The organism is Hymenobacter duratus, assembly GCF_014698995.1.
GTDB lineage: Bacteria > Bacteroidota > Bacteroidia > Cytophagales > Hymenobacteraceae > Hymenobacter > Hymenobacter duratus.
In genome coordinates this window covers 1-56,178 of sequence record NZ_JACWZZ010000007.1, presented here as the reverse complement: position 1 = coordinate 56,178, position 56,178 = coordinate 1, and the positions used below count along the sequence as shown (strand labels likewise).

Annotated in this window: 53 protein-coding genes (1 of these 53 only partly in view); 19 read left to right on the top strand and 34 right to left on the bottom strand. The window is 61.5% G+C overall.

Annotation, left to right across the window (positions count from 1 at the left end; all coding sequences use genetic code 11):
- The 9 genes from IC231_RS19895 to IC231_RS19855 form a co-directional block, all read right to left on the bottom strand.
- A protein-coding gene (locus IC231_RS19895) for an MFS transporter (protein ID WP_211539217.1) crosses the window boundary here: on the bottom strand, positions 1-627 show its 5' portion. It extends 483 nt beyond the left edge of the window; only the first 627 of its 1,110 coding nucleotides appear in the window; its start codon is at positions 625-627; its stop codon lies beyond the left edge, outside the window.
- A 311-nt stretch (positions 628-938) separates the two neighbouring features.
- On the bottom strand, positions 939-1,352 hold the full coding sequence (locus tag IC231_RS19890; RefSeq protein WP_211539216.1) for an arsenate reductase ArsC: 414 nt from the start codon (positions 1,350-1,352) through the stop codon (positions 939-941).
- A gap of 45 nt (positions 1,353-1,397) precedes the next feature.
- The gene (gene arsB, locus IC231_RS19885; RefSeq protein WP_190786216.1) at positions 1,398-2,504 is read right to left on the bottom strand and encodes an ACR3 family arsenite efflux transporter; all 1,107 of its coding nucleotides are present in this window, start codon (positions 2,502-2,504) and stop codon (positions 1,398-1,400) included.
- A 12-nt stretch (positions 2,505-2,516) separates the two neighbouring features.
- Complete coding sequence (locus tag IC231_RS19880; RefSeq protein WP_190786215.1) at positions 2,517-3,011, bottom strand: GNAT family N-acetyltransferase; 495 nt, start codon at positions 3,009-3,011, stop codon at positions 2,517-2,519.
- A gap of 12 nt (positions 3,012-3,023) precedes the next feature.
- Positions 3,024-3,797 (bottom strand): metallophosphoesterase family protein, encoded by a 774-nt coding sequence (locus IC231_RS19875; RefSeq protein WP_190786214.1) that lies wholly within the window; start codon positions 3,795-3,797, stop codon positions 3,024-3,026.
- A gap of 78 nt (positions 3,798-3,875) precedes the next feature.
- Positions 3,876-4,343 (bottom strand): DUF6428 family protein, encoded by a 468-nt coding sequence (locus tag IC231_RS19870; RefSeq protein WP_190786213.1) that lies wholly within the window; start codon positions 4,341-4,343, stop codon positions 3,876-3,878.
- A 29-nt stretch (positions 4,344-4,372) separates the two neighbouring features.
- Entirely contained in the window at positions 4,373-4,723 is a 351-nt protein-coding gene (locus IC231_RS19865) for an ArsR/SmtB family transcription factor (RefSeq protein WP_190786212.1), read from the bottom strand.
- A gap of 160 nt (positions 4,724-4,883) precedes the next feature.
- Positions 4,884-5,507 carry a DUF6134 family protein gene (locus IC231_RS19860; protein WP_190786211.1) on the bottom strand — a complete coding sequence of 208 codons (624 nt, stop codon included), beginning with the start codon at positions 5,505-5,507 and terminating at the stop codon, positions 4,884-4,886.
- Positions 5,508-5,582: 75 nt separating this feature from the next.
- Positions 5,583-6,365: a DUF547 domain-containing protein gene (locus IC231_RS19855; RefSeq protein ID WP_190786210.1), complete on the bottom strand. Its 783-nt coding sequence runs from the start codon at positions 6,363-6,365 to the stop codon at positions 5,583-5,585.
- A gap of 115 nt (positions 6,366-6,480) precedes the next feature.
- Here IC231_RS19855 and IC231_RS19850 point away from each other — a divergent pair, with 115 nt between their 5' ends.
- The 6 genes from IC231_RS19850 to arsS all read left to right on the top strand — a co-directional run bounded on the left by IC231_RS19850 (position 6,481) and on the right by arsS (position 11,704).
- Positions 6,481-7,566 (top strand): BamA/TamA family outer membrane protein, encoded by a 1,086-nt coding sequence (locus IC231_RS19850; protein WP_190786209.1) that lies wholly within the window; start codon positions 6,481-6,483, stop codon positions 7,564-7,566.
- Positions 7,567-7,611: 45 nt separating this feature from the next.
- Positions 7,612-8,304, top strand: a complete 693-nt coding sequence (locus IC231_RS19845) for a TIGR04283 family arsenosugar biosynthesis glycosyltransferase (protein WP_190786231.1) — start codon at positions 7,612-7,614, stop codon at positions 8,302-8,304.
- Positions 8,304-9,308, top strand: coding sequence for an NAD-dependent epimerase/dehydratase family protein (locus tag IC231_RS19840; protein ID WP_190786208.1), 1,005 nt, complete (start codon positions 8,304-8,306; stop codon positions 9,306-9,308). The genes IC231_RS19845 and IC231_RS19840 overlap by 1 nt, the downstream gene beginning before the upstream one ends.
- A complete protein-coding gene (locus tag IC231_RS19835) occupies positions 9,301-10,212 on the top strand; it encodes an SDR family oxidoreductase (RefSeq protein ID WP_190786207.1) in 912 nt (303 codons plus the stop codon). Before IC231_RS19840 ends, IC231_RS19835 begins: the two co-directional genes overlap by 8 nt.
- A 70-nt stretch (positions 10,213-10,282) precedes the next feature.
- Positions 10,283-10,618 (top strand): arsenosugar biosynthesis-associated peroxidase-like protein, encoded by a 336-nt coding sequence (locus tag IC231_RS19830; protein ID WP_190786206.1) that lies wholly within the window; start codon positions 10,283-10,285, stop codon positions 10,616-10,618.
- A gap of 39 nt (positions 10,619-10,657) precedes the next feature.
- On the top strand, positions 10,658-11,704 hold the full coding sequence (gene arsS, locus IC231_RS19825) for an arsenosugar biosynthesis radical SAM (seleno)protein ArsS (protein ID WP_190786205.1): 1,047 nt from the start codon (positions 10,658-10,660) through the stop codon (positions 11,702-11,704).
- Between the two features lie 59 nt (positions 11,705-11,763).
- On the opposite strand, the gene IC231_RS20470 is transcribed toward arsS, so the two are convergent.
- Entirely contained in the window at positions 11,764-12,021 is a 258-nt protein-coding gene (locus tag IC231_RS20470) for a DUF3703 domain-containing protein (RefSeq protein WP_394368211.1), read from the bottom strand.
- A gap of 469 nt (positions 12,022-12,490) precedes the next feature.
- On the opposite strand from IC231_RS20470, the gene IC231_RS19815 reads away from it, so the two are divergent.
- Positions 12,491-12,790 (top strand): hypothetical protein, encoded by a 300-nt coding sequence (locus IC231_RS19815; protein ID WP_190786204.1) that lies wholly within the window; start codon positions 12,491-12,493, stop codon positions 12,788-12,790.
- On the opposite strand, the gene IC231_RS19810 is transcribed toward IC231_RS19815, so the two are convergent.
- Genes IC231_RS19810 through IC231_RS19800 form a run of 3 tightly spaced genes read right to left on the bottom strand, consistent with a single transcriptional unit; the run spans position 12,787 to position 14,293 of the window.
- Positions 12,787-13,740, bottom strand: a complete 954-nt coding sequence (locus IC231_RS19810; protein WP_190786203.1) for a HipA domain-containing protein — start codon at positions 13,738-13,740, stop codon at positions 12,787-12,789. The genes IC231_RS19815 and IC231_RS19810 overlap by 4 nt on opposite strands.
- Entirely contained in the window at positions 13,737-14,069 is a 333-nt protein-coding gene (locus IC231_RS19805; protein ID WP_190786202.1) for a HipA N-terminal domain-containing protein, read from the bottom strand. The genes IC231_RS19810 and IC231_RS19805 overlap by 4 nt, the downstream gene beginning before the upstream one ends.
- Positions 14,066-14,293, bottom strand: coding sequence for a helix-turn-helix transcriptional regulator (locus tag IC231_RS19800; protein WP_190786201.1), 228 nt, complete (start codon positions 14,291-14,293; stop codon positions 14,066-14,068). The genes IC231_RS19805 and IC231_RS19800 overlap by 4 nt, the downstream gene beginning before the upstream one ends.
- A gap of 517 nt (positions 14,294-14,810) precedes the next feature.
- On the opposite strand from IC231_RS19800, the gene IC231_RS20465 reads away from it, so the two are divergent.
- A complete protein-coding gene (locus IC231_RS20465; RefSeq protein ID WP_394368210.1) occupies positions 14,811-15,086 on the top strand; it encodes a histidine phosphatase family protein in 276 nt (91 codons plus the stop codon).
- Here IC231_RS20465 and IC231_RS19790 read toward each other — a convergent pair.
- From IC231_RS19790 to IC231_RS19750, 9 genes are all read right to left on the bottom strand, one after another.
- Positions 15,080-15,787 (bottom strand): ABC transporter ATP-binding protein, encoded by a 708-nt coding sequence (locus tag IC231_RS19790; protein ID WP_190786199.1) that lies wholly within the window; start codon positions 15,785-15,787, stop codon positions 15,080-15,082. The genes IC231_RS20465 and IC231_RS19790 overlap by 7 nt on opposite strands.
- Before the next feature lie 14 nt (positions 15,788-15,801).
- The gene (locus IC231_RS19785) at positions 15,802-17,061 is read right to left on the bottom strand and encodes an ABC transporter permease (RefSeq protein WP_190786198.1); all 1,260 of its coding nucleotides are present in this window, start codon (positions 17,059-17,061) and stop codon (positions 15,802-15,804) included.
- Complete coding sequence (locus IC231_RS19780) at positions 17,058-18,155, bottom strand: efflux RND transporter periplasmic adaptor subunit (protein WP_190786197.1); 1,098 nt, start codon at positions 18,153-18,155, stop codon at positions 17,058-17,060. The genes IC231_RS19785 and IC231_RS19780 overlap by 4 nt, the downstream gene beginning before the upstream one ends.
- Before the next feature lie 296 nt (positions 18,156-18,451).
- Positions 18,452-20,653: an ATP-binding protein gene (locus IC231_RS20130; protein ID WP_211539214.1), complete on the bottom strand. Its 2,202-nt coding sequence runs from the start codon at positions 20,651-20,653 to the stop codon at positions 18,452-18,454.
- Between the two features lie 306 nt (positions 20,654-20,959).
- Positions 20,960-22,240, bottom strand: coding sequence for a hemolysin family protein (locus tag IC231_RS19770; RefSeq protein WP_190786196.1), 1,281 nt, complete (start codon positions 22,238-22,240; stop codon positions 20,960-20,962).
- 805 nt (positions 22,241-23,045) lie between these two features.
- Entirely contained in the window at positions 23,046-24,086 is a 1,041-nt protein-coding gene (locus IC231_RS19765) for a replication initiation protein (RefSeq protein ID WP_190786195.1), read from the bottom strand.
- 863 nt (positions 24,087-24,949) lie between these two features.
- The gene (locus IC231_RS19760; RefSeq protein ID WP_190786194.1) at positions 24,950-25,558 is read right to left on the bottom strand and encodes a hypothetical protein; all 609 of its coding nucleotides are present in this window, start codon (positions 25,556-25,558) and stop codon (positions 24,950-24,952) included.
- 75 nt (positions 25,559-25,633) lie between these two features.
- Complete coding sequence (locus tag IC231_RS19755; protein WP_190786193.1) at positions 25,634-27,178, bottom strand: tail fiber domain-containing protein; 1,545 nt, start codon at positions 27,176-27,178, stop codon at positions 25,634-25,636.
- Positions 27,179-27,292: 114 nt separating this feature from the next.
- On the bottom strand, positions 27,293-27,892 hold the full coding sequence (locus IC231_RS19750) for a TlpA family protein disulfide reductase (RefSeq protein ID WP_211539213.1): 600 nt from the start codon (positions 27,890-27,892) through the stop codon (positions 27,293-27,295).
- Between the two features lie 302 nt (positions 27,893-28,194).
- Here IC231_RS19750 and IC231_RS19745 point away from each other — a divergent pair, with 302 nt between their 5' ends.
- Together IC231_RS19745 and IC231_RS19740 are read left to right on the top strand one after the other, a co-directional pair.
- The gene (locus IC231_RS19745; RefSeq protein ID WP_190786192.1) at positions 28,195-30,513 is read left to right on the top strand and encodes a TonB-dependent receptor; all 2,319 of its coding nucleotides are present in this window, start codon (positions 28,195-28,197) and stop codon (positions 30,511-30,513) included.
- A 10-nt stretch (positions 30,514-30,523) separates the two neighbouring features.
- Complete coding sequence (locus IC231_RS19740; protein ID WP_190786191.1) at positions 30,524-31,429, top strand: DUF4249 domain-containing protein; 906 nt, start codon at positions 30,524-30,526, stop codon at positions 31,427-31,429.
- Between the two features lie 154 nt (positions 31,430-31,583).
- Here the strand turns inward: IC231_RS19740 and IC231_RS19735 are convergent, their stop codons facing one another.
- Entirely contained in the window at positions 31,584-32,915 is a 1,332-nt protein-coding gene (locus IC231_RS19735) for a glycoside hydrolase family 28 protein (RefSeq protein WP_190786190.1), read from the bottom strand.
- Positions 32,916-33,198: 283 nt separating this feature from the next.
- On the opposite strand from IC231_RS19735, the gene IC231_RS19730 reads away from it, so the two are divergent.
- On the top strand, positions 33,199-34,437 hold the full coding sequence (locus IC231_RS19730) for a hypothetical protein (protein WP_190786189.1): 1,239 nt from the start codon (positions 33,199-33,201) through the stop codon (positions 34,435-34,437).
- A gap of 153 nt (positions 34,438-34,590) precedes the next feature.
- Positions 34,591-34,971, top strand: coding sequence for a flavodoxin family protein (locus tag IC231_RS19725; protein ID WP_211539212.1), 381 nt, complete (start codon positions 34,591-34,593; stop codon positions 34,969-34,971).
- Positions 34,972-35,658: 687 nt separating this feature from the next.
- On the opposite strand, the gene IC231_RS19720 is transcribed toward IC231_RS19725, so the two are convergent.
- The 3 genes from IC231_RS19720 to IC231_RS19710 all read right to left on the bottom strand — a co-directional run bounded on the left by IC231_RS19720 (position 35,659) and on the right by IC231_RS19710 (position 42,784).
- On the bottom strand, positions 35,659-36,429 hold the full coding sequence (locus IC231_RS19720) for a ParA family protein (RefSeq protein WP_190786188.1): 771 nt from the start codon (positions 36,427-36,429) through the stop codon (positions 35,659-35,661).
- Between the two features lie 1,808 nt (positions 36,430-38,237).
- Positions 38,238-41,858 (bottom strand): M1 family aminopeptidase, encoded by a 3,621-nt coding sequence (locus IC231_RS19715; RefSeq protein WP_190786187.1) that lies wholly within the window; start codon positions 41,856-41,858, stop codon positions 38,238-38,240.
- Positions 41,855-42,784 (bottom strand): ABC transporter ATP-binding protein, encoded by a 930-nt coding sequence (locus IC231_RS19710; RefSeq protein WP_190786186.1) that lies wholly within the window; start codon positions 42,782-42,784, stop codon positions 41,855-41,857. The genes IC231_RS19715 and IC231_RS19710 overlap by 4 nt, the downstream gene beginning before the upstream one ends.
- Positions 42,785-43,045: 261 nt before the next feature.
- Here IC231_RS19710 and IC231_RS19705 point away from each other — a divergent pair, with 261 nt between their 5' ends.
- From IC231_RS19705 to IC231_RS19690, 4 genes are all read left to right on the top strand, one after another.
- Entirely contained in the window at positions 43,046-44,080 is a 1,035-nt protein-coding gene (locus IC231_RS19705; RefSeq protein ID WP_190786185.1) for a sensor histidine kinase, read from the top strand.
- Positions 44,049-44,777 carry a LytR/AlgR family response regulator transcription factor gene (locus IC231_RS19700; protein WP_190786184.1) on the top strand — a complete coding sequence of 243 codons (729 nt, stop codon included), beginning with the start codon at positions 44,049-44,051 and terminating at the stop codon, positions 44,775-44,777. Before IC231_RS19705 ends, IC231_RS19700 begins: the two co-directional genes overlap by 32 nt.
- Before the next feature lie 196 nt (positions 44,778-44,973).
- The gene (locus IC231_RS19695) at positions 44,974-45,192 is read left to right on the top strand and encodes a hypothetical protein (RefSeq protein WP_190786183.1); all 219 of its coding nucleotides are present in this window, start codon (positions 44,974-44,976) and stop codon (positions 45,190-45,192) included.
- 21 nt (positions 45,193-45,213) lie between these two features.
- Entirely contained in the window at positions 45,214-45,642 is a 429-nt protein-coding gene (locus IC231_RS19690) for a hypothetical protein (protein ID WP_190786182.1), read from the top strand.
- Between the two features lie 292 nt (positions 45,643-45,934).
- On the opposite strand, the gene IC231_RS19685 is transcribed toward IC231_RS19690, so the two are convergent.
- Positions 45,935-46,498 carry a hypothetical protein gene (locus IC231_RS19685; RefSeq protein WP_190786181.1) on the bottom strand — a complete coding sequence of 188 codons (564 nt, stop codon included), beginning with the start codon at positions 46,496-46,498 and terminating at the stop codon, positions 45,935-45,937.
- Between the two features lie 38 nt (positions 46,499-46,536).
- Positions 46,537-47,268, bottom strand: a complete 732-nt coding sequence (locus tag IC231_RS19680) for a TlpA family protein disulfide reductase (protein WP_190786180.1) — start codon at positions 47,266-47,268, stop codon at positions 46,537-46,539.
- A gap of 161 nt (positions 47,269-47,429) precedes the next feature.
- On the opposite strand from IC231_RS19680, the gene IC231_RS19675 reads away from it, so the two are divergent.
- Positions 47,430-48,146, top strand: a complete 717-nt coding sequence (locus IC231_RS19675) for a DUF92 domain-containing protein (protein WP_190786179.1) — start codon at positions 47,430-47,432, stop codon at positions 48,144-48,146.
- Between the two features lie 184 nt (positions 48,147-48,330).
- Here the strand turns inward: IC231_RS19675 and IC231_RS19670 are convergent, their stop codons facing one another.
- Both IC231_RS19670 and IC231_RS19665 read right to left on the bottom strand, forming a co-directional pair.
- Positions 48,331-49,737 (bottom strand): alpha-amylase family glycosyl hydrolase, encoded by a 1,407-nt coding sequence (locus IC231_RS19670; protein WP_211539210.1) that lies wholly within the window; start codon positions 49,735-49,737, stop codon positions 48,331-48,333.
- Between the two features lie 394 nt (positions 49,738-50,131).
- Complete coding sequence (locus IC231_RS19665; RefSeq protein WP_190786178.1) at positions 50,132-50,677, bottom strand: alpha/beta hydrolase; 546 nt, start codon at positions 50,675-50,677, stop codon at positions 50,132-50,134.
- A 201-nt stretch (positions 50,678-50,878) separates the two neighbouring features.
- On the opposite strand from IC231_RS19665, the gene IC231_RS19660 reads away from it, so the two are divergent.
- Together IC231_RS19660 and IC231_RS19655 are read left to right on the top strand one after the other, a co-directional pair.
- Positions 50,879-51,421 carry a hypothetical protein gene (locus tag IC231_RS19660; RefSeq protein WP_190786177.1) on the top strand — a complete coding sequence of 181 codons (543 nt, stop codon included), beginning with the start codon at positions 50,879-50,881 and terminating at the stop codon, positions 51,419-51,421.
- Between the two features lie 13 nt (positions 51,422-51,434).
- Entirely contained in the window at positions 51,435-52,202 is a 768-nt protein-coding gene (locus IC231_RS19655) for a hypothetical protein (RefSeq protein WP_190786176.1), read from the top strand.
- Positions 52,203-52,407: 205 nt separating this feature from the next.
- Here the strand turns inward: IC231_RS19655 and IC231_RS19650 are convergent, their stop codons facing one another.
- The 4 genes from IC231_RS19650 to IC231_RS19635 all read right to left on the bottom strand — a co-directional run.
- Positions 52,408-53,169 carry a hypothetical protein gene (locus tag IC231_RS19650; RefSeq protein ID WP_190786175.1) on the bottom strand — a complete coding sequence of 254 codons (762 nt, stop codon included), beginning with the start codon at positions 53,167-53,169 and terminating at the stop codon, positions 52,408-52,410.
- A gap of 188 nt (positions 53,170-53,357) precedes the next feature.
- A complete protein-coding gene (locus tag IC231_RS19645; RefSeq protein WP_190786174.1) occupies positions 53,358-54,062 on the bottom strand; it encodes a LytR/AlgR family response regulator transcription factor in 705 nt (234 codons plus the stop codon).
- Complete coding sequence (locus IC231_RS19640; protein WP_190786173.1) at positions 54,059-55,180, bottom strand: sensor histidine kinase; 1,122 nt, start codon at positions 55,178-55,180, stop codon at positions 54,059-54,061. The genes IC231_RS19645 and IC231_RS19640 overlap by 4 nt, the downstream gene beginning before the upstream one ends.
- Positions 55,177-56,178 (bottom strand): histidine kinase (locus tag IC231_RS19635; protein WP_190786172.1); only part of this gene is annotated, 1,002 nt, incomplete at its 5' end. The genes IC231_RS19640 and IC231_RS19635, both read right to left, overlap by 4 nt.

Below are 56,178 nucleotides of genomic sequence, written 5' to 3'. Positions count from 1 at the left end.
CCGGGCCAGCAGCAGCAGAAACGCATCGGACGAGTTGAACAACGCAAACGCGAGCAGCCCGCCCACTACCCGCCGATAGGCCAGCGGGGCCTGCCGCCAGTAGCGGAAGGAAGCCCAGAACGGCACCACCGGCCGCCCTGAGGGCACGGCCCGCCGCTCCCGCAGCGCAAACGTGATGCCGATGGCCACCACGCCCGGCACGAAGGCCCACAGAAACAGCGGGCGGTACTGCCCGGGATGCGCGGCCAGCCAGCCCAGCGCCGCCAGCGGCCCCAGCACGGCCCCGAGCGTGTCCATGGAGCGGTGAAAGCCAAAGACTTTGCCCCGGTCGGCGGGCGTGGTTTCGTCGCTGAGCAGCGCATCCCGCGCCCCGGTACGCAAGCCTTTGCCCAACCGGTCCAGGGTGCGGGCCAGCAGCACCCAGGCCGGAGTGGCCAGCACGGCCAGCAACGGCTTACTGAGGGCGCTCAGCCCGTAGCCCCATTGCACGAAGGGTTCGCGCCGCCCCACCCTATCCGACCACTGCCCGAAGTAGCCCTTGCTCAGGCCGGCCACGGCTTCGGCCACGCCTTCGAGCAGACCGATGAAGAACACCGAAAACCCGATGGACTGCAGGTAAAGCGGCATGACCGGTTAAAGCATCTCGCTGGCCAGGTCCGTAAACAGGCTGATGAGCGAAAGCAGCCATACGGCACGGGTAACATAGCTGAAACGTCCCATCGGCGCGTAATTGTTAGGGCCGCCCTGTCCCCGCAGCCAGCCAGCGGAGTCGGCACCGGGCGCGAACCATGGGCGACGGAGCGGGGTCGAGTACTACCGGCTCGTGGCAGGTCCGGCGCCCGCCGGGGAAGTGCCCGGCGTTGAGTCCGGTTGAAAAGTAAGGGTTGCTGGCTCAGTTGCAAAAATGGCCCCAGGCCGCAGCGGCCGGGAACCGGCGCTTAGCCAGTAGCCCCATGCTGCTGCACGAAGGCGTGGGCGTAGGCTTTCACCTGGTCACGCACGGCCCGGAACTGCGCCATGATTTCCTCCTCGCTGCCCGTGGCCTTGGCCGGGTCGGGGAAGTTGTGGTGCAGCTTTTGGGCCGTGGAAGGGAACACCGGGCACACCTCGTTGGCGTGGTCGCACACGGTCAGCACGTAGTCGAAGGGTACGGCGGCGTACTCATCGACGTGGTTGCTGGTGTGCTGCGAAATATCCACCCCGTCCTCGGCCATTACACGCACGGCGCGGGGGTTGAGGCCGTGGACTTCCACGCCGGCGCTGTACACGGCGGCCCGCTCGCCCAATTCCTGCTGCAGGTAGCCGTGCAGCAGCTGGCTGCGGCAGGAGTTGCCGGTGCAGAGCACCAGCACGTTTTTCTGGTCAGATATGAGCAGGGAAAAAAGCAGGGAGGCGAGTTACGCGGCCGAAGGCACGGTCTTGCCGCCGTACCAGCGACGGCGGAACCAGAAGGCAAGGTTAACCAGCGCAATCAGGGCCGGCACCTCAATCAGCGGGCCGATGACGCCGGCGAAGGCCTGGCCCGAATTCAGGCCGAACACGCCGATGGCCACGGCAATGGCCAGTTCGAAGTTGTTGCCGGTGGCCGTGAAGGCAATGCTGACATTCTCTGCGTAATCTGCTCCCAGCCACTTGCCGGCCGCGAAGCTGAGCACGAACATCACCCCGAAGTAGATGGCGAGCGGCAACGCAATGCGCAGCACGTCGAGCGGCACCTGCACGATGGTTTCGCCCTTGAGGCTGAACATGACCACGATGGTGAGCAGCAGCGCCACCAGCGTAATCGGGCTGATGGCCAGGATGTACACCTTCTCGTACCACTCGTCGCCTTTCAGGCGGCGCAGGACGGTGCGCGAGAGGAAACCGGCCGCGAAGGGAATGCACAGGTAGATGAGCACGCTCTGGGCAATGTCCCAGATGCCGATGTTCACAGCGTATCCTTGCAGCCCGAAGTAAGGTGGCAGCACGGTGATGAACAACCAGGCCAGCACCGAGTAAAACAGCACCTGAAAGATGGAGTTGAGCGCCACCAGCCCGGCCGCGTACTCGCGGGAGCCGTCGGCCAAATCGTTCCAAACCAGCACCATGGCGATGCAGCGAGCAATGCCGATGAGAATCAGGCCCATCATGTACTCGGGCTTGTCGGGCAGCAGCCAGATGGCCAGCAGGAACATGAGCAGTGGCCCGATTATCCAGTTTAGAAATAGCGAGAGGCCGATGATGTGCGTGTTTTTGAAGACCGTGGGCAACTGCTCGTACTTCACCTTGGCCAGGGGCGGGTACATCATCAGAATCAGGCCCAGGGCCAGCAGCACATTCACCGTGCCCACCGAGAAGTAGTTCACGGCGTCGTTGATACCGGGCACGAAGTAACCCAGGCCCACGCCCAGGGCCATGGCCAGGAATATCCAGAGCGTGAGGCCCCGGTCGAGGCCCGAGAGCTTCTTTTCCGCCAGCGCGGCCGGCGCCGGCGCGGCGGGTACCGCTTGATTTATCGTCGACATAAAAAAGTAAGGTTAAGCGGCGCCGACGGTCGGGCTGCGCCGTTCCATCTGCACCGTGTTGCGCCACACGCCGTGGTGCTGGCCGATTCGTTCGCGGTGCCCTATGATGCGGAACCCCGCCTGCGCATGCAGGCCAATACTGGCCGTATTTTCCTCAAACGTGCCGGCCTGCAGGGTCCAGATGCTGTGTGCTTCCGACTCGGCAATCAGGGCCTGCAGCAGCTGCCGGCCCACGCCCTGTCCGCGCACTGCGGCGGCGATGTAGATGCTTAGTTCGGCCACGCCGCCGTACACGCAGCGCCCTGATACCGGCGACAGGGCCGCCCAGCCCAGCACCGTGCCGGCCTCATCGACGGCCACTAGGCGGCTGTGCGCCAGGTGCGCCAGGTCCCAGGCCTCCCACTCGGGGGCTTGGGTTTCAAAGGTGGCGTTGCCGGTGGCTATGCCGGCTTCGTAAATGGCCTTTACGGCCTGCCAGTGGGTTTCGGTAAGGGGATGAATCGTCATCGCAAACGGGGACTAGTACGCTTTGCGCAGCATGTCGGCGTATTCGTTGGGCAGCGGCGAGGCTTCCACGGCCTGCGCGGCTTTCTCCACGTCGTAGGCCACCCGCACCAGTTCCGAGCGCACGCTGCTGGGGTCGGTGAGCGTGGTGTTCTCGTTTAAGTGCAGCAGTTGGTATGCGGCGCGCGGGTCGCCGTCTTTTGGCTTGCCCACCGAGCCAATGTTCAAGGCGTGCCGGTAGCGGGTTTCGCCCTCCACTTTGTAGGCGAAGGTGCGGTGGTAGGGCTTGTGCGTGTGGCCAAACAGCAGGATGTCGGCCTTGGCCTCCTGCAACACGCGCAGGAAGCTGGCCTCGGGCCGGTCTTCAAACAGGTACTCGTTGATTTTACGGGGCGAGCCGTGTACCATCAGCAGGCTGAGCGTGCAGGGCTCTTCCTGAAAGTCCAGGCGCAGGTGCTTGGGCAGCAGGCGCAGGTAGCGGCGCTCCTGCTCGCCCACCACGTGGTTGGTGTAGGCAATGCTCTGGGCGCCCAGGTCTTTTCCGGTGTCGGTTTTGTAGGCGCAGCCGCAGTCCGACGAAGCTAGTCCGATGCCCTGGTCGTAGTTGCCGGCTAGCGTGGGGATGCCGCGGCGGCGCATCTCGTTCACCACTTCGTTGGGCCAGGGCGCGTAGCCCACCAGGTCGCCGAGGCAGAAAATCATGTCCGGGCGGCGCTGCTCCATATCAGCCAGCACCGCTTCCAAGGCCGGCAGGTTGCCGTGCACGTCGGAGAAAAAGGCAATCGTCATCGAACTAAGAAGAAAACGTGGAAGAAGGGAACAGCCCAACGGCGCCACCCGCAAGGGCCGCGCCGTTGGGCTGTTCGCTTAGCAGCACCCGCCGCCCGGCGTGCAGGCTGCGCCGGCCATTTGCAGCTGGGGCAGGGCCATCTGCTGAGCGTCGGGAATGCCGCAGGCATCCTGGGCCAGGCAAGCGGTGTGCTTGGGGGTCAGCACAAAGTCGGTGCCGTCGAAGGTCAGGCCGAACTTACCGATGGTGGCCTGCTGGTACTCTACTTCAATGTCGAGGTCTTCCGAACCCAGAATCTTTTCCGACAGGTTGAGGATGTGCAGGAATTTCTGGGGTGCCAGGCGATGGTCGTAGTCGCCGGCCTCCCAGAGCTGGAAGTTGGCCACTGTTTCCTGGCGCTCCACACCGCCGCAGTCGATGAAGTGCTTGCTCACCAGGCCCACTTCCGTGACGTGGAAGTGCGCGGGCAGGTGCTCGCCCGTGGGCAGGCGAAAATTGATGGCTGCTACCGTGGTCAGGGCGTGCTTGATTTCAGAGATTTTCATGGTCGGTAAGGTTGGAGTGGGAAATGGAATTAGCAGGCGCAGGCATCGTCCGGGCCGCAGGCCGCGCCGCTCGTGGCCCCAATGAAAAAGGCCGTGAACTGCTGGTGAACCCGTTGCAGCAACTCTGTATTAAGGCAGTAGCAGACCGTGAGGCCGTCGATTTCGCCGCGAATCAAATCCAGCGCCTTCAACTCCTGCAGGTGCTGCGACACGGTGGTGCGCGAGAGCGGCAGCTCGGCGGCGATGTTGCCGGAGATGCAGGTGTGCTTCGAGGCTAGCAGCTCAATGATGGCCACCCGGGCCGGGTGGGCCAGGGCTTTGGCCATGCGGGCCAGGTACTGCTGGTCGGCGGTGAAACCGGTGGTTTTGGCGTAAGTCATCTGGGAAGTCGTGAAGTATGTCGTAAATATACGACATAATATGGCGCATGTTTACGACATGATGTTTTTTGCTCACAATGGGATGGAGTCCGGTAGAGCCTGTCGGGGGCTTTACCGCAAAAATCGGCCTATCAGGGCTTTCTAGCGGGTACGATGCCCGTCATGGCTGCCACCGGATGACAAAGTTTTTGAGCGGGTTCTTCTTGATAATGGTAGTTAGCTGCCCGTCGGCGTAGCGGTATTCATCTTCCCGCCCGTCGCGTCGGGCTCGGTAGGTACTGCCGGGCGCGGGGCTGAGCATAAAATAGTCGCCAAAGTATTCGCCGTAGGCCTGCGCCTGCCCGGTGGGCGCCCTGAAGAACATATCCGTCACCGTGTACCGAATGGGCTGCCGCAGGGTGCCACGGTAGTGGTGCTTGTACTGGTCGGCCACGATGTCGTAATGGTCGCCCTTCCACTCGGTGCGCGAGGCAAAGTTGCCCTGATTGGTGTGTGCTTCCACCGTAGAGAGCAGCAGCTGGTCACTGCCCACGAGGTTGATGACTTTGTAATACACTTTCAGGTGATACACCAAAAAGCTGACCTGCACGTCGCTGACCAGCGTGTAGCGCACCTCGGCCGCACTCAGGGGTTGGCGGGTGGCCGTCATGGTGCCCACGCGCAGCCCGGCTACCTCAATGACGTAGCGGCGTACCTCGGCCGGGGCCGGGTGTTGCGCCCGCACCGCCAGCGGCAGCAGGCTGCTCCCAAGCAAAGCGGCGGTGGTCAACCAAGTGAGGTGCATACCAAGTGGCAAAACGCCCGGCGGGCAGCAGGCCCGCCGGACGTCGGGGATGGGTAAGGGTAAGCGGCAGCCAGGTTATTGCTGGTTCAGGTTCCAGTTGTAGTCGAGGTAGCTCACCTTCGCGTCGGCGTCCATTTTCGTCGTGGCGTACTTGTTGACCCACCTGGCCACTGACTGTCCGTTCTTGTTCCAGTCGCCTTTGTACCAATCGAAGTATTTGGAGAGCTGGGCGCTTGCTTGGCCCACCTTATTTTTGGCCGGGTTGCTGAGAAAGTCGCGGCCCTGGTCGTCAAGCTGCCGGTCCAGCTGGCCGGCCGTGTAGGCCTCGTTGCGCAGGCGCGGACACGAGATGGACGCGCACACCAGGGCAAAGTGAATGCGCGGGTCGTCGAACTTCTTACGCAGAGTGCCGTGCTCGATGTCGTCCAGGCTCATCTTCTGGCCGCCGATGCTGAAAAACTCCGCTGCCCAGGGCGTGGTCACGAAGGGGATTTTGATTTTGGAGCCGATGTCCTTGATGCTCTTCACCGGGTAGTGGTTCAGAATGAGCCGGATGGTGTAGGCGTTGTAGGCGTTGATCCAATAAGCCATCTGCTCGGGCTTGCTCCATGAAGCTGCCGGTGGGTTCTTGCTCAGCTTATCCAAGTATTGGTTCAGCTCCTGCTGGTCCGCTTTCCAGGCCTGGTAGTTGACGAGCCCCTGCTCGTTGACGTACTTTTTCAGCAGCCGGTCGTAGGCTGCGTGGTCAACGGCGGCCGCCGGCCCGCTCCGCAGGGGGCCGGGCGCGGGCGCCACAAACGCCACGAGTGCGGCACCCACGGCACCCAGGAGCAACACGGCCAGGAAGATTCTGCGCATTAGGAAAGGATACGGTTGAGCCAGCATATACGGCAAGCGGCCACTCAGAAGATTGCCGCCCGGTAAATCTTCTACCCCCCGCCAGTGCGTAGAGTATAAACACCTTGCCCGCCGCATGTTCCTGACCACCTCGCTGCTCGGCCTTTCCTGCTTGTCGACTCCCCCCGACACCGTGCCTAAGCGCGTGGCGGTGTTTCCGCTGCCGCTGGTCTACTACACGCCCGAAACCCGGCTGGCCTACGGAGCGGCGGCTACGGCCACGGTGCGCTTTCGCCGCGACGCGGGCGACAGCACCGCCCGGCCCTCGCAGCTCACCTTCGGCGTGGCCTACACCCAGAACCGGCAGTTGCTCGTGTACCTGCCCTTTCAGGTGTTCTACGACCACAACCGCTATTACGCCTACGGCGAGGCCGGCTACTACCGCTACAGCTACTTCTTCTTCGGCGTGGGGGAGCGGGAAGTGCCCCGGGAGCTCTACGAAGTCAATTTCCAGCGCATTCGCCTGAATGCCTTCCGGCGCATCGTGCCGGGCGGGCGGCGCGGCAAGCTCTACGCCGGCCTGCGCTACCAGGTCGAAGATTACGACGTGACCCGTACCGAACCCAATGGCCTGCTGGGCAGCGGCGCCGTGCCGGGCGGCCGCGGCAGCCGGCTGACGGGCGGCGGACTGGGCCTGTTTTATGATGCCCGCGACCGGGTGTTCTTTCCCAACCGGGGGGTGGTGGCCGACGTGGCCTACTGGCACCGCAACCGCGCCGCGGCGGCGGAGGGCACCACGCGCTTCAGCCGCCTCTCGGCCGATGTGTCGTCCTATCACCGCCTGGCCCCGCACGTGGTGCTGGCCGTAAACTACTTCGCCAGCTACACCGCGGGCACCGCGCCCTTCAACGCCCTGTCGCTGTTGGGTGGCACCCGGCGCCTGCGCGGCTACTACGAGGGGCGCTACCGCGACCAGAATGCGGCCGTGCTGCAAACGGAGCTGCGCCTGCCGGTGTACCGGCGGCTGGGCGCGGTGGTGTTTGGCGGGGTGGGCGCACTGGGCGACGAGGCGCGCGTGCTGCGCCTGGACGCGCCGAAAGCTGCCTACGGGGCGGGCCTGCGCTTCACGGTAAACCGCCGTGACCACCTGAATCTGCGGCTCGATTACGGCCTGGGCCGGCACTCCAGCGGCTTGTACATTACCATCGGCGAAGCTTTTTAACGCATTTTCGTGCCTCGACTATTCCCGCATCTATCTCCCAACCCTATGCTGCTGAGCGTTATCATTCCCACGGCTAACGAAGCCGACAACATCGGCCGTCTGGTGGCCGAGCTGCGCCGCCACGACCCGGACCACCGCGTGGAAATCCTGGTGGTCGATGCCGCCAGTGGGGACGGCACGGCCGAAGCAGCCCGTAGCGCCGGGGCTACCGTGCTGCTCTCACCCAAGCCCGGGCGAGCAGCACAGATGAACCACGGCGCCCGCCACGCCACCGGCGACATTCTCTACTTCGTGCACGCCGATGTGGGCATCCACCCCGGCTACGTCACCACCGTGCGGCGGGCCGTGCGTGACGGCTACCCGGCGGGCTGCTACCGCTTCCGCTTCGACTCCTCCCACCCTTTGCTGCGCCTCAACAGCTACGGCACCCGCTTCGAGGGCATTATGAGCCGCGGCGGCGACCAGACGCTGTTTATTACCCGCGCCTTATTCGAGGAGCTCGGCGGCTTCGACGAGCACTATTGCATCATGGAGGACTTTGACATCATCCGCCGCATCCGGCGGCGGGCCCGCTTTCTGATAGTGCCGCAGGACGTGGTCGTGTCGGCCCGCAAGTACGAAACCAACTCCTGGCTGCGCGTGCAGCTGGCCAACCTAACGGCTTTCTCCATGTTCTTTCTCAAGGTGCCACCCCCGCGCATTGCCCGCACCTACAAGGCCCTGCTCAACTACCGCTGATGCAAGGGCCCGTACTGGTAACCGGCGCCGGCGGCTTTCTGGGCCGCCACCTCGTGCAGGAGCTCCTGCAGCGGGGCCATTCGGTGCGGGCGCTGGTGCGGCCCGACTCGGAGTCCGTTGCTTCTCCCCTACCGCCCCTCTCCTCTTTGGGCGTCGACGTCCGCACGGGTGACCTATGCCAGCCGGATTCACTGGCGGGGCTGGCCGAGGGCTGCGCGGCCATCATCCACGCGGCCGCCCGGGCCGAGGTGAACCCGGCGCGAAACCCGGCCGTGTGGGCCACGAACCTGGGCGGCACAGAAGCCGTGCTGCAGCTGGCCCGGCAGGCCGGCGTGGGCCGCTTCGTGTACGTGGGCACGGCCAACGTTTTCGGCTTCGGCAGCCGCCTGCACCCTGGTGATGAAACCCGTCCCTACGCCGGGCAGCGCTACGGGCTGGACTATATGGACAGCAAGCGGGCGGCCACCCACCGGGTGCTGCAGGCCGTGAGCGAATGGCATCTGCCGGCCGTGCTGGTGCATCCCACCTTTATGCTGGGACCGGGCGACGCCAAGCCGACCTCCAACGCCCTGCTGCTGGAGCTCTGCCGCGGCAAGCTGCCTGGCTACCCGGCCGGCGGCAAGAACTACGTCCATGTGCGCGACGTGGCCGTCACCACGGTCAACGCCCTGACGCGGGGTCGGGTCGGCGAGTCCTATATCCTGGGGAATGAAAACTTAAGCTACCGGGAAGCTTTTGCGCTGATGGCCCGGCTGATGGGCGTGCGTCCGCCGGTCCGGCCCATACCGGCGCCGCTGGCCCGGCTTTACGGGGCCACCTGCGACGTGCAGGCACGGCTGACCGGCCGCCTGGGGCAGCTCAACGCGGCCATGGCAGCGGTGGCCAACGACGGCCACTATTTCAGCGTCCAGAAGGCCCACACGGAGCTCGGGCTGCCGCAGACCGAGCTGGAAAAAGCCATTATCGAAGCGTTTCACTGGTTTAAAGCCCAAGGCTATGTTTGAACCCCACCCCCCGGCCCCGGCGGCGCAGCAGGCCGCTGCCTTCCAGGCAGCGGCAGAGCCGGCCCGGACGCAACCGCACCCCCTGCCCACCCAAGGTGCTTTTGCCGGCCAGGTGGCCATCGTCACCGGCTCGGAGTCGGGCATTGGGCGGGAAACGGCCCGCCTGCTGTGCCAGCAGGGGGCGGCCGTGGTATTAAACGGGCGCAACCCGGAGCGCCTGGGGCAGACGCTGGACGACTTTGAGGCGGCGGACTACGCCGTGGCCGCCTGCGTGGCCGACGTGACGGACTACGCGGGCTGCCAGCGCCTAGTGGCCGCGGCCGTGCAGGCCTTCGGACGGCTGGATATTCTCGTCGCCAATGCCTGCATCTCCCAACGGGCCTACTTCGCCGACATGCAGCCGGAGGTCTTCCGACAGGTGCTCGATAGCAACGTCTACGGCGCCGTGTACCCGCTCATGGCCGCGTTGCCGGAGCTCACTCAATCTCGCGGCAGCGTCACGTTCATTTCGTCCATCTCCGCCCTGAACGGCATGCCAAGTGGTTCGGCCTACTGCGCGGGGAAGGCCGCCGTGGCCAACCTGGCGCACACGCTGCGCCTGGAGCTGGCCAGCACCGGCATTCACCTGGGCGTGGTGTACATCGGCTTCACGCAGAACGACGCGGGAAAGCGGGTCCTTGATGCCAGCGGCCAGCCCGTGCCCATTGCCTACCGCCCGCCGCGCTGGCAGAAAACGCAGGTGGAAGTGGCCGATATCATCCTGCGCCACATCCGCCGCCGCCGGCAACGCACGGTTATTTCGGCGCTGGGCTGGCTGATTCTGGTAGTGCACAGCTACTTCCCACGCCTGGGTGACTGGTTTGTGCGCACCAGCTTCCGCCGGTTTCGTCATTGGTACGAGTGACAATCTACTTGGCCCTGGCGTTTCGTACATGCATTTCCCTTTCCCTACTGCCCCACTCATTTCTACCCCGATGGAGAAGACCTATTACAACCCCGCGGACCTGGCCAAATTCGGCAACATCGCCGAGTGGCAGCCCGAAATGGGCCGCAAGTTTTTCGACTACTACGGCGAAGTATTCAAGGAAGGCGCCCTGACCGAGCGGGAAAAGGCGCTGATTGCGCTGGCCGTCGCCCACGCCGTGCAGTGCCCGTACTGCATCGATGCCTACACCTCCGACTCGCTGCAGAAGGGTGCCGACGAGGCCCAGATGATGGAAGCAGTGCACGTGGCCGCGGCCATCAAAGGTGGGTCACTTCTGGTGCACGGCGTGCAAATGATGAACAAGGCCAAAGACCTTTCCATGTAAGCCCGCCGGCGCATTACGGCCGGCACTTTGCTCAACTCTATGAAATCACTAAAGGCTACGGGCCACCAGCTGGCAGACTCGTCCTTTCAGCTCACCGTGCTGCGCCAGGAAGTGGCCGACACGCTGCACCTGCCGCTGTTTCACGAAAAGCTGGCCGAAGCCGGACTGTTCCCGCTCGTGCCGGTGGCGCCGGCCGTGCTGCAAATCAACGTGGGCAAGATGTGCAACCAGGTCTGCAAGCACTGCCACGTGGATGCCGGGCCGGACCGCAAAGAAATTATGACCCGCGAGACGATGCAGCTTTGCCTGGATGCCCTGGCCCGTACCGATATTCCAACGGTGGATCTGACCGGTGGGGCGCCGGAGATGAACCCGGATTTTCGCTGGTTTGTAGAGCAGCTGCACGCCCTGGGCCGCCACGTTATCGTGCGCTGCAACCTGACCATCATCGTGGCCAACAAAAAATACCACGACCTGCCGGAGTTTTTCCGGGCGCACGGGGTGGAAGTGGTCAGCTCCCTGCCGTTCTACAACGCCAAAACCACCGACCGCCAGCGGGGCGACGGGGTGTTTGAGGATTCCATCCGGGCGCTGAAGATGCTGAACGCCGTCGGCTACGGCCAGGAGGGCTCGGGGCTGACGCTGAATCTGGTGTACAACCCCAACGGCGCCTTTCTGCCCGGCTCCCAACGCGGGCTGCAGGAGCAGTTCAAGCGGGCCTTGGGCAAGGACTTCGGCATTGTCTTTAACGAGCTGTTCGCCATCACCAACATTCCCGTCAGCCGCTACCTGGACTTTCTCATTGAGTCGGGCAACTACGCCGGCTACATGGAAAAGCTGGTGGCGGCGTTCAACCCCACCGCGGCAGCCGGGGTGATGTGCCGCAACACGATTTCCGTAAGCTGGGACGGCTACCTCTACGACTGCGACTTCAACCAGATGCTGGAGTTGAACGTGGCCAGTCCCGTGCAGCACATCCGTGATTTTGATGTGGCCGCGCTTGCCCAGCGGTCCGTCGTTATCAACCAGCACTGTTACGGCTGCACGGCCGGCAGCGGCTCCAGCTGCGGCGGCGCTACTGCTTGATGCCCTTTTGTGCCTTTGATATTTGGGGCGCTACCGATACCCAGGAATCACGGGCGCTTTCAGCGACGTTTTCGTAGTTCCACCTGTGGGGTAAGCAGCCCCTGTAAATCCGTAGGAACAGGCATCGGCTGCTCGGCTTTAACATTAGCCCCGCCCGTGTTGCCAGTGGGTACCTGACCCACCAGTGAGCCGAAAAAGCCGAAGAGCATGCGCAGCAGCTGGCCCATCATCTCGCGCCCATTGCCTATGCACCAGCCGTGCCGCAACTGGAGCAGATGCACCCGCGTGTTCGGCCAGGCCCAGCGCTGCCCCTTGATATGGGCGCGAGATGATGAAACGCGCGTGCCGGCTCTTGTTGGGTATAGGCCCGGTGAGCAGCCCGACGATAAGCTTATTGTGAATGGAAAAATGAATCAGCCAGTCAAACATCCATTGCTGTGGGGTTAGGGCTAATGCTTCGGTTACGACCTGCTGGCCGGTGCCCTGGCCCGATGTGGCGGGGCACTCGGCTTTCTCGCTGCATATGGCTGCCAGGAGCATATGCCAGCAGTCTGAACACGCGCACGTGACCAGACTACCCGAAGGGAGTCAGCAGGAGGAGGGGGAAAGGGTTAGGCCCGAGGCGGCTGCCACACGGCGCCGGATGCCCGCGTCGGAGCGGCTACCACCAGGGAGGCGTGGCGCTAGACCCCGTTCCAGTCCAGCAGGGAGGCTTGCTGCAGGACTGACTACCGCGAGAAAGGTTGCCTTACGCACTTTATTCTGTGCCTTTTTAGCCTTTCTGCGATGCCTAAAACGCCTGCCCCCACCGTTACATTCACCGAGCCGCTCACCAGCCCCCCGCACGTGCAACAACCCGGTATATTGGCCGAAGAGCTGAAGGTAGCGGGCACCCGCAAGCGCATTGTGGAAGCCTGGGGCGTGTCAGTGCACACCTACGATACGCGCAAGCGCAGCCCCATTGGCTGCACGGTGGGCAAACTGCAGCTATTGACCCAGGTGTTGCAGGTGTTGGAGAAGGAGCTGTTTGCCGTCGTGCGTGCCGAAGCCGCCCAAGCAGCTATACACGATGCTGCCAGCGACTAGGCCAAGTCCAGTTGCGCGAACCGCTGCGCCAGCAAGCGTTGGAACGACTCCTGCAGGTCCGTGGGCAGAAAGCTCTGGGCTATGAATGCGTGCCAGGCCGGCCTGGCCTTGGCCAGGCGCGTGAGTATGCCCGTGACCACCTTGTCGTCGATGCCGGCCCGCCCGGCGGCCTGCCTAAAGTCGGCCTGCCGCAGTCGCTTCTTCTTGCCGTTGAGCGTGAGGGCCAGCTCCTCCGTGTCGGCCGGGTTCACCAGGGCCGTGGCCACCAGGTCGTAGGCCGGCGCCAGGCCGTAGCCAAGGCCGGGCATCTGCAGCAGCGAGAAGTTTTTCAGGTGCATGTCGGCGTTGCCGGTCAGAAAGCTGAAAAGCACCAGCTCGTAGTAGTTGACTGCGTCCAGACCAGGGTTAGCCGAGTACTTGAGGATGGCCTTGGCTACCTGCTCATGGGAGCCGTCGTACTTGTTTTCCGTCAGCCGCTCGGTGAGCTGGCACATGTCCTCCATGGCCCGCTTTTGCCCTTTCACTCGGTCGACCCGGCGCGTGACGTAGGCCAGGGCCCCGCCTTCGAGGCGCAGCAGGCCGTGGGGCACGGTGGGCAGCCGGACCAGCGCGGCCAGGTGCATGGTTAGGTCTTCCACTTCGGGCAGGTGGGGGTAGCGGGGTGTGGGCGGCTTGAGGATATACTCGCCGCCCAGCGCCCCGACAATGGTAAAGCGGGCCGGCTGCCCGACCGCGCCCGCCGGGGCAATGGTCAGCGACAGCTTGGGCTGTACGCCCGTCACGGTGACGTGCTGCCGCACGACGGCTTCGGCCAGGGTCAGCATCTCGGCTTCGGTGTAGGGAAAGGCGGGCGGCACAGGCTTGCCAAACAGCCGGCGGCTGCAGACCGGGTGGTAGTCCGGGCCGGTGCCTTCCGCCAGGGGCTGATAGCAGGACAGGCAGCGGCTCATGACTCGTCTTCGGTTTCCAGCGGGAGAATGCTCACGGCGCCGATGCAGTCCCGGCAGCAGGCCAGCAGCAGGCCCATCCGGTCGCGGGCGTTGAGCTTCCAGTTTTTCTCCGCCACCTCCAGCAGCCAGCCCTCGGGGATGAGCCCGTCGAAAAACGGAAACAGCACGCGCTCCACGTAGGGCGCCGGGCGCAGCGGCAGCGTCAAGCTGACGGCCTCCGCCCCGGCAGTGGCCAGGTACGCCGGGGTGTAGGCGAAGGTGTAACCCTGCTCATCCTGAATCAGGTGCCCGGCCAGCTGCGCGTGCAGGTAGACTTCGGCTCTTCTCATCGCTGCGGGTCTACTAGGTGCGCGCGGTCCAGCGGAGTGGGCGCCAGCTCGTGGCCGAACAGGCGCAGCACCAGGTTAACCTTGTCCAGCCGCAACGTGGCTTTACCCTGCTCCAGCTCGCGCACAAAGCGCAAGCCCACCCCCGCTTTCACGGCCAGGTCGGGCTGGGACAGTTGCAGCAGCTTGCGGCGCTGCTTGACAAAGGCGGCCAGGGGAGTAGTCATAGGCTATACCCGTTCGGGTACGATGTAACAAATAAAACCGTTTTAATACCCGAACGGGTACAAAAATACATAATCATGGCCATAGTATACTCGTAAGGGTATCCGATGGCGCGCCCGGCATCTTCCCTAGTAGGTCACTGGTTGCCGCCGGGGCTTTCGTTTATGCACCCGGTACTGCACGCCTTGTCCATCATCCTGTAGCCTGATCCCCAGTACGTTGTAGGCAGCCAGCAGCGTTAGGAAAGCGTGGCTGCGCCATTGCTGGCGTTGCTCGGCACGATTTTCCCGCTGCTATGAATAAGCCTTGCGGAGAAAGCGCTTTTCCCGGTGCTGGTAGCGGCTGCCTTTCTGCACGATGATTTTCACGGCCTACGCATCGGGCAGCTATCAACTGGGTAGTTTTCAAGCAGAGTATGCTAGCGAAAGCAAGTGGCGCCAACACCATTGAGCAGGCCTATACAGCGGTTGAATTTGCCATCGATGCCCTAGGCGATAAGCACAGTATGTTTGCGCCCGCCTGCCTGGTAAAGGAGTCCTAACTTCCCACTGCCCAGCAGCCCCCGCTATACCCCGACCCGGGCCCGATTCCGCCGCAGCCCTAACGGGAATTTCTGTTCTTACTATTGTGCGACCCCTATTACCAGGCAACGCTGGTGCCGTCGAGCTGCATGCCGGACGCCACTCGCTGGTGGTGTCGCATGGCAACACGCTCCGGGCGTTGCGCATGCAGCTCCACGGCCTGACCGTGCCGCAGGTGGAGGCGCTGGAAATTCCGACCGGCGCTGGTTATTGAGGCTGCCCAGGACCTGTAGCCGCCCCGTTGACGATGCGCCCATCCTCCATCTCAATGATGCGGTGGGTTTTGGCGGCAAACTCAGGGTCGTGCGTGACGATGAGCAGGGCCTGGTGGTAGGTTTCGGCCAACTGCTTGAAGATGTCGAACACGATTTCGCCGTTTTTCTTGTCGAGGTTGCCGGTGGGCTCGTCGCCCATAATGATGAGCGGGTCGTTGATCAGGGCACGGGCAATGGCCACGCGCTGCTTCTGCCCGCCCGAGAGTTGGTTGGGCAGTTTGAGGGCCTCGCTTTCGATGCCCAGGATTTTAAGCTTCTCATAGGCCCGGTGCTCGATTTCCTGGCGGGAGAATTTTCCCAGCTTTTCGCCGGGCAGCATCACGTTGCGCAGCACCGAAAACTCGTTGAGCAGGTAGTGAAACTGGAACACGAAGCCGATCTGCTCGTTGCGCACCCGGGCCAGCTCGGCTTCTTTTTTGCCCCGCATCAGCACGCCATCAATCAGCAGGTCGCCTTCATACACCGTGTCCATAGTGGAGAGCAGGTAGAGCAGCGTCGATTTGCCGCAGCCCGACTTGCCCACTACGGCCGCAAACTCGCCCCGGCCCAGCGCAAACGTGAGGCCGTGCAGCACCTGCACCCGCACGGGGTCGTCGAAGTACTTGGTAAGCTGGCGGGCTTCGAGCGCGGGCGGGTTCATATTACGAGTCCGTACTATTTGCCTCGGATGATGATGACCGGGTCAATCTGGCTGGCCTTGCGGGCTGGAAAAAACCCCGCCAGGTAGGTGGTGACGAGCGAAAACACCCCGCCAATCACATAGAAAAGCGGGTCGAAATTGACCGGATAGGTGTGCACAGTGGGCAGCGAGGCCGGCTCAAACGGCACCCGCGCAATAAGCGCCGAGAGGCCAAATCCGCACAGCAGCCCCACCCCGCCGCCCGACAGCCCGATGGCCAGCGCCACCGCCACGAACAGCCGCCGCACATCGGTGCCCGAAAACCCCACGGCCTTGAGGATGGCAATGGTGTCCATCTTCTCGTAAATCATCATGTTCAGGATGTTAAATATGCCGAAGCCCGCCACCGTGAGCAGCGTGATGCCCACGGCGTAGGAAATGAGCGTGCGAATGAACGTGCCGGTTTCAAACTCCGAGTTGGCCGTCTGGATATCCATGGCCTGCACCTCGTAGCGCTGGGCGTACTCCTGGGCCAGGCGGGGCGACAGGGTGAAGTCGTAGAGCTTCACCTGCACGTCGGTGATGTAGTTGTTGGCCTCGCCGAGCAGCTTCTGGGCGGTGGCCAGCGAGGTGTAGCTCTGCACTTTATCGATGTCGAGCAGGCCCGACTGGAACAGGCCGACAACCTTGAGCTGGACGCGGTTGCCCTTCACGGTGGTGACCTGCACCACGTCGCCCACGCTTACCAGCATGATGTCGGCGGCGGCTTTGCCGAGGATGATGCTGTTGGCCACCGTTTTGAGGCTGAGCGGGTTGCCGGCCACCACGTAGTCGCCGAAGGCAAACAGCCGGTTTTGCTCCTCGGCCTCGATGCCGCTGATGGTGCCGGTGAGGTTGATGGTGCCCACGTTGTAGAACACCTGGGCCTGGGTTTTGGGCGAGACGCCGCGCACGCGCGGGTCGTGGCGCAGGGCCGCGATGATGGCCCCCACGTTGTGAATGCGCGGCAACTCGTCGCTGGGCTTGATGGAGCGGATGAAATTGTGCTGCCTTTGCCCCGCCGTGTAGCGGTCGATGGGCTGCTGCGGGGCCGGTTTCACCTCGTTATAGAGGCGCACGTGGGGCGTGCGGTTCAGCACCAGCCCATCGAGCAGCTGGTTGAGGCCCGACATGAAGCTGAGCAGCGCGATAAACATGGTGATGCTGAACGTGACCCCCACGGCCGCCACCAGCGTCTGCCGCCAGCGGGCCAGCAGCAGCGACAGGGCCACGTCGTAGAGCAGGGGCAGGTTCATTTCGCGGGGTCCGTGAGTTCGTCGGCGGGCGTGAGGCCCGAGAGGATTTCCACCATCTGGTAGTCGCGCAGGCCGGTTTTGATACGCGCCAGCTTCCCGTCGCTCTTCCGCACCGTGGAGTCGTCCACCAGCAGGCGGCGCGGAATGAGCAGGGCCCGGGGGTTGGTTTGCAGTACGATGTTGGCCTCGAAGCTTACGAACGGGTAGAGCACCGGTGGCTGGCGCACGAAAGCGGCGTCGACCTCGAACGTGCGGCTGCTGGTGCTCATCATGGGCGAAATCCGGGTGACGCGGGCTGTAAATACCTGGCCCTTGTAGCTGTCCAGCGTCACGAGAACTTGCTGGCCGGGGCGCACCCGCACAATGTCGGACTCATCGACCTGCATTTCGAGCACGAAGTGGCGGGCGTCGCCGAGCAGCGCCAGCGCCGTTTGGGGCGTCACGGCCTCGCCTTTTTCGCGGTAGAGCTGGTAGACGAGGCCGTTGACCTTGCTGCGCACGATGAAGTCGGCGGCCTGGGTGCGGGCAATCTGCAGGTTTTTGCGCGCCTGCGCGGCGGCGAAATCCAGCTGCCGCTGGAGCGTCTGGTAGCTGAGCACGGCCGACTCGTAGGCGGTTTTGGAGGCGGCGTAGGCCAGCTCCCTTTGCTCCAGCGTGAGCTTGGTGCCAATGGACTGCTCCCAGAGCCGGCGCTGGCGGGCGAGCTGCACCAGGTCATTCTGCATGGTGCGGCGCTGCAGGGCAATCCGTTCCCGCGCTTCCTGCAGCTGGCTTCGGTTGGCGGCCACGTCGGCGTAGCGGGCGGCCAGGGCAGCGTTTTCCTGGGTCAGGCGCGGCACGTCGGTGGCAATGGACAGCAGCGGCGCGCCCACCCGCACCGAGTCGCCCTCGCGCACAAACACCGCCTGAATCACGCCGCTGCCGGTAGCAAATGCCTGGTACTGCTGCCCGCTCTTCACGGTGCCGGCCGCGTACACCGACTCGGAAATGGCCGACCAGACCGGCTTCACCCGCTCGGCCTTATCGCCGCAGCCGGCCAGCCAGAGAAGTAGCCAGACAGGCCAGAGAGGCAGCAAGTACCGTTTAAATTTCATGGGCAGGCAGGCGGCTACCGGCCCCAGCGGGGCGCCGTGTTTTAGCGGCAATATCGGCCGGAAGCGCACCGCAAAACATGAGCTTAATCAGCTGAAAAATCGATTGTTGTCATGGGTCAAGACTTTAACCAGCTCTGCGTAGACGGTGTCGTCTTTGCGCAGACTGGCCAGCAGGCGGTCAATCTCCGGTCGGGCTTTGGTGGCACTAGGCGCTTTCTCCTGAAAGATGGTCTTACACCCGGCCTAGTGCAGGGCATCAAGTTGCAGTTCCAGGTTCTGGTCGCGGGTAGCCGAAATTACTCCGCATCGTCGGGGCTGCTGATTACAGGTTTTCGCAGGGGCAGCTGTATCAGAAACGTGCTGCCCTGTCCTGGCCGGCTCTCAACATGTAGGCGGCCGCCGTGGCCTTGAGTGACGATATTGTAGCTCAGCGAGAGGCCCAGGCCCGTGCCCTCCCCCGGAGGCTTGGTAGTAAAAAAGGGCTGAAAGATTTTCTGCTGCAGGTCTTCCGAAATGCCCATCCCGTTATCGGTGACTCGAATTTCAACCTGCTGGCCCACTGGTTTCGTCGCCACGCCGACAGTGGGCTGATAACCAAGTTCGCCTGTCAGTTGGCGTTGACGCACGGCATAGAAAGCATTGCCCAAGAGGTTAAGCAGCACGCGGCCCAGGTCACCGGGCACGGCCAGTACTCGCCCTAACCCGGGTTCCAGGTCAGTTTTCAACTCGGCCTTGAAGGTTTCGTCAGTGGCGCGCAGGGTCTGGTAGGCTAAGCGCAGGTACTCGCCGCAGAGCGCGTTGACGTCCGTCGGGACCCACTCGCCCGTGCTCGGGCGCGAGTGTTCCAGCATGCCTTTGATAATGCCGGCGGCCCGCTGGCCGTGCTCGGTGATTTTCGTCAGGTTCTGCCGCACATCGGCCACCAGGGCCGTCACTTCTTCTGCGTCGCCAGCGGTTTGGGCCTCCTCGAGTTCATTCAGCAGTTCCGTGCTCACGTCGGCGAAATTATTGACGAAGTTCAGAGGGTTCTGAATTTCATGAGCCACACCGGCCGTGAGCTCTCCTAAGCTAGCCATCTTCTCCTGCTGGATGAGTCGGGCTTGGGTGGCGCGCAACTCGGTCAGGGAAGTGTCGAGGCGGTCACGCTGGGCTTGCAGGTTCTGTTTCTGGTTAGTCACCAGCTGCTTCAGGCGCTCGGCCCGGCGCAGGGCGTGGTAGAGGCCCGTGGCCAGCAGCAGTAGTCCGCCCGCCCCTAATGACGTGGCCGTGCGCAGCTGGCGCTGGCGCCGGACTTCGGCTGCCGCCACGGCCTGGCGGCGCTCCTGGGCGGCTTTTAGGCGGGCCTCCCTGCCCGCAAATTCGTAGCTCAGCCGCTGCCGGTAAGCCGCTTTTTGGTTCTGCTCGTTTTGGACACTGTCGCGCAGAACAATGTAACGGCGATAGTGGTCAAGGGCGGCTTGGGGCTGGGCTAGCTTTTCGTAGAGGCGGCTTTGGATTAACTCGGCATCGCGCTGGGTGATAGAGGAGCCTCGCCCCGCTGTGACGACGGCCTGGCGGGCATGCCGCAGAGCCAGCGGCAGGTGGTGGGCTTCTTCTTCGGTAAGAGCCAGGTACAGCTCGGCCTGGGCCACAAAGTACGTCGTCTGGAGGCGCCCGGCGAACTGGCGGGCCTCCAGCAGCAGGGCGCGCGCCGCTCTTAGGCGATGCTGCCGCAGCCGGATGCGCCCACGCAGCAGCAGGGCGTTGCTTAGCCGCGCGCCCGTGCCCGGAGTTTCCAAAGCCAGTTGCTGAGCCCGGCGCGCGTAGCCCTCCGCTCGGATGGTGTCGTTGAATCCGTCCAGGTACACGTGCGATAGGTTCGTCAGCGCATCGAGCAAGGCTAGGGGCTCCCCTTCTTGCTCAAGCAGGGCCAGGGCACGTAGATTATAGCGCAGCTCAGCCCCTTGGTCGCCCAGCAGGCCGTACAAGTTTCCTAGGCCGCTCAAGCATCGAGTTACCACCGAGCGGGCTGCCGGCACATGTTCGCCGGCCCGCACACCTTGCTGGTAGTAGCGCAAAGCCTCGGCGTAGTCATGCTTAGTGGAATGGAGAATGCTGGCCAGGTTTGCCAGGGATTCCACTTGCCCCCGCACGTCACCGCCTTGTTGGCGCAAACGGGCGGCACGTAGAAACAAAGTTTCGGCTTGGGCTTCTTTCCCGCCGTCGGAGTAGCCGACACCCAGATTGTTCACGGCCCCGCCCAGCAGCCGCAACAAGCGACGGCGCTCAGCGCCCTGGACGGTGGGCAATGCCCGCTCCAGCAGGAGCATAGCTTGCTGAGCGAAATAGCGAATACTGTCGTTGCTTTCCACCACCTCACTGGCTAACCAATAATAGCGCGCCTTCGCGGTATCCGTATGAGCTAGGGCTAAGGCGCGGCGCAGCGGCCTAAGTGGGTCAGCCCGGACCTCGAAGGGAGCCAACAACACAAACAGCAGGACAAGCAGCAGGCGCTTCATGACCGGTGAAAAGGCGGAGCGGCGGGGGTGCCGTCCCGGCATACCTACAGCTTGTTCGTGTGCAGCCGCACCGGCAGGCTTTATGCAATGCTACTAAATTTTATATTAATTATATATATAGTATTATTAGTTGGCTTCATAGCAGCTGGCTTCTCAGTACAGTTTATGATTTCACCTTAACGGCCTTGCCGTGCGGAACGAGCTTAACGGCCATATCAACCGGCGTAAGCAGTGGTGAGAAGAATCGGCCCCCCCCCGCCTTTCCAGGCAATGTGCCTTGGCATTCGGGGCAGAGAATACAAGCAATCAGCTATCCTTGGGCCGAAACAGGATTTTGTCGATGTGGCTGCGGTCCACATCTACGATTTCAAAATAGTGGCCTTCCCAGGTGAAATGCTCCCCGGCGCGGGGCAGCACGCTCAGAATGTGCAGGGCAAAGCCACCCAGGCTATGAAAGCCACTAAGGCCCCGCCGCTGGGCTACCGTGATGTGGAACCGCTCGGCAAACTCGGCAAAGGGCATTTGCGCGTCAATGAGAAAGGTGCCGTCGTTGCGCTCGATGATGGCCGGGTTTTCCTCGGAATCGGGCGAGACGTCCCCCACCAGCGCGTCCAGAATGTCGTCGATGGTGACCAGACCCACCACCCCGCCAAACTCGTCCACCACGATGCCCTGGTGCGTGCGCCGCTGCCGGAACAGCTCCAGCGCGTGATATGCCTTGCTGGAAGCCGGCATGAACAGCGGTTCCTTCTGCAGCTCTGCCAGCCGAAGCAGCTGCGCATCCAACGTTTCGTTCACCAAATCTTTGAGGTACACCATACCGCGCACCTCATCCAGGCTGCCCTGGCAGAGCGGGTAGGCCGACTGCTTGCGCGTGAGCACCTTTTGCTTCGTGATGGTCAGGTCGTCGTTCAGGTCCAGCCACACGATATCCTGCCGGCTGGTCATCAGCGAGCCCACGCGCCGGTCACCGAGGCTAAAGACGTTCTTGACGATGTCGTGCTCGATTTCCTGAATGGTGCCCTCCGACGCGCTTTCCTTGATCATGGCCTTGATTTCCTCTTCCGTCACCGGGCTTTCCTGGGTTTTGATGCCCATGAGCTTGATGAGAAAGTCGCTCGATACGGTCAGCAGCCAGATAAAGGGCGAGGTGAAGCGCGAGAGCAGGGCCATGGGCGCGGCCATAAACTTGATGATTCCTTCAGGATTGGTCAGACCGATGCGCTTGGGCAGCAGCTCGCCGATAACCACGGAGAGGTAAGTAATGAAGATGACCATCAGCACCACGGCGATGCTATCCGCAAACGGGGCCAAGACGGACACGCGAGCAATGATTCCCTGCAGTTGGGTGGTCAGGCCGGCCCCGCTGAACACACCCGTCAGGATGCTGATAAGGGTAATGCCAATCTGGACGGTGGACAGAAACCGGGTGGGCTCCCGGGCCAGCTCCAGCGCGGCCTGGGCCGTGCGGCTGCCTTGCTTGGCCTCGGCTTCGAGCTTGGATTTTCGCGACGAAATCAGGGCAATTTCCGACATGGAAAACACGCCGTTGAGAATGACCAGCAGCAGGATAACGAGTAATTCCATCGAGGGAGAGTAGCGGTGAAATGAAAATGCTGCCGGTCACGACCAGCCAGTGTAGCGCATAAACGCAGATGAACGTGCCCTGGGTGGAAAGGAAGACGGGCTCTTGCCATCATTAGCCGGCCGGGCTTGGCAGCGCGAGTATCCGGATTTTACGGTAGAAAGAATTCATAATCAGCCAGGGGTAGCCCGGCCGGCTATCGAAAGCGACGGAGCTGGATGCACAGCAAATACCAACGAAAAAATTCGTTCTGCTTTCCTTGGTGGACGCAGTGTTGCATTGCTGCCAAGCTGGCCGGCAAGGTAAGCCGCGCACTGTAGAGGCTATGAATTCCGCTCTCCCCCGGTTTTCAAGCCCACCATTGCCGCGGCCAACCACTATTGGCCGACGTAGCTGAAACCAACGTGGTACAAGAACTGGGAGGGATAAGGCAAGATCTTTAACCCCAAAAGCTGGAGTCTAAAATAGTATAAATTCCAATACATTTTTATCATTTTTGTGCTAAGTTATACTGATTTAGAAACCCGACTCTCCTACTTCTTTTTTATACTAAACTATCGTTGGGACAAGGCCTCGGCCCGGGCAGTAAATAGTGGCGCAGCGTTTATTACGGCAGCGTAGGGCGTACTTTTGCGAATTTTCAGTGGGCCTTAAAGTGCAGAAGATGGTTCTCATCAACCTACCCCAGACGCCGTTCACGACCTGAGCTGGCTCGCTGCTGCCTGTGGCTGATCCTGCTATAACACAACTGGGGGCTAGGAACAAAGCAAGGACTCGCCGGCTCCTCCCTGCCCTGGCTTACTTAAGTTACTTAAGTGCAGGATACAGTCCGGGAAACTCGGTTTTCAGCAGGTTGGTAGCCGCCCCGCCCAGGTTATCAAACACCTTGTTGCCGGCTTCAAAATCGCGCAGCAGCGGGTGGCTGACCTTCATCAGCCGAGCAATCTTCACCTCATCATCGCCCATGTAGTCGAGTACGTGCTGAATCTGGGCGGCAGTCATTTTCAGCTTCTGCAGCCGCGTCACGATCCGCTGCTGCAGCGTGGGCAGCTCCGCCTGCAGCGACAGACTCATCTGCTTTTCGAGCGGGCGCGACCGGCTGGTTGTTTTACCCACACTGGCCGTTGTCGCGCCGTCCTCCGGGTTCAGCTGAGCCAGCGGCTTGGGAATGGCAAAGCGCACCCGCTTCACCTTCTTGCCCTCCTTGACCGGCTCATAGGTCACTACCCAGCCCAGCGAATACAGTTCACGCAGCGCCGGCTCGAGCACGTAGCGCTTGAAATCGTAGAACAGCGTGTAGGTGACATCATTGTCATCGCCCAATACCTGCTTGCGCAGCGTATCAAACTCTACTTCCCAGATGCCGACGTCATCCCAGGATTTCAGCAGCCAGTACAGGCGGTGGGCATGGGCGGACTTGAGCGTGAGCAGTGTTTCGAGCTCCACGTGCGTGTACTGCTCGGCCAGCTGCAGCAGGAAGGGCTTGATTTCGGGCGCAAAGTTACCAGTCAGATACCCCGTCCCCTCGTTCAGATCGATATAGCTGATGATGGAGTAAGCCGTAAAGCGCTTTTTGTTGCCGGTTTGCGACTCAATGCTGACTACTTTCGACATCAGGCTCTTGCAGGCATCCCGGATGGTCTCGTACACGCTGCCCCCTTTCTTCTGGGTCATCACCCGGTTGAGCGGTATCGAAATGCCGGGCAGCTCGGTCTGGTCCTGGTGGATACAGCCCAGGGCCAACGCAAAGATGCGCGCCTCCACGTGCGTCAGCTTCAACGGAGCGCGTACCAGTGCATTGGCCTGATAGGCCCGGGGATAAAGCGGGGGAGCAATTACGGGCACCATAACGGGGTGGTAAGGCCAGGGGATAGCACGAAGATAACCCGATATACGTGAAAAGCTAGCGCCCTTCACGCAGCAAGCTCGGCAGTGCCATTTTTCACGCAGATACTCTTTCCGGTCCGGGACCAGGATCGGTGCCATTTTTCACGTAGATAGCCTATGCCCCCCGCAGTGCCGTTTTTCACGCAGGAAGGAGGGCACTGACTGGGATGGTGCCATTTTTCACGTAGTGGTGCCACCTTTCACGCAATAGGGTGCCGTTTTTCACGTAGATGGTGCCACTTCTCACGCAATAGGGTGCCATTTTTCACGCAGCAGAGTGCCATTTTTCACGCAGATAACGCGTCTTATTTATTGACTGACAAATAGTTACGAGGCCCTGAATATAGAATAGTAAAGAATAGCTTAAGAAGACAGAAGAGGTTCAGCTTTTTTGAGAAGAAAATGAAAAGAAAGTAAATGCCGGCTTTTCAAGGGGGAGAGTCCACAAAAAAGGCTTTTAAAGGGTACCTGGGCCAGTTTCGCATTTTCAGTCGGGCGAAACGAACCCCGTGGCGCTAAGGATATTATCTCTCCCGGCACCTGCGTGAAAAATGGCACCCAACCGGCCGCCAAGCCGAACGCGACCCACTAGGTAAATCATCTACGTGAAAAATGGCACCACCACGGCCTAGTGATTTGCCCCCTGAATAGTCACCGGTACCGGGTAATTAGGCCCATGGGCTTTACAGTGCAACCTGCTGGTCGCCTACCCGTCCAGCTCCCGGGCCACTACTTCCAGCTTGGGGAAGCCACCGTGCCGGTATATCAGGCCCGCGCGCAGTGCCCGGACCTTCAACTGCCCTATGGGAAGTACCGGCCGGCAACTACTGCCCGCTGCCCGGGCGCTCCCCTCCCCCACCGACCCGATGACCGTGCTGAGTATTCTCAAGTAAGCGCGCATCGCCTGGCGGCAGGAGATGCGCCTCGTGGACGACCCGGTTAAACGCTACAACCCACATCCACTCATTCCGGTCCCAGGCCGCCGGATAGATCGATGTGAGCAAGCCCTGGAAAGCGGCAACAGGACTACTATACCACCGAAAGCTGCCCGCGGCATCCGGGTCGGGCTCTACCCCACCCCAGCGCATGCTGCCCTCGTGCTCGGCCGAGTTGACTCCCTCAGCCAGCGCGTCGGCCTCGCTCAGGCTGCGTACCTGTTCAGCCCGGATGCTTGCGATGCGCAGCTGCAGCGTGGGGTCTTCCTGCACCTGCAGCACGTCGCCCGGCTGACCGAACGGACACGGCACTGGTGCCAGCATGGTGCTGGTAAGCAGGTCTTCGAACACTGCGCCCGCTTCTGCCAGACCGTGGTAGCGGTAGCGGCCAGGGTCCTGCTGCGGCGGCAGCTCCGGCCAGAGCCGCCGCCGCGTAACCGTTTTGCGGCCGGCGTGCACGGCGGCCAGCATGGCAGGATTGAAGGAGATCAGGCGCATTACCCAGGCAAAGTAGCTATCCGGGTGCTGCGGCCCCGATAGGATGGGGCTGGTGAAGAGTCCCGGCCGATGGGCTCAGCGCTGCGCCTTGGCCGTGGGAGTCACGGCTTCCTGCAGTCGGGCGACTTGCTTCTGCAGGCTGAGCAGGACGGCGTGGTCAGTCTGCTGGGCGGCCTGGGCCTGGTCGGCGCGCCGGGTCTGGCTGCCGAGCTGGGCGTGCAGCTCCTTGATGGCTTCGAGCAGCACGGGTGTCAGCTGGGCGTAGTTCACGGCCTTGTAGCCCTGCGCGTCGGTGCTCACCAGCTCGGGGTAGTAGCGCTCGATTTCCTGGGCCAGCACCCCGATCTGATCGGCCCCGCTGCTCCCGCCGTGCTGCACGCCCAGCGCGTTCCACTGGTAGCGCACGCCGCGCAGCGCCAGTATGGCTTCCAGCGCCCCCGTAAGCGGGCGAACGTTCTGCTTGAAGCGCGCATCGGAAACCGACACGTTATTGCCGCGGATGGTGCCGGCCACGTCCAGGGTGTAGCCCGCATTGAGCGTGTTGATGCCTACGTTGCCGTTGGCCTGGTTCCAGCTCATCACGCTCACGGCCCCCGCCCCGTTTAGCCGCTCCAGAATCAGGCGGTCGGTGGCTTGGCCGGCTTCGGTGCCGCCGGTGTTATGGCGCAGGTTCCAGCCGTAGCTGGTATTGTCTTCGCGCCATTGCAGCGTGGCCCCGGTCACGAGGTCATTGGTATTGGAATGCAGCAGCAAGGTCGGCGAAGCCAGACCGGCCTGCTCCACCACGCCGCTGCTGCTGATGCGGATGCCGTTGGCTCCGCCGTTGCCGACCAGTTGGTACGCGCCCAGGTTGAAGTTGCCCCCAGCGGCGGTAATGGCCATCCACTTGCCGTTGCCCACCGCGTCGGAGGTCAGGACCTTGCCCGCGCCCTGGGTGCCGTCGACGATGCGGATGGCCGCGTTGGCATTGACGTAGCCAGGGTGGCCGGCCAGACCCACCCACCGCAGGGGCTGCCCGGGCCGCCCAGCCGTGAAGATGCCGGCCCAGCCATCGGAGCGGTAGGCATTGCCCCACACGGCGTAGTCGATATCCTGGCCGTAGGGGCCCCTGCCGTAGCCCGAGAACATGGTGCGGGTGTAGTTGCGGCCGTAGTAGCTGCGCGTGATCAGGGCCACGCTCTGGCTGGGTACCGACGATTGGATCTGTACTTGGGCAATCGAGTCACCGAGGGGGGCGGTGGCACTGCCCTGCAGGCGCTTGTTATTCAGATCTAGGGTCTGGGTCGCCGTGTGGTTGCCCAGGTTGTCGCCGCTGCGGGCTTTATCGGGAATAAAAAGCCACGTACCGCCCATGGCGTACCAGAAGCCCTGGCGCCCGTTCGTCTGGAAGACCATCAGCCCATCGGGCGGGGTGCCGATGCCCACACGCGTGAGTGAGTCCATGCGCGGAATCAGCAGGCCTTTGCCGGTGGCATCGATATCGAGGGCCGCCGCCGCGTGCGGCAGGCCGGCCGTACCGATGCGCACCCCGCCGGGCGTGGTTTGGGCCCGAGCCGACGAAGCTGCTGTCAGCAGCAGACCTGCCACCAGCAGGCGGCCAGAAGAGGAAACGTGCTTCATATACGCAGAGCATGCAACGACCGGGACACGCCCCGTCACGTTGACAAAGATAGATGCAATACGCTCTGGTTATAGCACATACGAAGGTGTCTTTCCCCGCGCTTGTTTCGTCGCTTACTGAGCTAAGCTCTCGAGGGCCGCCTTGAACTCGGGCGTGTCATAGTCGGCCATGCCGTCGTGGCGGGCGGCAACCTGCCCGTCCGGGCCCAGAATGATGGTGGACGGAATGGAGTTGGAATCAAACGGCGGCGCGAGCGGGCCGGCCGGGAAGTACACCGGGAAAGTGTACCCCTGGCGCTTGAGCAGGGCCTGGGCCCTGGCCGGGTTCTGATCCAGGGAAATCATCACGAAGGCCACCTTCTGCGGATCCAGTTTCTGGTACAGCGCGTGGATGCCGGGCATTTCGGCCACGCAGGGCGGGCACCAGCTGGCCCACAGGTTCACGAACACTACTTTGCCATGCAGCGCGCTCAACGTGGTACGTTGCCCGTCGAGCGTGGCCAGCGGCAGGTGGTGCGGGTAGACGCTGCCGCTCGCTGAGGAAGAAGCCGGGGCGGTGCGTGCACCGACCAGGGCCGGGAGTTCGGCCTTCCACAGGCCCGTAGCCAGCAGGCCGCGCTGAATGCCGCCCAGTACCGGGGTGCGTAGCGGAGTGAATAACACGAAGGCAAAAACGGCTACGGGCAGCCACTGCAGGAAGGAGGTACGATTCATGGGCGAGGAATTTACGTCAGCAATAACAAAAAACTAGCAGCGGCCGTCAACAGCTCGCCTCACGACCCCGCGCCGGTTGGCGGGCTCCTGATTGGGTTCGTGGTGGAGCTGCTGGTGGTCCTGGTAAAAAAGAGGCCCGGCAGGCAGTAGCGAGCCGCCAACTGCCAGCGCTTGGTTGCAGTAGATGGGTGAGAAAATAACAATTACCCTATCTGGCGCTTTACTGAGGGAGTACAGCTGATTGTAAGGGTATTAAGCCGCCACGCATGCCAACAGGACAAAGCGCACGTTACCGGGTCGCCATGGTGGGCCTACTACTAGGTCTTGTGGCTCCTCAGTTGGGCTGGGCGCAGGCGCGGCACCTGCTCAGTGGCCTGGTACGCGGTACCGATGGCACGGCCCTTCCGGGGGCTACCGTGGCCGTGCCGGCCCTGGGCCTGGGTACGGCCACCGACGAGGCCGGCCGCTACCGCCTCGACCTCCCGGCGGGTTCCCAGGACGTGACAGTCTCCTTCCTGGGCTACCTGCCGCAGACCTTTCGCGTGAATCTGACCCGCAATCAGCAGCGCGACCTGGTGCTGGCCCCGAACACCAGTGAGCTGGGCGAAGTACTCGTGCAGGGCCAGCAAACGCTGCAGCAGAAGCTTGAAACCACGCAGATGGGCGTCGAGCATCTCTCCGTCCGGGAGGCCAAGCTGCTGCCGGCGCTTTTTGGCGAGGTCGACATTCTAAAGACCCTGCAGCTCAAGCCCGGCGTGCAGAGTGGTGGGGAGGGCAGCAGCGGCATCTTCGTGCGCGGCGGCTCGGCCGACCAGAACCTGGTGCTGCTCGACAACGCCGTGGTGTACAATCCCAACCACCTGTTCGGGCTGTTTTCGGTGTTTAACTCCGATGCCGTGCAGTCGGTGGACCTGTACAAGTCGGGCTTTCCGGCCCAGTTCGGGGGGCGTCTCTCGTCGGTGATAGACGTGAAGATGCGCGAGGGCAACCGCGAGAAGCTCACCGTCACGGGCGGCATCGGGCTCATTGCCTCGCGCCTGAGCGTGGAAGGGCCCCTCAACAAGGGTAAGGGCTCGTTTCTGGTGAGTGGGCGGCGCACCTACTTCGATATCTTCACCCGGGCCCTGAACAAGGCCAACCAGGACGACGAAAGCTGGCAGCCCATCCCCGATTACTACTTCCACGACCTCAACGCCAAGGCCAACTACACCCTGGGCGAAAAAGACCAGGTGTTTGCCACCGGCTACCTGGGGCGCGACGTATTCGGGTTCAACTCGTTTGCCAACCTGTCGGCCAATTTCTCCTGGGGCAACACCTTGGGCACGCTACGCTGGCAGCACACCTTTTCCCCCAAGCTAACGGCGAATACGCAGGTGGGCATGACCAGCTACCGCTACTCGCTGGGCAGTGCGGTGGATGTCATTTCCTTTGGCCTGACGTCCACCATCCGCGACTACAACGCCCGCGTCGACTTCGACTACGCCCCGGACTCGGCCCATCAGGTGCGCTTTGGGGGCAGCCTCACCCACCACACCTTCGGCGTGGGCCGCCTGCAGGTGGAGACGGGCGACAACTCGCTCAACGTCGACGACAACATCTCCTACCCCGGAATAGAGGCCGGCCTCTACGCCAGCGACAACTGGAAAATCAACTCTAAACTCCAGGCCGAACTGGGGCTGCGGCTGAGTGGCTTTACCAGCGGGGGCCGCACCTACGGCGGCCTGGAGCCGCGGGCTGCCTTGCGCTACGCGCTTACCCCCAAGCTGTCGTTGAAGGCCAACTACGCCCTGATGTACCAGTACGTCCACCTAGTCAGCAACTCGGGTGCCTCGCTGCCTACCGACATCTGGTACCCCTCGCGCCTGAGCGTGAAGCCCCAACGCTCGCAGCAGGTGAGTGCCGGCGCCAGCTTTCTGCTGTTTGGGGGCAAGTTTCTGCTCACCGACGAGGTGTACTACAAGTGGGCTGCTAACCAGGTGGACTTCCGCGACGGGGCCCAGATTTTCGCCAACCCCAACCTCGACCAGGAGTTTCTATTCGGCCGGGGCTGGAGCTACGGCAACGAGCTATACCTGGAAAAGCAGCAGGGCAAGACTACCGGCTGGATTGGCTACACCCTGGCCTGGAGCTGGCGCAACTTTCAGCCCCAGCGCGGCACGGCCGGCATCAACGACGGGCGCGACTACGTGCCCAGCTATGACCGGCGCCATAACCTGAACGTAGTGCTGCTGCACCAGCTCAACACCCGCCTGAGCCTGACGGCCAGCTTCGTGTACACCAGCGGCGCCCCGGCCACGCTGCCGGCCGGGCGCTTTCCGCTGCAGAACGTGCTGGGGGGCGACCTGCTGGCCGTGCCCGTGTATCCCGACCGCAACACCTACCGTCTTATTCCCTACCACCGCCTCGACCTGGGCGTGGTCTGGAAGCTGCGGCCCGTGCGCTTCGGCACGGAGCGCGACCTGACCTTCAGCGTCTACAACGCCTACGACCGGCGCAACGCCTACTTCGTGTACTTTGAAGTGACGCGCAACCCGAACACCGACGTCATCGACGGCTTCCGGGCGCGGCAGGTGTCGCTGTTTCCCATCATTCCGTCGGTTACCTACAATTTCAAGTTCTGATTCCGTGCCTATGTCCCTCCAGCAGGTAATAAATCGGATTGGCCTCGGGTGCCTCCTTTTGTTTGTAACGGGGTGCAACCTGGAAAAAGACATCGACGTGGTGGTACCCGCCTACACCCCCGAGCTGGTGGTGGAGTGCTACCTGCAGGCAGGGGAAATTCCGCGCCTTTCGGTGGTGGAGTCCGGGGCCTACCTGCCGACGGCAACCGGTACCGACCAACCCACTATCACGCTGCCCACGGCCACGACGCCCACCCTCGGCATAGGCATCAACGGCATCACGATTCAGGTGCCCGTCGATGTCACCGTGCGCCTGACGCTGCCCAGCGGCCAGGTGGTGCCGCTGGTATTTGCCCCGGGCATTGACCCGGTTACGCGCAAGGTCTTTACCCATATCGGGACGGCGCCGCTGGCCATGCAGCCGGGCCAGCGCTTCGAGCTGGACGTGCGCGACACCCGCGACCGGCACGTCACCGGCACGGCCAGCGTGCCCGCCTTCATTCCGATTGACACCGTGCGCTACGAATTTAACGGCGTGAGCGGCCCGAACCGCCAGGCCAATATTCTCACCCGCTGGACCGACCCGGCCGCTACCGCCGATTACTACTACCTGCTGCTCAATAGAGTGAGTGAACCCAACGACGATTCGGGTGACTACCTGCTTAACGACCAACTGTTCAACGGCCAGACCTACACGGCCCCGACCACCTACCGCTTCACGCCCGGCGACACCATCACCGCCACGCTCTATCACCTGGAGCAGGCGCATTACAACTTCCAGCAGAGCGTCCTGGGAGCCGTCTCGGCCAACGGCAATCCTTTTGCGCAGCCCGCCCGCATCCGCAGTACCGTGCAGGGTGGCCTGGGCGTGTTCACGGTGCTGGTAGCCGACCGCCGGACGGTAATCCTGAAATGAACCAGCGGCGGGAGGCAATGGTAACTCCGTCGGTTGTGGCTCGTACCCAACCAGCCCATGAAAAGCGCTAGCTCGTAGCAAGGGCATAACGGCTGGAGAAAATCAGGTCGGCTGAGTGGCCGGTGTGGAGTGCTTGAGCAAGCCGGTGGGCCTATTAATCCGGCTTCACGGGCTTCACAGCGTCCGCCTCCCGCACTGTTGGCGTTGCCAGCAGGGGTGCCCCATTTAGGGTAACGTTGGTGAATTTCACCGCCGGGTACTTGTTGGGGAAAGCGGCGGTGGGCGCCGTGGCCACCACGTTTTTAAAGGTGAAATTCGACACCTTATCGGCCGGGTTGCCCGTCAGGACTGCAAACTGCTTGCACTGCACCTTGACGTTGGAGATGGTGATGTTGCGAATCGTGCCGAAGGGTTTCTCGGTGCTGCCCGCCAGGTTGAAGAACTGGGTCCAGGGCGAGAGCGTGACGATGGTGCCGCAGCGGCCGGTTATATTGTCCACGGTGATATTCTCGTAGAGCTGGTACGTATCGGGACGCATCTTGAACAGCAGCATTGGCCGGTCATTGTCCACCTGACAGTTGCGCACGGTGAGGCGGTTAACGTGGATGGCTTCGCTGCCGCAGGTGACAGCTGCGTGCACTTCCCCAAACGTGCAGTTCTCCACCAGCACGTCTTCCACAGGCCCGTTTTCCGGCAGCTGGTGGGCGTTGGGGCCTTTGCCTCCCTTCATAACGATGCCATCGTCGTTGACGGAGATGTAGCAGTTGCGGACGGTGACTTTCTTGCACGCGTCGATGTCCACGGCGTCGGTGCTGGGGGCTTTCACCGGCCGGAACGGGGAGCGAATGTCGCAGCCCTCGATCAGCACGTTGGTGCACTGGTACAAGTGCGTAGTCCAGAAGCCGGCGTTGTGCAGCTTCACGTCTTTGATGGTCACGTTCTTGCCGCCCCAGATAAAGAGCAGCCGCGGCCGGTGCACCTCCAGGTTGGTGGACGATTTGCCAAGCTGCTTCATGGAGTCGCGGTGCGCCCAGAAGTTTTTCCAGAACTGCAGCCCGTTGCCGTCAATCGTGCCCGGACCCGTCACCCGAAAGTTGTTCACCTGGTAGGCATTGACCAAGGCCGCGTAATAGGGCTGGCTCTGCCCTTCCATCCGCGAGGGAATCAGCGGGTAGTGGGCAATATCATCCGAGCCCTTGAGCTTGGCCCCGGCCTGCAGGCGCAGCTGCGTGCTGGGCTTGAAAAACAGCGCCCCACTTAAAAACACCCCCTGGGGAATAACCACCGTGCCGCCGCCGTCGGCATGGGCCTGGTCAATGGCGCGCTGAATGGCGCCAGTGCTCAGCCGGGTGCTGTCGGTGCCCGCCCCAAAGGACGTGATGACGTAGTCTTTGGGGGCGGCTCCTGCTGCTGCAGGAAGATCTACTGGAAACAGCGGTGAGAAAGCGCCGAGCAGCAGGAGCGGCAATGCAAGAAGAGTTTTCATGAGCAGACATCGGGTGGAGTTCACAAAAGAGCACGTCTACTGCTGGCCTACCGTTCTGTAGTGACCTGCTCCGGCCGTGTACCGGGTGCTCCGCCGGTTTCGTGCCAGTGCCTGGTCGCTGCCTTTTAGCCGTGCCCGCGCCCTTCGCTGCCCCTTACTAGCTTCCCTGAGCATTGCCAGCGCGGGCTGAATGTTCCAGGTTTATATGCGCTGGCGACTCCGGGCAGGCAACTGTACAGGTAGAATCCACATCTGATACGTACTCGGCTATTACTCCCCTGCTATGCAGCGCTACAAATTCATTGCCTTTCTATCCCTGGCCCTCCTACTGATTAGCCCGCTCGTGCAGGCGCAAACCTATAACCAGCTACTGGAGCGCGCTGCCCACCAATTCCAGCAGAAAAACTATTGCGAGGCGACGGTCGCGTTTGAGCGGGCCTTTACCGACAGCACCACCGTAGGTCCTTTTGACTTGTATGCCGGCGCCGGGGCGGCCGCCACCTGCCCGGGCCGGCAGGTCCAGGCCGTACGCTGGTTGCTACAGCTGGCCCGTCACCCGGCGCTGACCATCTCCGCGCCCGACGTGGACAACATGGCGCAGGACGCCAGCCTGAGCAGTTTGCACCGCCTCCCGCAATGGAACCGCTTTCTAACCCTGCTGCGGGCGGTGGCGGCACAGCAGGCCACAGAAAAGCAGAGAGCGGCCGTTGCGTGGCAACAAGCCGCCCTGCGCCAGGCCCTTCCTGCTCCCCCCAAGCAAGGAGCTTACGGCCCGGCGCAATCAGGTTTTGCCCTGTATTATGCGCCGGTCGATACCGTACAGGTACCCTATCTGGTGTTTGTGCCCACTACCTACGATCCGGCCCGCCCGACAGTGCTTCTTGTGTATCTGCACGGCGGCATTACAAACACCACCCAATTTCAAGCGGCTGACCCGCGCGTGACGGGGGAGCCCATTTTTGCCGCCGCTGCCGCGCACAATGCCCTAGTGCTCTACCCTTTCGGCCGCAAATCATTCGGCTGGCTGGAACAGCGGGCCGCCTTAGACAATGTGCGAACAATGGTCGCCCACGTGCAGCAGCGCTACCATATCGACAACCGGCGCATATATCTGGGCGGCATGTCAAACGGTGGTACGGCGGCCTTCTGGTACGCGTGTCAGTCCCCGGCCGGTTTTGCCGGGTTCTTTGCGCTTTCCGCCCGGCCCGCCAGCCTTCTCGGCCCGTTGAATTTTACGCAGCTGCGGCGCGGAGCCCCGCTGTATTCGCTGCATGCACAGGATGACGAGTTATACGCCTACAAGGAAGTGCAGGCCATCTATGCGCAACAGCAAGGACAGGCCCGGCAGTGGCATTTCGCGTCACGCCCCACCGGGGGGCATGCATTTTTATACGGTCCAGACGGTCCGGCAGCACTCACGGCATTACTTGCGCAACTGGTAAAAGAGCCTGCCTTGCGCCAGCCCAAAGGCGCCTTTCAACTGGAAAAGCCGCCCGTCGGCCCCACTCCCAGCGCAGAGTAGGAACCGCCAAAACAGCAGAGGTTAAGCTGTCAAGGTATTGTCCGTATTCGGCCTACAGCATTACGGTAGTGGCTGCTGGTTCCCCGGCGGTGACCGGTTCACGCAGCAGCTAATTCCAGCCTGTGCTGCCCGCCGCTCACTGCAATCCAGCAGGTGGCCTGGGAAAACGAAACTGGCTTCCTGCCCCCTCTGCGCACCAGAATTACAAACATCGAGCAATACGATGTCATATTCGTCGGCTTCCCTACTTGGGACATGCAGCTGCCCCCACCCATGAAAAGCTTTCTGAAGCAGTATAATCTGAGTGGCAAAACCATCGTGCCCTTCAATACCAATGCGGTCTACGGCATAGGCAGCAGCTTCGACACGGTCAAGGCCCTGGTACCTCGAAGCACCGTGCTGGAAGGGTTCTCCGTTCGGGGAGGTATTGAGCGGGATGGCGTACTCTTCGTGATGGAGGGAAATAAGGAAAAGCAGGTCAAGACTGAAGTAAAGGCTTGGCTGAAGAGACTTGACTTGCTTATCAGCAAGTAAAAGCCAAACAATATCCCAACTGATAGCAAGGGGCCTCACAAAAAGTGGGGGCTTCTGCGTCTTGTAAGATTTGCCCTGTGGCCCGAAGGCTCCCCAGAAGAGGCGAGGGTTGCCCCTCCCCTCCCCCACCGCCCAAAACAAAAGCAGCCTCTGTGGGAGGCTGCTTATACAGGGATTGCAACTGGAACCCCCTTGATTACCTAGCGGGCGGTAGCTTGCCGGATTTACGCAATTGGGCATCCAGTACTCGATGCGCTAGTTCCAAGTACTGCTTAATGTTGGAAGGATTTTCCGGGAGGTCTGGTAATAAAGCCAAGGTGAGCTTGATTTGCTGAACCACTGAACGGGGCAGCTTTACGGAGTGTTCTTGCTCGGGGCTGATCGCAACGGGTACTGCTGGCGCTTTAGCGGCACGGCTACGGCGAACGGATTCGGCGACTACGGCAGGCGCTGGAGAAAGAGCCGCGTTGGTTGTCGACACCGCAGCGGTTTTAGACTCGACATCAGTTGCTGCGGGTAGCACTGGGGTAGGCATGGGGGCGGCGGGAGCAATTGGAACCAGAGGGGTACCGGCAGCCAAGGCCGTCTGCTCCCCTCCCATGCCAGCACGGGCTTCCCGGCGGGCTTCATCTGATACGGGAATACGGCCCCGGCGTGATTCGATCTTAGCTGGCTTGAAGGTGGGCATTAGTTGGCAGCAGTTGAGGTGGAAGATGTGGGCAGGCTGGCGGTTGCGGGCTTACGGGCGGGTAAGCCCAGGCGCTGGATCAGTTCCTCGCACAAGCGACGGATTTCATCGGCAGTCTCCTTGTTTCCCCCGGCATAGCGCAGCCAGGCCGGGTTGAGCAGGCTATAGAGCGTCGAGGCCCGCGAGTAGGCCACCCGGTGGCTCAGATACGCCGTGAAGCGCGAGAGGCCCAGATTGTCGATATAGTCGTCCATCTGCTTTTCTTCCCGACGGCCCGCAACGCGCTTGGTGGAGAGGCCGAAGTACTGGAAGTCGATGCCATGGGCATCGGCAGACTTCTTGATAGCTTCCAGAATACCCATAAACTCGGCCGTGGAGGCCCGGTCCAAATAATCCGACACCAGGGGCACAATTACGGCGTCGCAGGCCGTGAGCACGTTGAACACGTCGTCTCCGTCGGCCCGGCCCGGCACGTCGATAATGATGAGGTCATAGTCCTTTTCCGGATCGTCGATAAAGGTGAAGACCTGCTCCAGGCTCAGGGCGAACACGTCATAGGGATACCGGGCATCAGGGACGGTCTTGAGCAAATCCTCGAAGTTGTCGGCATCGACCTGTTCGCGGGTTTTGACAATGCTCTGCTGATAGTCACAATCGAGCACGGCAATGCGCAGGCCATACTCTGTTGCTAGTGGGGCAGCCAACACGAGGGCCAGGGTGGATTTTCCGGAGCCACCTTTCTGGGTAGCAAAGCTGATTATTTTGGCCATGGGCAGTAAAGCTGGAGAAAGGCGGATAGTGCAGCCGGCGAGAAGCTACTGTGCGGGTAAATTTAGTAGAAAAGTGGAGAAGTAAACAAGTAGATAAAAAGAATAGTGGAAAAAGATAAAAGTAGAATTAGATAAAAACAGCTTTCTGTCTTTGTGTATAAGTAGAGAAAGGTAGAAAACTGTTTTAGTTCTGCTAAAGCGGATTCTGTGCTAGTGTATAAGTAGAAAAGTGGATTTGTAGAGAAGAAGACCCTAAATGTTTATCGCTGCCACGTAGTGGATTTGTAGAAAAGTAGAGAAGTGTAAAAATAGAAGAGTATAGTTTTATTAATTAGACCCGGTAGGGCGAGCTAGTATAAAAGTAGAGAAGTGTAGTAGTGGATTTTTTCTACCATGACTCCTTTTGGGATCGTCGAATACAGAGTCGGTTTTTGGTGTAAAAGAAGAGAATTACACTAGTGTATAAATAGGATAAGGGGTTTTTTAATGTAACAAGTAGCGAGTTCTCCTGAGAATACATTCTACTTGCAGACCTATATGCAGCGCCTACAAGCTAGCTTTTAACCGCCTTTTTGCTATCGGAGAATAGGCTCAGCAAGAAGAACACTCCAACACCATGGCTAACGCACTAGTCTTGAGTTGTTTATACATCAGCAGATCTGATTTATGGGCCATAGCAAGGTAAGTAGCTGATTTAAAGCAAAGGAACTGGCCCAAAGGCTGCAAAACCGAAAGAAAGCACCACGATGAGCGCGGAGCTATATAAACGGGTCACGCTGGACAACAATGCCCACCGGAAAGCGGAAATGGCCGCAGTGGAAGTCGGCGCCAGTCTGAACGTGTACGCCAGCGCGGCGGTGGAATACTTAGCCATCCAGGGCCTGGACCCGCACGGGAATGAAGCCCAGGAAGGGCAGCTCATCATGCAGCAGATAAGAAGCTCGGGGACCGAGTATTCGGGTTCATGCAGGAGCAGAAGCACACGCTGCTCACAGCCATGCTTAAGGAAATGCTGCGGACCCGCATCACGCTGGAGCGGGTATTACGCCTGATGAAATCTTGGTGGGCAACCTCAATGTGTAGCTGGAAACGCTCAGCGGGGCGCAGCTGCAACGGCAGCAGCAAGCCCTGCAGCTGCTGCTTCATCGCAACGAGAAGGCAGTAGAAAAGCAGATAAAAAAAGTCTTAAAAGCAGCCCAAAAGCAGCCCAAAAGTAGGGCCGGGCAAGCGCAGCAAACCGAATGAAGCGGCGGTAGTGCAGGAGTATTAAGGTGAATAAGAACCAGAATACACCAGCAAAAATGCCACCTATTCTCGGAGGCAGGTTAAATTAACTATTTCCAAAATGTATAGTAAAGCGGCTTATACCAACACCGGTAGCAGCGCGCAGATGCTTTAATACCTGCAGCACGAAGCGATAGGGGAGGGGTAGGAGGCCATATTTTTCAGCGCCGCCGCAGACGCGTTGAACGCCTCGCAAGTGCAGCAGTCCATCGACACCAATGTGATATGCCTGCGGGCGATGGAAGCTAAATTCCGTTGTACCCGATGACCACGTTCAGGACCGGAGAAGGGGACAGCGCCGCGTTGACAATAGTAGTGCAGCAGAACTACCAGCGGGTCAGTCAACAGGTTTAGCACACGCTGGCCCGGCATGCAAATACCCTCAGTGCAGAAGTGAGAACACTGGTCGAGTAGCGGCGCACCCGCCCGGAAACAGCAACGCCCAGGTACTATTGGCCACACGTGGCCAGTAAATAGTGCTCGTCCCTCATCTCTTGACCCGATGCGGAGAACAGTATTCACACTTACTTTTTTACTTGCACCACCCTGGCGTTGTCATCTGGCTTCCAGTCACCTAACAACTGGCGGGGGTCAACGGCAACCCTGCCGGGCCGGGCCGGCACGGTCAGCAAAAGCGTCTGGGTGCCGGATCGGAGCCGATGCCTTTGCCGATAAATCGGCTTGTCGACTCGCTTGCCCGCTTCGGCGGGGGCGAATACTCCGATTTCCACCCACTCCTGCAGCGGCAGCCTGGTTTCGGTGCCGGCGCTGTCCACTACCAGCTTGCGGGCCTGCAGGGTGAGCGAGAGCTGCCAGGTTGCTGCTGTCAGTTGTTTGGCAGTGGCGAATTTCGTGGCCAGCTCCCAAAAGGTGTTGGCCCGGAACAGGTCGTGCAGCAGCGGTTGGAGCGAGTCCGGCGTGGCCGTTTGCAGCTCCTGGTACAGGTCGAGTGACGTGGGATGAGGAAGCGTGCCGGGGCGGTGCTTGGCCAGCAGCTGCCGGAGCGCGCCGTTTACCCGGTCGCGGCCGATGTATTGGCTCAGCGCGTACAACGCGAAGGGGCCTTTGCGGTAGTTCTGGTAAAAGTCATTGGCCTGCAGCAGCGGCTTGGCGGCCCGGGTGCGCGGGGTTTCGTTCTCCTCCCGCAGGAAACGCAGCAGCCGCTGCAGATGCTCCGGGCCGTACTGGTCTTCCAGCACGCCCATGGCCGAAAACCAGGCCAGGCTTTCGGTGATCAGGCCGGCTCCTTCCACGTAAGCCTGTTTGAGCTGGTTGCCCCACCACTGGTGGGCTACCTCGTGCGCGACAACGGCCGTTACCAGGTCAAAGCCCCGCTCGTCCTGCTTTGGATTCATGAGGAAAAAGCCTTCCTCCGCCGTAATGTTGATGGGCGAGGCGTGGTTGCCGAAGGCGTAGCTGGCATGGGCTACGAAGCGCAGTTGCCAGTGCGGATAGGGCCCAAACTGCCTGGTGTAATAGTCCAGCGACGCCTGGGCGCTCCGGACCATGCGCGCCGGGTTCTCTGTCATTCCGGGGGGGTAGTAGATCTGGATGGCCACCTCCTGCCCGGGGCCGGCCGACGGGGTACGCCACGTGCCTTGCTGCAGCGCGTAGTTGGCCGAGAAAAAGGCGTATTCATTGCGAATGGGCGCCTCCGTCACGTAATGGAAGTAGCGGCGGCCCGCTGTGGCCCAGGTGCGGCGCAGGGTGCCGGGCGCCACCACCGTCTGGCCGGCCTCCGTGCCCACGATGGCCTCGAAACGGATTTGCTCGGGGAACGGGGCGTAGCGGCGAGCCGCCACGTCGTAGAGCGAGTAGGTAACGGGCCGGGGGACCAGGCCATACGCTTTGCGGGCACCGGCCTCGTCCAGCTCCCGGTAGGGCTGGTACCCGAGCACCGGCAGCCACTCCAGATTCCGGAAGCTGGTGCCGTTGGCCAGCACCTGCGCGTCGGCCCCGTTGTTGGAAAAGCCGCGCGCCTGGTGCTTTACCTGGAAGCTGAGGCGCAGCGAGTCGCCGGGTTGCAGGGGCCGGGCCAGGGTGTATATGCGGTACCCATGCACCGTGTCCACGAGCAATTCCTTGGCTAGTTGGTCGAATTGAATTGCCGTGGTTTCCACGCCTGCCCCCGTGGCCAGATGCACCGAGTCGATGGGCACCGGGGTGTTGTTCACCAGCCGGTACGTGCCCTGTATCTCCACCGCCCGCTGCTGGGGGTAGATTTCCACTTGCAGGTTTACGCCGGTCAGCAGGAGCTGGGGGGCGTTCAGGTACCGGCGGTAGCGCTGCTCATATGCGGCCCGCTGCGCGGTGGTTTCAGCAGCAGACGTGTAGTCATGCAGTACGTTGGTGTTGTAGAAGATGAAACCGCCAAACAAGAGGATGCAAGCCATTGCCGCTGCCGAAACCAGAGCCGTGGCACGCGTGCAGCGCCGACGCGCCAGCTGTAGCCGCGCCGCAACACTGCCCTCCCGGCCCCGCACCCAGAACAGCCGCGCCACCACCGCCAGCAACAGCGCCCAGGCCACCCAATACCCTTTGAACCACAGCCAGGGCGCCAACGTCGCCCCAAAGCCGGCCATATCGGTATAGGTCCAGGGCGGACTCGCGCCAAAGATGAGCAGCTTGTGCTCGATGCCCAGCGTAGGTGCAAAGGACATGAACCCGTAGACCAGCAGTGCTATCAGATGCACGACAAACTTCTGATTTACCAGCACATGCACGGTAAGGGCCAGCAGGGCGAAAAGCAGACAGTCGAGTAGCTGCAGCCCGAATAGGGCCCGCACGTACAGCCCAATTTCCGGAGCAGCACCACCGATGGCCGCCTGCGCCACCAGGCCAGCCGTCATCAAAAAGGCCAGCCACACCACCACCACCAAGCCTAGTGCCAGAAACCGGCTCAGAAACAGCACCCACTCGGGCACGGGCGCCGCGTTGGCAACCTCGCTCAGCCCGGTTTCCCGTTCCCGCCATACCAGCTCGCCGGCGTAGAAAATAAGCAGCAAGGCAATAAGAACCCAGAAAGCGGCCGGCCCCGCCAGCGGCGCCGTCAGGTACTCCAGCACAAAGTCGGTGCGGGGCAGCAAGGGCACGCCGCGGCCCTTCAGGTTGCCGGCTATGGTGGCCCCCACCAGCAGGGCGAAGACGGCCAGCAGCGGCAGCCCGGCCTTGCTTTTGGCGAGCTGCCGAAAGGATTCCCAGGTGATGAGGCGCAACTGGTGCAGCTGCGTGGCCCAGCCATACGTTCCCCGAGCCGGCGGCAGCGCCTGCCCGGTGCCCCAGTGCAGCTTTTCCCCGGCCGGCACCGCGGCGGGTAGCGGTTTGCCTGACGGTAGTTTTTGGCCGGATCCGGGCAGCACGAACTGAAACCGGAAGTAGGTAAAGGCCAGCAGGCCCAGCGAAATGGCAAACCACAGGAGGCGGTTGGCAAGAAACGAGCCCTCCAGCAGCAGGAAGCGCGTGCTTTTCTCCTGCGGACTCCAGTCAATGGACAGATGGCTCAGCACCGGGCCAAAACTCATCGGGTCGGCCAGATTGCCCCATGCTCCCCCTTTTTCCAGCAGCGGCCATATCGTGTAGGACGCCGCGAACAGGGCCGCGCCCACCAGGTAGCTGGCCAAGGCCCGGCGGCTGAGCGCCGCCGCCGAAAACTGCATGGCTGTCGCGAAAAACGCGTTGGGCAGCGCGATAAAGCAAAAGGTAGTCAGGTAGGGTGCCACCCGAAACGGGCCCAGAATCTCGGCTTCGACCCCGGCAAAGTGCATGGCCAGCAGCATCCCCACCGGGATGGCGAGCAGCTGGAAGGTGCTAAGGGCGAAGGCGGCTAAGTACCGCCCGCCCAGGTAGGCGGCTTTGCTGGTGGGGGCTGCATAGGTGAGCAAATGCATGCGGGTCTGCACGTCCCGGGCCGCCGCCTCGCCCGCCACGGAGGCGCCTATCACCAGCCAAAACACGCAGCAGATAACCGTGACGGCGGCCATGACGATGGGCGCATTCAGTACAATGTACCCGTCCCGCGCATCGGAGGCATAGTTGGCAATGACTACCAGAAACGTGATGACCAGGATGACCCCGAAGTAAAGCCAGGTAGCAACCCGGCGCAGCTGGTAGCTGAATTCCAGCGCAAAAATCCGTTGGAACTTCATAGCGTTATCCCCTCCGCTTTTGGTTGCTGACTAACTGCGGTGAAGCAGCCCGTCATGGCGCTGAAGTAAACATCCTCCAAATCCGGCTCCACCGGTTCAAACCCGTGGCCGGGCATGTCCGGGCTGAACACGTGCACCAGGGTACGGCCGCTGAGCAGCTTGGCAGAAATAACCTGGTGTTCCTGCTCCAGCGCCGGCAGGGCCCGTTTGTCGGTCAGCTTGCGCCAGATGCAGCCCCGGAGGGAGGCTACGGCCTGCTGGGGCTCGGCTTCCAGCAGGATGTGGCCCTGGTTGATGATGGCCATGTTGGTGCAGAGTTCCGAAACGTCTTCCACAATGTGCGTGGAGAGAATCACCACACTGTTCTCGCCCAGTTCGCTGAGCAGGTTCAGAAAGCGCACCCGCTCGGCGGGGTCGAGGCCGGCGGTGGGCTCGTCCACAATCAGCAGACGGGGGTTGCCCAGCAGGGCCACCGCCACGCCAAAGCGCTGCTTCATACCGCCCGAAAAGCCGCCCAGCTTCTGCTTGCGCTTGTCCCAGAGGTTGGTTTGTCGGAGCAGGGCCTCGGTAGTGGCGCGGCGCACCGCCCGGTTGGTAATGCCTTTGAGCACCGCGAAGTAGTCAAGCAGCTCTTCGGCGCTGGCTTTAGGGTACACGCCGAATTCCTGGGGCAGGTAGCCCAGGGTCTGGCGCACCGCTTCCTTCTGGTTCACCACATCCAGGTCACCCAAAAAGATGTGCCCGGCATCGGGCTCCTGCAGCGTGGCGAGCGTGCGCATCAAGGTAGATTTGCCCGCGCCGTTGGGGCCGAGCAGCCCGTACATGCCCGGCGGAATATCCAGCGACACATTGTGCAAGGCCTGCACGCCATTCGCATAGCGTTTGGAGACATTGCGGATAGTCAGGCCCCCTGGTTGATTTTTCATTGCCGCTGAGTTGCTTCGGTTTATTCTAAAAAAGACAAGCCCGGCACCTTGGCCACTGCCGCTTTCTTTATTTCAGGACGAAGCAATTGGCAGCGGCTCGAATAGCGAAACCCGATATGCTGTTGCGGGGAAGTACTCGACCAAGTGGGGCTTTGCTGCCGCGAAATCATTGGCAGGCTCATTTTCCCCTCCCGTAGAGTAACCTTTGCAGCTGGTCGAAACGCTGGCCCGGGGCCCACCCGAAAATCCCACCTTTGTGCGATGGAGCGCGTCAAAAAAATCTTCTGGCTGATTCACCTGGTTGTCTGGGTCTTGTTCGCTTCGCTGGTTGTCCTGCAGCTGAGCAGTGACAACGATGCTCACTGGCGGAGCACAACGGTGGGATTCATTGCCACCTGTCTGTATGTTTTCTACAGCAATTTCTACCTGCTGACCAAGTACACTGGTCAGCGGAAAGGCAAAGACTATCGGCTCCAAATGGTGGCCATCGTGCTGACCGGGCCGGTTCCGTTTTTGCTTTTCCACCAGAAACCGTTCGAGTTCATGCAATACTTCGGGTATTACATGCTGCACCAACTTACGGTGGTCATCTTTCTGTGCCTGAGCTGGCTGGCCCGGGTCACCGAGACACTGGTGCTGAACACCATCCGGAAAGAGCAGCTGGAGAAGCAGGCCGTGGAGGCCGAACTCACCAACCTGAAGTCGCAGATTAATCCGCACTTCCTGTTCAATACCCTCAACAACATCCACACGCTGGTCTACAAGCAGGCCCCGGCCGCCCCGGAAGCCGTCATGCACTTGGCCTCGCTGATGCGCTACATGATTTATGAGTCCAACGCGGCCACGGTGCCGCTGGCCCGGGAGATGGACTATCTGCAGGATTATGTGAGCCTGCAGCAGCTTCGCTACAAGCACAGCCCAGTGGTCGACCTGCAGATAGAAGGGGAGACGGCCGCCTGCTTCATTGCCCCTCTGCTGTTCATTCACCTGCTGGAAAACGCCTACAAGCACAGCCCCGGCCGCCTGGAACCCGGCGACCTCAAGGTCAGGGTAGAGATACAAGAAGGCGATTTGACCTTCAGTGTCCGGAATCCCATTGCCAAAAAGCCGGCTAACACGCTGGAAGAGCCGGGCGGCATCGGGCTGCCCAACGTTCGGAAAAGGCTGGCGTTATTGTATCCCGACCAGCATACGCTCACCATTCAGGACTCCGGTGACACCTTCACAGTCCTGCTTACCATCCACGGCCTTCGCGCCCCGGCCCATGAAAGACAAGCTCACCTGCTACATCATTGAGGACGAGCACCTGGCCCAGGAAATGCTGGAAGAGTATATCAGCAAAGTTTCGTTTCTGGAGTTGAAAGGCACCTTCATGAGTCCCCTGGAGGCGGCGGCTCATCTGGCGGCTGACCAGCCCGACCTGCTGTTTCTGGATATTAACATGCCGGACCTCGACGGGCTCAGCTTCATCCCGATGCTGAATCCCAAGCCCCTGATCATCCTCACCACCGCCTACGACCAGTACGCGCTGAAGGCCTATGATCTGGAAGTGAAGGACTACCTGCTGAAACCCTTCACTTTTGAGCGGTTCTACAAAGCCGTGCTGCGCCTGTACCAGGAGCAAAGCCCCCGGCCGGCCCCGGAAAAGAAGGAGAAAAAAGCGGCAACGAAGCCGGAGCAGGAGTATATTTTTCTCAAGGTGGGCCACCGCATCCAGAAAGTGGCAACCCGCGACATTCTCTTCGTGGAAGGCATGAAGGACTACCTGCGAATTCATACCCGGGAAGAAAAGATTATGACCCTGCTCAGCTTCGCCAAATTGGAAGAACTGCTGCCCGCCCAGGAGTTTGCGCGCGTACACCGGTCCTTTCTGGTCGCCATCGACAAGATTGACCACATCGAGAAAAACCGGATTCAGATTGCCGACCAGCTGATTCCCATCAGTGACACCTATGCCGAGGCGTTTTATAACAGGCTAAAAGGACTGCAGTAGCAGGTTACCTAACCTGACTGCCTTCACGGCGGGGACATTGACCGTCTGTCCTGGTGCAAAGCCGCTAAAGCGCAAGCCACCAGATCTAATTGGCTAACCAGTAATCCACTACTGGCTACGCCTCGTATACGTAGGTGTACCATCCGGTCCAGCGGCGGGCGTACGATGTTTTCTGCTGCTACCTGGGCCTTCCTCTATGCTACCGGAAGATGATGATATCCATTTTCAGGCCCTGCGTAACGCCCAGACGCAGCCCCAGCGCCAACAAGTCCTAGCGCAATTGCATGCAGTCGACCCCGCGCGCTATGCAGCTGCTCCCGCGCGCGTGCAGCGCCTGTATGAGGGGTATGTAGCCGGGGAGCTGTGCTGGGACGACGTGTGCGCCTTGCGCGATGCGCCGCTGCACTTACCCTAACCTGTTTTTCCTTCTCCGGCCATGCAGCTTTTTACCTTGCGCGATGTGGACGGCAGTAGCTGCACGCTCACCTACGAGTCGGAAAACCAGTGGCTGCGTGCCACCTGGCAAGGCTACATTGACACGGCCGAAGCCCTGCGCGGCGCGCAGCAGTACCTGGTGCAGGCCGCTGCCTATCCCTGTCCGTATCTGCTGAATGACAACCTGGCCCTGAAAGGCCCGTGGTTTGATTCGGTGCAGTGGCTTCAGCACGTCTGGCTACCGCAGGCCCGGCACCTGGGTCTGCGCTACCTGGCCCACGTCGTACAGGCTGATACGCACCACGACATACTGACCTTTCCGGCGGGCCTGGCAGCAGAGTTGGAGCTGCAGTGCTTCGAGTCCTTGCCGGAAGCCGAGGAATGGCTGCGCAGCTGCCAGGCCACGACCGCTGCCCTGAGGTGCCAGTAAAAAACAAGCCCCCGAAACGCCAGGCCGGATCCTGCTGACCTGGGGCCCAATAAACAGAAAGCGGGGCCAAGGGGCACCCGCTCTCTGCACGTATTGAATGGACCCAGAAAAGCTACGCAAAAAGTATGAACTGCGCCCAAAAAGCCGGAATGCCCCGACCGGGCGGGTCGGGGCATTCGCGGGTTTGGTTGTGGAAAAGGGGAGCGGAACGTAAACACGTCGTTTACTGCAAGCCAAGGTGCACCCATTCCTCCACGCATTCAAGGCCCTTTTGCCCCGAATTGTGACATCATTATTTCGCGGGACGCAGTGTGGCGGTGATGGAGGAAAAAAACTGCTGCCGCTCCGCCTGCCCACTGGTGCCCGCCGTGTCCTTTACGTCGCGCGGCAGAAAGTTGAATCCGTAGCACACATCCCCCACCAGCAGCCCGCGGCTGAACTTGACCGTTTTCAGGCCGGTGCCTTTGTGAACCGAGCGGAATTTTACCTCAACGCCCTCGCCGGCTGCCGTCGGGAAGGTGGTGCGGGTCAGCAGCTGGCCCTTCAGATCACCCACCAGGCTGCGCAGGAAGCCGTCGTAAAATGATTGCCGATCAGCCGGGCTGTGCACCTGTGCGGCCATCTCCGGCGTGAGTTGCATGCGGATGATCTGGTACATGCCGACCTCGTCATTGGCGATGAACAGCCGCAGGTTGGGTTGCGACAGTCCTTGTTTGGCCAGGTCAATCTCCTGCGGAGGCGAGGGCAGCTGCACGGAAAGCTGCGTATCCACGGCGTACGCAGACCAGGTAGTCCATGCCAGCGCCGTCAGCGGGAGCAGCGCGCCCAGCAGCAGCAGTGCTGCGCGGTAACGCATCCCGCGAAGGATGGTATAAGCGGAGTGGATAGCACTACTCATTTCGCTTCCTCGATTGCCTGCTGCAGATAAGCCGCCATGTTAGGATGGTACTGCGCGTGAAAGACCACCTTGCCCTGCCGGTCCAGCACTAGGTTGGTAGGAAAGGACTTAACGCCGTAGCGCTCGGCAATATAGCGTCCATCGGTTACCAGGGCATAGTCGTACGGGCGTTTTTCAACAAACGCTTGCACCGCGGCCCGCTCATCCAAGGCGACGGCCAGAAAAACGACATCGTCCCGCTGGGCGTAGTGCTGCACCAGCTTGTTGAGCTCGGGAATCTCCAACCGGCAGGGACCACAGTTGATAAACCAGAAGTTGAGGACCACGATTTTACCGGCCAGCTCCTTGCTGTCGTACTTACGGCCCTGCAGGTCACGCAGCTTAAAGGCCGGCAATTCCTGCCCGGTCGTAAAGAACGGGCTGGGCGCCGGCGCCGGGAGCCGGGCCAGCTGCCGGGCCCGCTCCTCCGCCGTTTGGCTCACCACCCGAAACGTGGGGGCACTGGGGGAATAGTCGGGAGCGGGAGTCAGCTTATACTCTCCCGTCGCGACCATCTGGCGCCACACCATATATGGTAAGCGGGTGCCGCCAGCATCCGTAACGACCGACTGCTCGGTTAACCGGATTTTCGGCTGCTGGCTGGGGGCGGCGGCAGGAGCGGTGCCGGTCTGCGCTAACGCCGTCGTCGAAATGAGTAGAGATAAGGCGAGAGGATACAGATACTTCATGCAGTAAAGATATGCGCGGCGGTCAGGGTGGCACAGCGCCTTAGGGCAGTAGGCTAAAAAAATCCGGAGCGTAGGCAGGGGCCGAAGGTTCGCGGTTTGGTAGCGCGTCCGCCTGCCCGAAGGCACAGCGCATATGGGCCGTGGGCTGTACTTTTGGGGCTATGGCATTTGCGCTTCGCTTCGGGTTGGTTCTGCTGCTGCTCGCCCTGGGCATGGGCTACAGTGCGCGGGCCGGAAAGCTTACCCCGGCCGGCGTCTGGACCGGGGGCGGGCTGGGGCTGCTTATCTACCTGGGCGGCGGCTTTACGGGGTTGGCGGTGCTGGCGCTGTTTTTTGGGCTGGGTACGGCCGCCTCCGCCTGGCAAGTGGGTGAGAAGCGCCGGCTGGGCCTGGCCGAGGAAAACAAGGGGCGTCGCACCGCCGGTCAGGTGCTGGCCAATGCCGGCCTGGCCGGCCTGCTGGGACTAGTGGCCTGGCAGCTGCCGCGCTACGGCGCCCTGGCGCAGCTGATGCTGGCCGGCTGCTTTGCTGCTGCAACGGCCGACACGCTGGCTTCCGAGCTGGGCAACCTCTACGGCCGCCGCTACTATAACATCCTCACGCTTCGGCCGGACACGCGCGGCCTGAATGGCGTGGTGAGCCTGGAGGGCACGCTGCTGGGACTGGGCGGCAGCGCCCTGGTGGCCGCCGTGTACTGCGCCGGGTTTGGCTGGGGGCCCGCTTTCGGCTGGCTGCTGGTTGCGGGTACGGCGGGCAACCTGGTAGACTCCCTCATCGGGGCCACGCTGGAGCGGGCAGGGGTGGTGACCAACAACCTGGTCAACCTGCTCAACACGCTGACCGGAGCCGTGGTCGCGGCCGTGCTGGCCAACTGGTAGGAGGCAGCTGCCCGCGCCAAGTGGGGTAGCGGGTATACAGGGCAAGATTCGCGTTAACTACCGGACGTGTAACGTAAGTCGACTAGCCCGCGTGAGAGATAGTGTTTGCTGGCTCTTCAAGTATCCTCGGCCCGGTCCCGCCTGGATTCCGGGCCGAGGATACCAGAACAGTGAATTATCCAGCCTATTTTTTCAGTACCAAGTAGCCGTAGGCCGGCAGCGAAATCTGAGTGCCCACGGTGACGGAACCACCCTGCAGCGCATTCGTCCAGGTAGTGTTGGCCAGCGCCGCCGGTACGGAATAGGTCGTAGCGGTATTGCGCACATTGGCCAGCACAAAGGCCTGCTCGGCGCCGGCCGTTTTGGTGAAGGCGCACACCGTGGCCGTGCTGTAGGCCGTAGGTACACCGACCCGCAGGGCGGCGCTGCCGGCGCGCACGGCCAGCAGCTGCTTATAGGCCCGCTTTACGTCAGGGTTGGTGCCCCAGGCGACCTTTACGGAGGTAAACGGGAAGGGAATTGCCTGACTCATACCGGCTTCCTGCCCGTTATACACCATGGGAGTGCCCTTGTACAAGGCCGTTATCACGAAGGCCGACATGGCCCCGGCCTTGCCCCCGAACAAGGTGACGGGCGTGCCATCGGAGCCGTTCACGTCGTGGTTGGTAATGTAGCGCACGACCTGCTGCGTACCCGTAGCCCCGGCGTATTCGCTGGTGTTCAGGGCGTCAAGGGTAGTGGCAGGCGCCCCGTTCTTATAGACCTGGTAAATGCCACCGTAGAAGTTAAAGCCAAAGTTGTAGTCGAAGCCGGAAGTGAAATTGGCCGCCCGGGTGCCTTCGGCCAGCAGCAGCAGCTTGTGCGTTTTAATGGCGCGCAGCGTATCGACCGCCTGCTGCCAGAAATAATTGGGCTGGAAGTCCGCGTAGTCGCAACGGAACCCGTCCACGTTGGCCGAGTACACCCACGACTTCATGGCTGAAATCATTTCCACGCGCAGCGTTGCGTTGGTGAAGTTGAGTTGGGCCACGTCGTTGTAGGTGGTGCCGTTGTTGGATACGGGCGTGATGGCGCCAGAAGCATTTTTCTGGTACCACTCGGGGTGCTGCGTAATCCAGGCGTTGTCCCAGCTGGTGTGGTTGGCTACCCAATCGAGCATGACGGCCATGCCCCGGGCGTGGGCGGCGTCCACCAGGGTCCGCAAGTCCGTCAGGGAGCCAAACTCCAGATTAACCGAGCGGTAGTCCTTGACCGCATAGGGTGAGTTCACAGATTTGCTGTCGGTGCCGATCGGATAAATCGGCATCAGGTACAGCACGTTTACTCCCAGATCCTTAATCGAGTCTAGGCGGGCAGTTACGCCGGCAAAGTTACCGCCCTGGCTGAAGGCGCGCATATTCACCTGGTACATCACCGCATCCTGCCGGTCGGGTACTCCGGCGAAGGGCGTACCGTACTGGGGTGGGGTAGGAATGGTATTGGTGATACCCGGGTCCGGAGTCGGCGCTGCGGATTCTTCCGTTTTGCAGGCCCCCAACAACCCGGCCGCTACTACGAGCGCCAGACTAATTCTAGATGTAAAGTGAAGCACCGGAATGGGATGTAGAAAATGAGATGTTGGGTGAGAAAAGAGGCGCAAGTCGTCGCTTATTGTCGCCGGATGGTGGCCCCTACCGGTGGCATTACTGCGTCGGACCGAAAGTCATCCTGCCAGGCCAATGTGCCCAACCAGGAGCGTGAGGGCAGTGGCGCACAGGCGGAAAAAGGAGTGTCGCATCGTAGCCGAAGATACGCCGCCAACAGGTAATAGAACGCTTTCAGTGGCGCCTACTGTAGAAACATTCTGGAGCCGACTCATCCTGCTGACCGACCAAGAGTAAACTGCCTGTCTCGTTGAGCGAATAACCTTCCAGCCGCTTGAAAGAGCCGCAGTACTTTTGCCGGGTGTTAAATACGGGCTTGCCGGAATGCTTACCCAGCGAGGATTACAGCAATTTGATGTCGCGGGCAACCAGTGAAAGGCCGTGCGTGAACTGATGGCCGCCACTGGGTAGGTGCCGCACGTGGGCCTGCGGCAGCTGCTGAGCATACAGGTCGAGGTGCGCAATGGGCACCTGCTCGTCATCATGGCAGTGGTAGAGGAAAACCGGAACGGTAGCCGGGAGCCTGCTCGCAAAATCGGCGGGTAGTTTCAGAGCTTCTTTCCAGTCTTCGTTGCCCTGCCAGTAGGGGGTAGCCAGTAGAAACAGGCCGGCGAACGGGTGCGGCTTGGAACGTTGGGCAAGGTATTTCAGCAGCATGGAAGCGCCCAGCGAATGGGCTACTACCATGCTGCCCGATGGGAGTACCGACAGCGCGTTGCCGATTTGCTGTAGCCGTCCAAAATCCGGGGTTGGCTCCGCAGGCAAGCGCGGGTACTGCACGGCATACGCATCGCCCAGGGCTTGCTGCAGCGACGTGACGAGCGGGCTATCGGCCACATAATCATCTTCTGCGCCGCCCCCCTGGATAAAGAGTACCTGCTGGACCATGATTTGGGAGAAATTGTGAGGGAGGGCTACGAGCTGCTCAACGTTTCAATCTGTCGGTGGGCCAGTATGGCCTCTGACTTCGGTTGAACTACACTTGGTTGGCAAGCGACTAGGAGCCCACTACCCAGTACTAGGTATTTACTAACAATATAGCTAAAGGTATATTTAGCCGAAATTCTACCACATTCATCGCCACTACTTATGAAAAAATGCTTACTCGTTTTGTTGGGTGTGTTGTTGGGAATGCAGGCCGCGCAGGCGCAGCGCATAGAAATCGAGTCCAAGCTGAAGCTGGCCGAGGATAGTACCAAAAACAAGACCTATACGATCAACTTCAGTATCAAAGGCTCCAAGCCGGGTGAGGTGTATGCCGTTTCTATTGAGGACCGAAACAAGGGGAAAGCTACGCCCACCGTGGACTACACCTTCAGTCCCAACCCAACGCCGGTAACGGTAACGAATACTACGTCCATGCTGGGCAGCTTCACCATTATCGTCAATAACGATGCGGAGAAAGGAGAGCCGGACGAGAGCATCATTCTGCGCATGCAGGCGCAGAAAACCACCAGCCCCGATACGATGCTGATTAAGTATGTCACGTTCACTATCACGGACGCCCACAAGCCCGTGCCAGGCAAATATGCCGTGAAAGCCATTGCCGATACGAGCTACAACAATCTCAGGATCCTGACGGCGGCCAGTCGATTTCTTCGGCAAACCGCAGTTCAAAGAATTTGCGGGTGATTTGACACTGAACATGCCGGAACTCTGGTCGGTAAATGATAAATGGACCATAGGTCTTAATACTAGCATCTTCCACTACCACTACTACACCGCCGATTCCTCGCGGGGAAGAAACTACGCTGAGAATATTCTGCTTGACCCGGCCACGCAGGCGCTCATCCCGGATTCCACCCGCTTCGTGCGCAACGGATTCAATCTGGAGTCGAAGTCGGACTACCGCACCTGGGGCTATACTGTCCAGATACTCCTGGGCCGGGCTGATTTGGACAAGAAACGCATGGTTCGTTCCTACCCTACTATCCATCTGGAAGGCCTGAGTACCCGGACCACGACGACGACCAAGAAAATACCCATCCGTGCGGATACGCTGGTCTATAATGCAGGCTATGCCAACCGGCCCTTCACCGGTATTGCCCGGCCCGTCAACACCGTGGAGGTAACCAATAGAACCAAAGCCTACTTCGGCGTGGGGTACACGACCTATGTGTCCATACCCAAGAAGTTCGACTTCTATGGGCAAGCCATTTTCGGTGTCAGCACCAATAACCCGGTGTATAAGGTGGCTTCCGAGGAACTGCCGCCGAATGGACGAAGAACCATTGTGACTACCACTTATGGCCCTAAGGCATTCTATCTGTTCAAAACCAGAATTACAGAGAAGTACACCAAGCTGAATGGCACAGCAGGGGTAGAGGTTCGAGGCAACCTCGGCGAAACCGACCCTTTCATTGCCGCCTACCTCGGTATCCAGCTCACCCTCGATACCTTCTTCAAAAAGTAAGCCTGGAAACGGCCTGCTACCAGCACGCCCCCCTTGTTGAACCTCACCACTTTGATAGTGGTGGCGCTGCCTATACCATTCTCATGCGCACTGAACCCGAGCAGGTAAGTGGCATTGACGCCTGGCCGAACCCGGCCTGGAAACAAAAAGACCAGCCGGCGGGGCCGACTGGTCTTTGCTGAGAGTGGCGTGTTGGCTGCCTGGCCTAGAAGGCGACATTGCTGAACGAGCCGGCCGTGAGCGTGCGCGTCCCGGTCGCTCCGGTCCCGCGGGGCGGGGCCACGGCGGTGAACGTGCCCGATGCCCGGCGTGGACTGGCGCTCACCGACGTGATGGTAACCGTACCGGTACCGCCTGCGGCCGAGGTGCTCCACTCAGCCAGGCTGCTGCCTGCCACCTCGGTCACGGTGATTTCGGAGGTGCTGCCTGCCCCGCCGAAGGTGTAGGTCCGCGCGCTGGTCGGTAAGCCGTCTAGGCTCAGTGAGACGATCCGGCTGCCCTGGTTACTGCTGCCCTGGATGATGAGGGAGCCGAACAAGGCATTGCCTGTGACTAGGTTGGCCGTGGTGGGGGTTCCGTTGACGGTGTAGGCCAAGCTGCCGCCGCCCGTACTGCCCATCGTCGCTGTTACCGGGGTGGCGGTGGCCGTCCCGCCGGCAGTCACCGTCACGGATTGCGTGGCCGGCGCCGCAAAGCCCGTCGCGGGCGCGTAGCTCAGCGTGTAGGTGCCGGGAACCAGGTTAGGAAACGAGTAGGCGCCGCTGGCAGTGGGGGTGGCCGTAGCCGTGGTGACCGGCGTGGCGCTGCTGGTAGCCGTGACGGTGGTCACCGCGTTGGCTGGGGTAATCTGCCCGTTTATGGTACCAGTAGTCGGGGCCGGGGCCGGGTCGTCGCTGCCGCAGGAGGACATCACCAGGTTAGTCGCGATGATAAAGGCCAACAAAAGATAGTGAGCGAAGTGCTTCATGTAGTAGCGGAAGAAAGGGATGAGGTAAGCGCAAAGGTAAGAGGGGTAGTAGAGCAGTACACGTAGGCCCATAGCTGTCTACCCAAAGTAGGCTCATGATTCATATCTATGCTGAATAGCCCATGCCCGTCGCATCTGCGAGCGCAAAGTCTGGCACCGCCAAGGGATTGCCTTCCGGGACGACGCACTTACCGGAGCACCGCGCCGACCTGCTGCCGGTACATACGCCCGATGGGCAGCTCCTGTCCGGCTACTTCCAGGTGGCTCGGGCAGTAGGTATGCACTTTGTCGAGAGCCACGATGAAGGAGCGGTGGACCCGCAGGAAATTGCTGGCCGAGAGCTTTTCCTCCATGCTATTGATAGTTTGCTTGACTACTAGGGCCGGCCCTGCGGCGCAGTGAATCTTCACATAATCCTTCAGGCCCTCCACGTACAGCACCTCGCGCAGCACCACCTTCACCATCTTGCGGTCGATGCGGAAGTAGAGGAAGGCGTCGGGGTTGGGCCCGGCCGGGGCTTCGGCCAGCGCGGGCGGGGCTTCGGTTTTGGTGGCTTTGGCCACGGCTTTCAAAAACCGCTCCAGCGACACGGGCTTGAGCAGGTAATCCACCGCATTCAGCTCGAAACCCTCGTAGGCGTACTCCCGGTAGGCCGTGGTGAAGATAACCTGGGGTGGGTGCGGCAGGCTGCGCAAAAAGTCTGTGCCCAGCATCTTGGGCATCTTGATGTCAAGAAAGAGCAGGTCGACAGGCTGCTGCTGCAGGTCGGCAAAGGCCTGCAGGGCATTGTCGCAGGTACCGACTAGCTCCAGGTGAGCCACTTCCCGCACGTAGGCAGTCAGCACTTCCAGGGCCGGTGGCTCATCGTCGACCAGCAGGCACGTTAGTTTCATGGCAGTTGTGGTTGAAGTGTCGTAACGGGCGCTGTCTGTTGTGGTCGGCCGGGGACCGGTTGGGCCCGCGCCGCGAGCGGCAGGTGCATGATAACGAGAAAGGTATCGGGCTCCGGTACTAGGTGCAGTTGATAGCGCCCGGCGTAATGGTGCTCCAGCCGCTGCCGCACGCGGCGTAGCCCAGCGCCTGCCGTCCAGGCCGCCGCGCCAGGCAGCTGACTATTGATGACTTTGAGTTCGAGCCAGTGGTGGCGCACCACCAAATCGATGCTGATCCAGGCGCAGTCCAGGGCGGGGGCGGTGCCGTGCCGGAACGCGTTTTCCAGGAACGGCAGCAGCAGCAACGGCTCGATGACGTAGTTGGCAAACGCGCCGCTGAAGTTGAGCGAAACGTCTACGCGGCGGCCCAGCCGGAGTTGCTCTAGGGCTACGTAGCGCCGCATCATGGCCACCTCATCGGCCAGCGGCACGGAGTCGTGGGGGCTTTCGTAAAGCATGTAGCGCAACAGCTCGGCCAGGTGCAGCACTGCCTCCGGCGACTCGGGCGCCTTCGCGGCCGTGAGGCGCTGCAGCAACCGAAGCGTGCCGAACAGGAACGCCGGCTGCAGCTGGGCTTTCAGCAGCTGCAGCTCCGTGCGCAGGCGCTGCTGCCGCAACTGCTGGCGCTGGCAGCGCTGCGTCTCCCATTGGCGGGCAATTTTCACCGTCACGGCAATGCCGGCCGTCAGCATGGTGATGAAGAAGGTGTAGTTCAGGGCCCAGTAACTGCCGCGGTGAAACGCCGGATCAGGCCGGGCATGAAATAGGCCCGGCATTATCACGAAATCAAAGCACATAACCGTCAGCATTGTCAGCAGGGCGCAGGCGGCCCCCCACGCGGCCAGCAGCGGCAGAAACGCGAAGAACTGGCGCTGCCGCATCAGCCGCGGCAACAGCCAGTAGAGCAGCGGATACGTGGCCAGCAGCGAGGCCGGCAGTTGGTTGAAAAACAAGCCGCTTACGTACAGCTTGGCGCCGTTGCCCCAGTGCGCGGGCAGCTGCATGAGCAGGGAAAAGGCCAGCATCGCCGCCCAGAACAGACCGTGCCGGACAAACCGGTGTTGCATCACGGTGCTCATGCGGGCACCTGGCTGGTTGCAACTTCCCGCCGCCGGGCCAGGACCGGCCGCCGGCGCCGCGCGGCCATCGACCCGGCCCGGCGGCGGCCCGGTGTAGCGGCCGGGGACAGCTCCCGCAAGCGTAGCCGCAGCCGCACGGTAAAGGTATCAGGCAGCACCTCGACTTCGATCTGATGCTGGCCGGGATAGAGCAGCTGCAAACGCTGGCGCACGTTGCGCAGGCCAATCCCACCGGCTCCCGTGGGAGTGTCGACATTTTTCGTGTTGTGGATGGTGCAGGTGAGGTAATCGGGCGCCAGCGCCAGCCGGATGTGGATGCGGGCAGCCCCCAGCTGCTCGGCGGAGCCGTGCTTGAATGCATTTTCGACCAGCGGCAGCAGCAGCAGCGGCGCAATGCCCGCCCGGGGCGGCATTAAGGGGGCCTCAAACACCACCGTCAGGCGCGGGCCGTAGCGCAGCTGCTCCAGGGCCACGTAGTTGCGCAGCAGGGCCAGCTCGTCGCGCAGGCGCACCAGGGGCGCGTGGCCCTGCTCCATCACAAAATGCAGCAGCCCCCGCAGCCGCTCCACTACCCGTGGCGCCTCCTCCGACTGCCGGAGCGTGAGGGCGTAGAGGTTGTTGAGGGTGTTGAAGAGAAAATGCGGGTGAATCTGGGCTTGCAGCAGCTGCAGCTCCGCCTGGTAGTTTTCCCGCTGGAGCTGCTCATTGGCCAGCTCTTTGCGGCGCCACCGGCGGTATCCCCACAGCCCGGCGGCGGCCCCGGCCGTCAGCAGCAGGGGCAGGTGCAGCGCCGACGACAGCGCCATCCGATGCTCCATCACAAAATGCAGCACCCCCCGCAGCCGCTCCACTACCCGTGGCGCCTCCTCCGACTGCCGGAGCGTGAGGGCGTAGAGGTTGTTGAGGGTGTTGAAGAGAAAATGCGGGTGAATCTGGGCTTGCAGCAGCTGCAGCTCCGCCTGGTAGTTTTCCCGCTGGAGCTGCTCATTGGCCAGCTC

Excerpts from the sequence above, each read along its gene's own strand:
- IC231_RS19680 (WP_190786180.1), bottom strand. The coding sequence starts at position 47,268 with ATGAAGTATCTGTATCCTCTCGCCTTATCTCTACTCATTTCGACGACG.
- IC231_RS19640 (WP_190786173.1), bottom strand. The coding sequence starts at position 55,180 with ATGAGCACCGTGATGCAACACCGGTTTGTCCGGCACGGTCTGTTCTGG.
- IC231_RS19855 (WP_190786210.1), bottom strand. The coding sequence starts at position 6,365 with ATGCGCAGAATCTTCCTGGCCGTGTTGCTCCTGGGTGCCGTGGGTGCC.
- arsS (WP_190786205.1), top strand. The coding sequence starts at position 10,658 with ATGAAATCACTAAAGGCTACGGGCCACCAGCTGGCAGACTCGTCCTTT.
- IC231_RS19865 (WP_190786212.1), bottom strand. The coding sequence starts at position 4,723 with ATGACTTACGCCAAAACCACCGGTTTCACCGCCGACCAGCAGTACCTG.
- IC231_RS19715 (WP_190786187.1), bottom strand. The coding sequence starts at position 41,858 with ATGAAGTTCCAACGGATTTTTGCGCTGGAATTCAGCTACCAGCTGCGC.
- arsB (WP_190786216.1), bottom strand. The coding sequence starts at position 2,504 with ATGTCGACGATAAATCAAGCGGTACCCGCCGCGCCGGCGCCGGCCGCG.
- IC231_RS19695 (WP_190786183.1), top strand. The coding sequence starts at position 44,974 with ATGCTACCGGAAGATGATGATATCCATTTTCAGGCCCTGCGTAACGCC.
- IC231_RS19870 (WP_190786213.1), bottom strand. The coding sequence starts at position 4,343 with ATGAAAATCTCTGAAATCAAGCACGCCCTGACCACGGTAGCAGCCATC.
- IC231_RS19650 (WP_190786175.1), bottom strand. The coding sequence starts at position 53,169 with ATGAAGCACTTCGCTCACTATCTTTTGTTGGCCTTTATCATCGCGACT.
- IC231_RS19645 (WP_190786174.1), bottom strand. The coding sequence starts at position 54,062 with ATGAAACTAACGTGCCTGCTGGTCGACGATGAGCCACCGGCCCTGGAA.
- IC231_RS19815 (WP_190786204.1), top strand. The coding sequence starts at position 12,491 with ATGCCTAAAACGCCTGCCCCCACCGTTACATTCACCGAGCCGCTCACC.
- IC231_RS19700 (WP_190786184.1), top strand. The coding sequence starts at position 44,049 with ATGAAAGACAAGCTCACCTGCTACATCATTGAGGACGAGCACCTGGCC.
- IC231_RS19720 (WP_190786188.1), bottom strand. The coding sequence starts at position 36,429 with ATGGCCAAAATAATCAGCTTTGCTACCCAGAAAGGTGGCTCCGGAAAA.
- IC231_RS19860 (WP_190786211.1), bottom strand. The coding sequence starts at position 5,507 with ATGCACCTCACTTGGTTGACCACCGCCGCTTTGCTTGGGAGCAGCCTG.
- IC231_RS19755 (WP_190786193.1), bottom strand. The coding sequence starts at position 27,178 with ATGAAGCACGTTTCCTCTTCTGGCCGCCTGCTGGTGGCAGGTCTGCTG.
- IC231_RS19740 (WP_190786191.1), top strand. The coding sequence starts at position 30,524 with ATGTCCCTCCAGCAGGTAATAAATCGGATTGGCCTCGGGTGCCTCCTT.
- IC231_RS19710 (WP_190786186.1), bottom strand. The coding sequence starts at position 42,784 with ATGAAAAATCAACCAGGGGGCCTGACTATCCGCAATGTCTCCAAACGC.
- IC231_RS19800 (WP_190786201.1), bottom strand. The coding sequence starts at position 14,293 with ATGACTACTCCCCTGGCCGCCTTTGTCAAGCAGCGCCGCAAGCTGCTG.
- IC231_RS19675 (WP_190786179.1), top strand. The coding sequence starts at position 47,430 with ATGGCATTTGCGCTTCGCTTCGGGTTGGTTCTGCTGCTGCTCGCCCTG.
- IC231_RS19765 (WP_190786195.1), bottom strand. The coding sequence starts at position 24,086 with ATGGTGCCCGTAATTGCTCCCCCGCTTTATCCCCGGGCCTATCAGGCC.
- IC231_RS20130 (WP_211539214.1), bottom strand. The coding sequence starts at position 20,653 with ATGAAGCGCCTGCTGCTTGTCCTGCTGTTTGTGTTGTTGGCTCCCTTC.
- IC231_RS19875 (WP_190786214.1), bottom strand. The coding sequence starts at position 3,797 with ATGACGATTGCCTTTTTCTCCGACGTGCACGGCAACCTGCCGGCCTTG.
- IC231_RS19735 (WP_190786190.1), bottom strand. The coding sequence starts at position 32,915 with ATGAAAACTCTTCTTGCATTGCCGCTCCTGCTGCTCGGCGCTTTCTCA.
- IC231_RS19655 (WP_190786176.1), top strand. The coding sequence starts at position 51,435 with ATGCCGGAACTCTGGTCGGTAAATGATAAATGGACCATAGGTCTTAAT.
- IC231_RS19660 (WP_190786177.1), top strand. The coding sequence starts at position 50,879 with ATGAAAAAATGCTTACTCGTTTTGTTGGGTGTGTTGTTGGGAATGCAG.
- IC231_RS19665 (WP_190786178.1), bottom strand. The coding sequence starts at position 50,677 with ATGGTCCAGCAGGTACTCTTTATCCAGGGGGGCGGCGCAGAAGATGAT.
- IC231_RS19705 (WP_190786185.1), top strand. The coding sequence starts at position 43,046 with ATGGAGCGCGTCAAAAAAATCTTCTGGCTGATTCACCTGGTTGTCTGG.
- IC231_RS19780 (WP_190786197.1), bottom strand. The coding sequence starts at position 18,155 with ATGAAATTTAAACGGTACTTGCTGCCTCTCTGGCCTGTCTGGCTACTT.
- IC231_RS19685 (WP_190786181.1), bottom strand. The coding sequence starts at position 46,498 with ATGCGTTACCGCGCAGCACTGCTGCTGCTGGGCGCGCTGCTCCCGCTG.
- IC231_RS19845 (WP_190786231.1), top strand. The coding sequence starts at position 7,612 with ATGCTGCTGAGCGTTATCATTCCCACGGCTAACGAAGCCGACAACATC.
- IC231_RS19785 (WP_190786198.1), bottom strand. The coding sequence starts at position 17,061 with ATGAACCTGCCCCTGCTCTACGACGTGGCCCTGTCGCTGCTGCTGGCC.
- IC231_RS19840 (WP_190786208.1), top strand. The coding sequence starts at position 8,304 with ATGCAAGGGCCCGTACTGGTAACCGGCGCCGGCGGCTTTCTGGGCCGC.
- IC231_RS19830 (WP_190786206.1), top strand. The coding sequence starts at position 10,283 with ATGGAGAAGACCTATTACAACCCCGCGGACCTGGCCAAATTCGGCAAC.
- IC231_RS19810 (WP_190786203.1), bottom strand. The coding sequence starts at position 13,740 with ATGAGCCGCTGCCTGTCCTGCTATCAGCCCCTGGCGGAAGGCACCGGC.
- IC231_RS19690 (WP_190786182.1), top strand. The coding sequence starts at position 45,214 with ATGCAGCTTTTTACCTTGCGCGATGTGGACGGCAGTAGCTGCACGCTC.
- IC231_RS19730 (WP_190786189.1), top strand. The coding sequence starts at position 33,199 with ATGCAGCGCTACAAATTCATTGCCTTTCTATCCCTGGCCCTCCTACTG.
- IC231_RS19880 (WP_190786215.1), bottom strand. The coding sequence starts at position 3,011 with ATGACGATTCATCCCCTTACCGAAACCCACTGGCAGGCCGTAAAGGCC.
- IC231_RS19790 (WP_190786199.1), bottom strand. The coding sequence starts at position 15,787 with ATGAACCCGCCCGCGCTCGAAGCCCGCCAGCTTACCAAGTACTTCGAC.
- IC231_RS19835 (WP_190786207.1), top strand. The coding sequence starts at position 9,301 with ATGTTTGAACCCCACCCCCCGGCCCCGGCGGCGCAGCAGGCCGCTGCC.
- IC231_RS19745 (WP_190786192.1), top strand. The coding sequence starts at position 28,195 with ATGGTGGGCCTACTACTAGGTCTTGTGGCTCCTCAGTTGGGCTGGGCG.
- IC231_RS19850 (WP_190786209.1), top strand. The coding sequence starts at position 6,481 with ATGTTCCTGACCACCTCGCTGCTCGGCCTTTCCTGCTTGTCGACTCCC.
- IC231_RS19805 (WP_190786202.1), bottom strand. The coding sequence starts at position 14,069 with ATGAGAAGAGCCGAAGTCTACCTGCACGCGCAGCTGGCCGGGCACCTG.
- IC231_RS19750 (WP_211539213.1), bottom strand. The coding sequence starts at position 27,892 with ATGAATCGTACCTCCTTCCTGCAGTGGCTGCCCGTAGCCGTTTTTGCC.
- IC231_RS19760 (WP_190786194.1), bottom strand. The coding sequence starts at position 25,558 with ATGCGCCTGATCTCCTTCAATCCTGCCATGCTGGCCGCCGTGCACGCC.
- IC231_RS19770 (WP_190786196.1), bottom strand. The coding sequence starts at position 22,240 with ATGGAATTACTCGTTATCCTGCTGCTGGTCATTCTCAACGGCGTGTTT.